The organism is Streptomyces sp. NPDC048521, assembly GCF_043199855.1.
Taxonomy (GTDB): Bacteria; Actinomycetota; Actinomycetes; order Streptomycetales; family Streptomycetaceae; genus Streptomyces.
In genome coordinates this window covers 523,318-575,074 of record NZ_JBICWR010000001.1, presented here as the reverse complement: position 1 = coordinate 575,074, position 51,757 = coordinate 523,318, and the positions used below count along the sequence as shown (strand labels likewise).

Annotated in this window: 82 protein-coding genes (2 of these 82 running past the window's edge); 68 read left to right on the top strand and 14 right to left on the bottom strand. The window is 69.4% G+C overall.

Annotated features, from left to right (window positions below; all coding sequences use genetic code 11):
• The 12 genes from ACGFRF_RS02870 to ACGFRF_RS02815 form a co-directional block, all read left to right on the top strand.
• Positions 1–647: the 3' portion of a hypothetical protein gene (locus ACGFRF_RS02870; RefSeq protein WP_393736534.1), read on the top strand. It extends 70 nt beyond the left edge of the window; 647 of the gene's 717 nt are visible here — the last part of the coding sequence; its start codon lies beyond the left edge, outside the window; it ends in the stop codon at positions 645–647.
• A 32-nt stretch (positions 648–679) separates the two neighbouring features.
• Positions 680–826 carry a hypothetical protein gene (locus ACGFRF_RS02865; protein ID WP_393736533.1) on the top strand — a complete coding sequence of 49 codons (147 nt, stop codon included), beginning with the start codon at positions 680–682 and terminating at the stop codon, positions 824–826.
• Positions 823–1,272: a hypothetical protein gene (locus ACGFRF_RS02860; protein ID WP_393736531.1), complete on the top strand. Its 450-nt coding sequence runs from the start codon at positions 823–825 to the stop codon at positions 1,270–1,272. The genes ACGFRF_RS02865 and ACGFRF_RS02860 overlap by 4 nt, the downstream gene beginning before the upstream one ends.
• A gap of 100 nt (positions 1,273–1,372) precedes the next feature.
• Positions 1,373–2,395 (top strand): hypothetical protein, encoded by a 1,023-nt coding sequence (locus ACGFRF_RS02855; RefSeq protein WP_393736529.1) that lies wholly within the window; start codon positions 1,373–1,375, stop codon positions 2,393–2,395.
• A 90-nt stretch (positions 2,396–2,485) separates the two neighbouring features.
• A complete protein-coding gene (locus ACGFRF_RS02850) occupies positions 2,486–2,668 on the top strand; it encodes a hypothetical protein (protein WP_393736527.1) in 183 nt (60 codons plus the stop codon).
• The gene (locus ACGFRF_RS02845; RefSeq protein WP_393736525.1) at positions 2,665–2,928 is read left to right on the top strand and encodes a response regulator transcription factor; all 264 of its coding nucleotides are present in this window, start codon (positions 2,665–2,667) and stop codon (positions 2,926–2,928) included. Before ACGFRF_RS02850 ends, ACGFRF_RS02845 begins: the two co-directional genes overlap by 4 nt.
• Positions 2,929–2,966: 38 nt before the next feature.
• A complete protein-coding gene (locus ACGFRF_RS02840; protein ID WP_393736523.1) occupies positions 2,967–3,155 on the top strand; it encodes a hypothetical protein in 189 nt (62 codons plus the stop codon).
• On the top strand, positions 3,152–3,343 hold the full coding sequence (locus ACGFRF_RS02835) for a hypothetical protein (protein WP_393736521.1): 192 nt from the start codon (positions 3,152–3,154) through the stop codon (positions 3,341–3,343). Before ACGFRF_RS02840 ends, ACGFRF_RS02835 begins: the two co-directional genes overlap by 4 nt.
• A complete protein-coding gene (locus tag ACGFRF_RS02830; protein ID WP_393736519.1) occupies positions 3,340–3,831 on the top strand; it encodes a hypothetical protein in 492 nt (163 codons plus the stop codon). Before ACGFRF_RS02835 ends, ACGFRF_RS02830 begins: the two co-directional genes overlap by 4 nt.
• Positions 3,828–4,049, top strand: a complete 222-nt coding sequence (locus ACGFRF_RS02825; RefSeq protein WP_393736517.1) for a helix-turn-helix domain-containing protein — start codon at positions 3,828–3,830, stop codon at positions 4,047–4,049. The genes ACGFRF_RS02830 and ACGFRF_RS02825 overlap by 4 nt, the downstream gene beginning before the upstream one ends.
• A 35-nt stretch (positions 4,050–4,084) precedes the next feature.
• Positions 4,085–4,711, top strand: a complete 627-nt coding sequence (locus ACGFRF_RS02820; protein ID WP_393736516.1) for a hypothetical protein — start codon at positions 4,085–4,087, stop codon at positions 4,709–4,711.
• Positions 4,708–4,899 carry a hypothetical protein gene (locus ACGFRF_RS02815; RefSeq protein WP_393736514.1) on the top strand — a complete coding sequence of 64 codons (192 nt, stop codon included), beginning with the start codon at positions 4,708–4,710 and terminating at the stop codon, positions 4,897–4,899. The genes ACGFRF_RS02820 and ACGFRF_RS02815 overlap by 4 nt, the downstream gene beginning before the upstream one ends.
• A 47-nt stretch (positions 4,900–4,946) precedes the next feature.
• Here the strand turns inward: ACGFRF_RS02815 and ACGFRF_RS02810 are convergent, their stop codons facing one another.
• The 5 genes from ACGFRF_RS02810 to ACGFRF_RS02790 form a co-directional block, all read right to left on the bottom strand.
• Positions 4,947–5,057, bottom strand: a complete 111-nt coding sequence (locus tag ACGFRF_RS02810) for a helix-turn-helix domain-containing protein (protein ID WP_393736512.1) — start codon at positions 5,055–5,057, stop codon at positions 4,947–4,949.
• Between the two features lie 269 nt (positions 5,058–5,326).
• Positions 5,327–5,761: a GIY-YIG nuclease family protein gene (locus tag ACGFRF_RS02805; RefSeq protein ID WP_393736510.1), complete on the bottom strand. Its 435-nt coding sequence runs from the start codon at positions 5,759–5,761 to the stop codon at positions 5,327–5,329.
• Between the two features lie 9 nt (positions 5,762–5,770).
• A complete protein-coding gene (locus tag ACGFRF_RS02800) occupies positions 5,771–6,181 on the bottom strand; it encodes an NUDIX hydrolase (protein WP_393736508.1) in 411 nt (136 codons plus the stop codon).
• Positions 6,178–6,807, bottom strand: a complete 630-nt coding sequence (locus tag ACGFRF_RS02795; RefSeq protein WP_393736506.1) for an NUDIX hydrolase — start codon at positions 6,805–6,807, stop codon at positions 6,178–6,180. The genes ACGFRF_RS02800 and ACGFRF_RS02795 overlap by 4 nt, the downstream gene beginning before the upstream one ends.
• Before the next feature lie 138 nt (positions 6,808–6,945).
• Positions 6,946–7,194: a hypothetical protein gene (locus tag ACGFRF_RS02790; protein ID WP_393736504.1), complete on the bottom strand. Its 249-nt coding sequence runs from the start codon at positions 7,192–7,194 to the stop codon at positions 6,946–6,948.
• Positions 7,195–7,460: 266 nt separating this feature from the next.
• Between ACGFRF_RS02790 and ACGFRF_RS02785 the strand changes: the two genes are divergently transcribed.
• The 32 genes from ACGFRF_RS02785 (at position 7,461) to ACGFRF_RS02630 (ending at position 28,189) form a co-directional block, all read left to right on the top strand.
• Positions 7,461–7,928 (top strand): DUF6907 domain-containing protein, encoded by a 468-nt coding sequence (locus tag ACGFRF_RS02785; protein WP_393736502.1) that lies wholly within the window; start codon positions 7,461–7,463, stop codon positions 7,926–7,928.
• On the top strand, positions 7,925–8,173 hold the full coding sequence (locus ACGFRF_RS02780; RefSeq protein WP_393736500.1) for a hypothetical protein: 249 nt from the start codon (positions 7,925–7,927) through the stop codon (positions 8,171–8,173). Before ACGFRF_RS02785 ends, ACGFRF_RS02780 begins: the two co-directional genes overlap by 4 nt.
• Positions 8,170–8,439 (top strand): hypothetical protein, encoded by a 270-nt coding sequence (locus ACGFRF_RS02775; RefSeq protein WP_393736498.1) that lies wholly within the window; start codon positions 8,170–8,172, stop codon positions 8,437–8,439. Before ACGFRF_RS02780 ends, ACGFRF_RS02775 begins: the two co-directional genes overlap by 4 nt.
• Before the next feature lie 20 nt (positions 8,440–8,459).
• A complete protein-coding gene (locus ACGFRF_RS02770; RefSeq protein ID WP_393736496.1) occupies positions 8,460–8,723 on the top strand; it encodes a hypothetical protein in 264 nt (87 codons plus the stop codon).
• Positions 8,724–8,841: 118 nt separating this feature from the next.
• Positions 8,842–9,222, top strand: a complete 381-nt coding sequence (locus ACGFRF_RS02765) for a hypothetical protein (RefSeq protein WP_393736494.1) — start codon at positions 8,842–8,844, stop codon at positions 9,220–9,222.
• Between the two features lie 172 nt (positions 9,223–9,394).
• Positions 9,395–9,559 carry a hypothetical protein gene (locus tag ACGFRF_RS02760; protein WP_393736492.1) on the top strand — a complete coding sequence of 55 codons (165 nt, stop codon included), beginning with the start codon at positions 9,395–9,397 and terminating at the stop codon, positions 9,557–9,559.
• Positions 9,559–9,918 (top strand): hypothetical protein, encoded by a 360-nt coding sequence (locus ACGFRF_RS02755; protein ID WP_393736490.1) that lies wholly within the window; start codon positions 9,559–9,561, stop codon positions 9,916–9,918. The genes ACGFRF_RS02760 and ACGFRF_RS02755 overlap by 1 nt, the downstream gene beginning before the upstream one ends.
• A 90-nt stretch (positions 9,919–10,008) precedes the next feature.
• Positions 10,009–10,215, top strand: coding sequence for a hypothetical protein (locus ACGFRF_RS02750; protein WP_393736488.1), 207 nt, complete (start codon positions 10,009–10,011; stop codon positions 10,213–10,215).
• Positions 10,215–10,388: a hypothetical protein gene (locus tag ACGFRF_RS02745; protein WP_393736487.1), complete on the top strand. Its 174-nt coding sequence runs from the start codon at positions 10,215–10,217 to the stop codon at positions 10,386–10,388. The genes ACGFRF_RS02750 and ACGFRF_RS02745 overlap by 1 nt, the downstream gene beginning before the upstream one ends.
• A 19-nt stretch (positions 10,389–10,407) precedes the next feature.
• Positions 10,408–11,520 carry a hypothetical protein gene (locus tag ACGFRF_RS02740; RefSeq protein WP_393736485.1) on the top strand — a complete coding sequence of 371 codons (1,113 nt, stop codon included), beginning with the start codon at positions 10,408–10,410 and terminating at the stop codon, positions 11,518–11,520.
• Positions 11,521–11,528: 8 nt separating this feature from the next.
• A complete protein-coding gene (locus ACGFRF_RS02735; protein WP_393736483.1) occupies positions 11,529–13,583 on the top strand; it encodes a hypothetical protein in 2,055 nt (684 codons plus the stop codon).
• A 223-nt stretch (positions 13,584–13,806) separates the two neighbouring features.
• A complete protein-coding gene (locus tag ACGFRF_RS02730; RefSeq protein WP_393736481.1) occupies positions 13,807–14,205 on the top strand; it encodes a hypothetical protein in 399 nt (132 codons plus the stop codon).
• A 30-nt stretch (positions 14,206–14,235) separates the two neighbouring features.
• Positions 14,236–14,427: a hypothetical protein gene (locus ACGFRF_RS02725; RefSeq protein ID WP_393736480.1), complete on the top strand. Its 192-nt coding sequence runs from the start codon at positions 14,236–14,238 to the stop codon at positions 14,425–14,427.
• 88 nt (positions 14,428–14,515) lie between these two features.
• Positions 14,516–15,013 carry a hypothetical protein gene (locus ACGFRF_RS02720; RefSeq protein WP_393736478.1) on the top strand — a complete coding sequence of 166 codons (498 nt, stop codon included), beginning with the start codon at positions 14,516–14,518 and terminating at the stop codon, positions 15,011–15,013.
• A 10-nt stretch (positions 15,014–15,023) separates the two neighbouring features.
• Entirely contained in the window at positions 15,024–15,242 is a 219-nt protein-coding gene (locus tag ACGFRF_RS02715) for a hypothetical protein (RefSeq protein ID WP_393736476.1), read from the top strand.
• Positions 15,243–15,244: 2 nt separating this feature from the next.
• Positions 15,245–15,547, top strand: a complete 303-nt coding sequence (locus ACGFRF_RS02710; RefSeq protein WP_393736474.1) for a hypothetical protein — start codon at positions 15,245–15,247, stop codon at positions 15,545–15,547.
• A gap of 79 nt (positions 15,548–15,626) precedes the next feature.
• Positions 15,627–16,211, top strand: a complete 585-nt coding sequence (locus ACGFRF_RS02705; RefSeq protein ID WP_393736472.1) for a GIY-YIG nuclease family protein — start codon at positions 15,627–15,629, stop codon at positions 16,209–16,211.
• 122 nt (positions 16,212–16,333) lie between these two features.
• A complete protein-coding gene (locus tag ACGFRF_RS02700; protein ID WP_393736470.1) occupies positions 16,334–16,558 on the top strand; it encodes a helix-turn-helix domain-containing protein in 225 nt (74 codons plus the stop codon).
• Between the two features lie 59 nt (positions 16,559–16,617).
• Positions 16,618–17,751, top strand: a complete 1,134-nt coding sequence (locus ACGFRF_RS02695; protein WP_393736468.1) for a hypothetical protein — start codon at positions 16,618–16,620, stop codon at positions 17,749–17,751.
• Between the two features lie 14 nt (positions 17,752–17,765).
• Complete coding sequence (locus tag ACGFRF_RS02690; RefSeq protein WP_393736466.1) at positions 17,766–18,308, top strand: class I SAM-dependent methyltransferase; 543 nt, start codon at positions 17,766–17,768, stop codon at positions 18,306–18,308.
• A gap of 567 nt (positions 18,309–18,875) precedes the next feature.
• Positions 18,876–19,235 carry an HNH endonuclease gene (locus ACGFRF_RS02685; RefSeq protein WP_393736464.1) on the top strand — a complete coding sequence of 120 codons (360 nt, stop codon included), beginning with the start codon at positions 18,876–18,878 and terminating at the stop codon, positions 19,233–19,235.
• 304 nt (positions 19,236–19,539) lie between these two features.
• Positions 19,540–19,743, top strand: a complete 204-nt coding sequence (locus ACGFRF_RS02680) for a hypothetical protein (protein WP_393736462.1) — start codon at positions 19,540–19,542, stop codon at positions 19,741–19,743.
• 304 nt (positions 19,744–20,047) lie between these two features.
• Entirely contained in the window at positions 20,048–20,251 is a 204-nt protein-coding gene (locus tag ACGFRF_RS02675; protein ID WP_393736460.1) for a hypothetical protein, read from the top strand.
• Positions 20,252–20,372: 121 nt separating this feature from the next.
• The gene (locus tag ACGFRF_RS02670; protein ID WP_393736458.1) at positions 20,373–20,861 is read left to right on the top strand and encodes a hypothetical protein; all 489 of its coding nucleotides are present in this window, start codon (positions 20,373–20,375) and stop codon (positions 20,859–20,861) included.
• Positions 20,854–22,584 (top strand): terminase, encoded by a 1,731-nt coding sequence (locus ACGFRF_RS02665; RefSeq protein ID WP_393736456.1) that lies wholly within the window; start codon positions 20,854–20,856, stop codon positions 22,582–22,584. The genes ACGFRF_RS02670 and ACGFRF_RS02665 overlap by 8 nt, the downstream gene beginning before the upstream one ends.
• A 2-nt stretch (positions 22,585–22,586) precedes the next feature.
• Complete coding sequence (locus ACGFRF_RS02660; RefSeq protein ID WP_393736454.1) at positions 22,587–24,020, top strand: phage portal protein; 1,434 nt, start codon at positions 22,587–22,589, stop codon at positions 24,018–24,020.
• Complete coding sequence (locus tag ACGFRF_RS02655) at positions 23,992–24,771, top strand: hypothetical protein (RefSeq protein WP_393736452.1); 780 nt, start codon at positions 23,992–23,994, stop codon at positions 24,769–24,771. Before ACGFRF_RS02660 ends, ACGFRF_RS02655 begins: the two co-directional genes overlap by 29 nt.
• A gap of 56 nt (positions 24,772–24,827) precedes the next feature.
• The gene (locus ACGFRF_RS02650) at positions 24,828–25,421 is read left to right on the top strand and encodes a hypothetical protein (RefSeq protein WP_393736450.1); all 594 of its coding nucleotides are present in this window, start codon (positions 24,828–24,830) and stop codon (positions 25,419–25,421) included.
• A gap of 15 nt (positions 25,422–25,436) precedes the next feature.
• Positions 25,437–26,393 (top strand): phage major capsid protein, encoded by a 957-nt coding sequence (locus tag ACGFRF_RS02645; protein WP_393736448.1) that lies wholly within the window; start codon positions 25,437–25,439, stop codon positions 26,391–26,393.
• 23 nt (positions 26,394–26,416) lie between these two features.
• Positions 26,417–27,400: a glycosyltransferase family 4 protein gene (locus ACGFRF_RS02640; protein WP_393736446.1), complete on the top strand. Its 984-nt coding sequence runs from the start codon at positions 26,417–26,419 to the stop codon at positions 27,398–27,400.
• Positions 27,401–27,409: 9 nt separating this feature from the next.
• A complete protein-coding gene (locus ACGFRF_RS02635; RefSeq protein ID WP_393736444.1) occupies positions 27,410–27,826 on the top strand; it encodes a hypothetical protein in 417 nt (138 codons plus the stop codon).
• Positions 27,827–28,189, top strand: coding sequence for a hypothetical protein (locus ACGFRF_RS02630; protein ID WP_393736442.1), 363 nt, complete (start codon positions 27,827–27,829; stop codon positions 28,187–28,189).
• Here ACGFRF_RS02630 and ACGFRF_RS02625 read toward each other — a convergent pair.
• Positions 28,186–28,506, bottom strand: coding sequence for a DUF4429 domain-containing protein (locus ACGFRF_RS02625; protein WP_393736441.1), 321 nt, complete (start codon positions 28,504–28,506; stop codon positions 28,186–28,188). The genes ACGFRF_RS02630 and ACGFRF_RS02625 overlap by 4 nt on opposite strands.
• Positions 28,507–28,540: 34 nt before the next feature.
• On the opposite strand from ACGFRF_RS02625, the gene ACGFRF_RS02620 reads away from it, so the two are divergent.
• The 19 genes from ACGFRF_RS02620 (at position 28,541) to ACGFRF_RS02530 (ending at position 44,580) form a co-directional block, all read left to right on the top strand.
• Positions 28,541–28,870 (top strand): HK97 gp10 family phage protein, encoded by a 330-nt coding sequence (locus ACGFRF_RS02620; RefSeq protein ID WP_393736440.1) that lies wholly within the window; start codon positions 28,541–28,543, stop codon positions 28,868–28,870.
• Complete coding sequence (locus tag ACGFRF_RS02615) at positions 28,863–29,261, top strand: hypothetical protein (RefSeq protein WP_393736438.1); 399 nt, start codon at positions 28,863–28,865, stop codon at positions 29,259–29,261. Before ACGFRF_RS02620 ends, ACGFRF_RS02615 begins: the two co-directional genes overlap by 8 nt.
• 57 nt (positions 29,262–29,318) lie before the next feature.
• Complete coding sequence (locus tag ACGFRF_RS02610; protein WP_393736436.1) at positions 29,319–29,924, top strand: phage tail protein; 606 nt, start codon at positions 29,319–29,321, stop codon at positions 29,922–29,924.
• A gap of 87 nt (positions 29,925–30,011) precedes the next feature.
• On the top strand, positions 30,012–30,428 hold the full coding sequence (locus ACGFRF_RS02605; RefSeq protein WP_393736435.1) for a hypothetical protein: 417 nt from the start codon (positions 30,012–30,014) through the stop codon (positions 30,426–30,428).
• Positions 30,429–30,436: 8 nt separating this feature from the next.
• The gene (locus tag ACGFRF_RS02600; RefSeq protein ID WP_393736433.1) at positions 30,437–30,838 is read left to right on the top strand and encodes a hypothetical protein; all 402 of its coding nucleotides are present in this window, start codon (positions 30,437–30,439) and stop codon (positions 30,836–30,838) included.
• A gap of 19 nt (positions 30,839–30,857) precedes the next feature.
• Positions 30,858–34,997, top strand: a complete 4,140-nt coding sequence (locus ACGFRF_RS02595; protein ID WP_393736431.1) for a transglycosylase SLT domain-containing protein — start codon at positions 30,858–30,860, stop codon at positions 34,995–34,997.
• 3 nt (positions 34,998–35,000) lie between these two features.
• Positions 35,001–37,247 (top strand): hypothetical protein, encoded by a 2,247-nt coding sequence (locus ACGFRF_RS02590; protein ID WP_393736429.1) that lies wholly within the window; start codon positions 35,001–35,003, stop codon positions 37,245–37,247.
• A 13-nt stretch (positions 37,248–37,260) separates the two neighbouring features.
• Entirely contained in the window at positions 37,261–38,358 is a 1,098-nt protein-coding gene (locus ACGFRF_RS02585) for a DUF5047 domain-containing protein (protein ID WP_393736427.1), read from the top strand.
• Positions 38,358–39,107 carry a hypothetical protein gene (locus ACGFRF_RS02580; protein ID WP_393736425.1) on the top strand — a complete coding sequence of 250 codons (750 nt, stop codon included), beginning with the start codon at positions 38,358–38,360 and terminating at the stop codon, positions 39,105–39,107. The genes ACGFRF_RS02585 and ACGFRF_RS02580 overlap by 1 nt, the downstream gene beginning before the upstream one ends.
• Before the next feature lie 12 nt (positions 39,108–39,119).
• On the top strand, positions 39,120–39,740 hold the full coding sequence (locus ACGFRF_RS02575) for a hypothetical protein (protein WP_393736423.1): 621 nt from the start codon (positions 39,120–39,122) through the stop codon (positions 39,738–39,740).
• Between the two features lie 23 nt (positions 39,741–39,763).
• On the top strand, positions 39,764–40,699 hold the full coding sequence (locus ACGFRF_RS02570; RefSeq protein WP_393736422.1) for a hypothetical protein: 936 nt from the start codon (positions 39,764–39,766) through the stop codon (positions 40,697–40,699).
• Between the two features lies 1 nt (position 40,700).
• Complete coding sequence (locus ACGFRF_RS02565) at positions 40,701–40,901, top strand: hypothetical protein (RefSeq protein ID WP_393736420.1); 201 nt, start codon at positions 40,701–40,703, stop codon at positions 40,899–40,901.
• Entirely contained in the window at positions 40,898–41,254 is a 357-nt protein-coding gene (locus tag ACGFRF_RS02560) for a hypothetical protein (RefSeq protein ID WP_393736418.1), read from the top strand. The genes ACGFRF_RS02565 and ACGFRF_RS02560 overlap by 4 nt, the downstream gene beginning before the upstream one ends.
• Positions 41,255–41,304: 50 nt before the next feature.
• Positions 41,305–41,694: a hypothetical protein gene (locus tag ACGFRF_RS02555; RefSeq protein ID WP_393736416.1), complete on the top strand. Its 390-nt coding sequence runs from the start codon at positions 41,305–41,307 to the stop codon at positions 41,692–41,694.
• 143 nt (positions 41,695–41,837) lie between these two features.
• The gene (locus ACGFRF_RS02550) at positions 41,838–42,053 is read left to right on the top strand and encodes a hypothetical protein (protein ID WP_393736414.1); all 216 of its coding nucleotides are present in this window, start codon (positions 41,838–41,840) and stop codon (positions 42,051–42,053) included.
• A gap of 2 nt (positions 42,054–42,055) precedes the next feature.
• A complete protein-coding gene (locus ACGFRF_RS02545) occupies positions 42,056–42,205 on the top strand; it encodes a hypothetical protein (protein ID WP_393736412.1) in 150 nt (49 codons plus the stop codon).
• A gap of 58 nt (positions 42,206–42,263) precedes the next feature.
• Positions 42,264–43,007 carry a hypothetical protein gene (locus tag ACGFRF_RS02540; protein ID WP_393736410.1) on the top strand — a complete coding sequence of 248 codons (744 nt, stop codon included), beginning with the start codon at positions 42,264–42,266 and terminating at the stop codon, positions 43,005–43,007.
• A 323-nt stretch (positions 43,008–43,330) separates the two neighbouring features.
• Complete coding sequence (locus tag ACGFRF_RS02535) at positions 43,331–43,555, top strand: hypothetical protein (protein WP_393736408.1); 225 nt, start codon at positions 43,331–43,333, stop codon at positions 43,553–43,555.
• The gene (locus tag ACGFRF_RS02530) at positions 43,552–44,580 is read left to right on the top strand and encodes a tyrosine-type recombinase/integrase (RefSeq protein ID WP_393736407.1); all 1,029 of its coding nucleotides are present in this window, start codon (positions 43,552–43,554) and stop codon (positions 44,578–44,580) included. Before ACGFRF_RS02535 ends, ACGFRF_RS02530 begins: the two co-directional genes overlap by 4 nt.
• Before the next feature lie 331 nt (positions 44,581–44,911).
• On the opposite strand, the gene ACGFRF_RS02525 is transcribed toward ACGFRF_RS02530, so the two are convergent.
• A complete protein-coding gene (locus tag ACGFRF_RS02525) occupies positions 44,912–45,250 on the bottom strand; it encodes a DUF6233 domain-containing protein (RefSeq protein WP_393736405.1) in 339 nt (112 codons plus the stop codon).
• Positions 45,251–45,274: 24 nt separating this feature from the next.
• Between ACGFRF_RS02525 and ACGFRF_RS02520 the strand changes: the two genes are divergently transcribed.
• Both ACGFRF_RS02520 and ACGFRF_RS02515 read left to right on the top strand, forming a co-directional pair.
• The gene (locus ACGFRF_RS02520; RefSeq protein ID WP_393736403.1) at positions 45,275–45,484 is read left to right on the top strand and encodes a hypothetical protein; all 210 of its coding nucleotides are present in this window, start codon (positions 45,275–45,277) and stop codon (positions 45,482–45,484) included.
• Between the two features lie 20 nt (positions 45,485–45,504).
• Complete coding sequence (locus ACGFRF_RS02515) at positions 45,505–45,633, top strand: hypothetical protein (RefSeq protein WP_393736402.1); 129 nt, start codon at positions 45,505–45,507, stop codon at positions 45,631–45,633.
• Positions 45,634–45,706: 73 nt separating this feature from the next.
• Here ACGFRF_RS02515 and ACGFRF_RS02510 read toward each other — a convergent pair whose 3' ends face one another.
• Genes ACGFRF_RS02510 through ACGFRF_RS02500 form a run of 3 tightly spaced genes read right to left on the bottom strand, consistent with a single transcriptional unit; the run spans position 45,707 to position 46,414 of the window.
• Positions 45,707–45,919: a hypothetical protein gene (locus tag ACGFRF_RS02510; protein WP_393736400.1), complete on the bottom strand. Its 213-nt coding sequence runs from the start codon at positions 45,917–45,919 to the stop codon at positions 45,707–45,709.
• An 11-nt stretch (positions 45,920–45,930) separates the two neighbouring features.
• Positions 45,931–46,122, bottom strand: a complete 192-nt coding sequence (locus ACGFRF_RS02505) for a hypothetical protein (RefSeq protein WP_393736398.1) — start codon at positions 46,120–46,122, stop codon at positions 45,931–45,933.
• A 34-nt stretch (positions 46,123–46,156) separates the two neighbouring features.
• On the bottom strand, positions 46,157–46,414 hold the full coding sequence (locus ACGFRF_RS02500) for a GntR family transcriptional regulator (protein WP_393736396.1): 258 nt from the start codon (positions 46,412–46,414) through the stop codon (positions 46,157–46,159).
• Between the two features lie 159 nt (positions 46,415–46,573).
• Here ACGFRF_RS02500 and ACGFRF_RS02495 point away from each other — a divergent pair, with 159 nt between their 5' ends.
• The gene (locus ACGFRF_RS02495; RefSeq protein WP_393736394.1) at positions 46,574–46,795 is read left to right on the top strand and encodes a hypothetical protein; all 222 of its coding nucleotides are present in this window, start codon (positions 46,574–46,576) and stop codon (positions 46,793–46,795) included.
• Between the two features lie 198 nt (positions 46,796–46,993).
• Here the strand turns inward: ACGFRF_RS02495 and ACGFRF_RS02490 are convergent, their stop codons facing one another.
• Together ACGFRF_RS02490 and ACGFRF_RS02485 are read right to left on the bottom strand one after the other, a co-directional pair.
• A complete protein-coding gene (locus tag ACGFRF_RS02490; RefSeq protein WP_393736392.1) occupies positions 46,994–47,617 on the bottom strand; it encodes a GntR family transcriptional regulator in 624 nt (207 codons plus the stop codon).
• 526 nt (positions 47,618–48,143) lie between these two features.
• The gene (locus tag ACGFRF_RS02485) at positions 48,144–48,689 is read right to left on the bottom strand and encodes a DUF5134 domain-containing protein (RefSeq protein WP_393736390.1); all 546 of its coding nucleotides are present in this window, start codon (positions 48,687–48,689) and stop codon (positions 48,144–48,146) included.
• A 165-nt stretch (positions 48,690–48,854) separates the two neighbouring features.
• Between ACGFRF_RS02485 and ACGFRF_RS02480 the strand changes: the two genes are divergently transcribed.
• Positions 48,855–50,519: an FUSC family protein gene (locus tag ACGFRF_RS02480; protein ID WP_393736389.1), complete on the top strand. Its 1,665-nt coding sequence runs from the start codon at positions 48,855–48,857 to the stop codon at positions 50,517–50,519.
• Positions 50,516–51,136, top strand: coding sequence for a MarR family winged helix-turn-helix transcriptional regulator (locus ACGFRF_RS02475; protein WP_393736387.1), 621 nt, complete (start codon positions 50,516–50,518; stop codon positions 51,134–51,136). Before ACGFRF_RS02480 ends, ACGFRF_RS02475 begins: the two co-directional genes overlap by 4 nt.
• Here ACGFRF_RS02475 and ACGFRF_RS02470 read toward each other — a convergent pair.
• Both ACGFRF_RS02470 and ACGFRF_RS02465 read right to left on the bottom strand, forming a co-directional pair.
• The gene (locus ACGFRF_RS02470) at positions 51,133–51,423 is read right to left on the bottom strand and encodes a hypothetical protein (protein WP_393736385.1); all 291 of its coding nucleotides are present in this window, start codon (positions 51,421–51,423) and stop codon (positions 51,133–51,135) included. The two genes, ACGFRF_RS02475 and ACGFRF_RS02470, sit on opposite strands and share 4 nt — an antisense overlap.
• Before the next feature lie 71 nt (positions 51,424–51,494).
• On the bottom strand, positions 51,495–51,757 hold the 3' portion of the coding sequence (locus ACGFRF_RS02465) for a VOC family protein (RefSeq protein WP_393736383.1). 502 nt of this gene lie beyond the right edge of the window; the window shows 263 of its 765 coding nt (coding positions 503–765); the start codon falls outside the window, past its right edge; its stop codon occupies positions 51,495–51,497.

The window sequence follows — 51,757 nt, the reverse complement described above, 5'->3', positions numbered from 1 at the left end:
CGTGGGGCGTCTACCAGTACGGCGGTGACAGCCTCATCGAGATCGCCGCCGACCTCGAAGACACCGGCACCGGCTACAGCGCCCGCCGCACCATCTGCCGCTTCGACGAGGAGCCCCTCGACAACGACCCCGCCCACCGGGAGTGGACGGCCGAGGAGGACTGGGCGCAGGTTCAGGCCGACGCCGCGTTCATCGCCGCGATGAGCCCGGAGACGGTCAAGGCCATGGCCGACGAGATCCGCCGCCTCCGCGCCCGCGTCTGGGAGCTGGAACGCCCGGCCGTCGAGAAGCAGCGCGACGAGGTCCGCGACAGCTACGCCCAGCTCGCCGCGCAGTGCCGCGAGGACCGCGACCACGAGAGCGCGTTCGACGTCGAGTGCCGATTGCGCGAGCGCGAGGAGCAGTGGGCCCGCGAGGACGCCGCCGCCTGCCCCGGCTTCGAGAAGGAGTACCAGGGCGTCAGCGACGCCAAGCGCCGGCTCGCCAACTGCAAGCACTGCGGCCAGCCGCGCACTGCCCACGCCGCCGTGTCTGCCGCCGCCGTGGCGCACGTCGTCGCCGACGACAGCGACAACCCCGAGCACATCGACGACTGCCCCGGCTGCGAGGCCTTCACCCTCGCCGGCCACCGCGCCGCCCGGCCGTGACCACACCCACACCAACCACCAGGAGGAACACCGTGACCGACAAGCCCGCCGAGCAGCCCACCGGCCCGGACCGCAGCGTCCGCCCCGTCATCGAGCACGCCCTCACCGACTACGGCTACAGCGCCGACACCATCCGCATCCTCATCGACCGGCTGATCGCTGAAGCGAGGGCCGCATGATGCCGATCCACCTCGCTGCTCCCGCCCATCAGAACGGCGGCCCCGACGGGAAGGGATGGACCCGCCTGTCTCTCGCGTCCATGGGAGGCCTGGCGGGTGACGAATGCGCGCTCCGGCCACGCGACTACAGCCACCTCGTAGAGGCCCAGGACACCCGACGCGCCCACTACGGCGGCTACGGCCCTTGCATCGCCGACGGGAGGTGCGACGCCTGCCCGATTTTCAAGGCCGCCCCGCTCACCCTGACCGCGCTCACCGACCGTGTCCTCGTGCGCATTGGGCCCGGCGGCAGCCCGTACCTGGTGAACCGCCCCGAAGACGGCTGGGCATCCGTCGCTCGCCGGTGGACGTGGCAGGACCTGGCCCGGCTGCAGGGCTGGACCGTCGGCCGTGCGTACCGCGACGAGCACAGCGATGGCTTCTGGCTCGAACGCGCAGCGGCATGACCGCACCCACGGCAAGGCCCGCCGGTGCACCAATCACCGGCGGGCCGGCCCCAGCCTCCCACACCACGACCGACCGCCCGCACCAGCCACAGGAGTGACCGTGACCGACACCGACCCGACCGCCGCCATCGAAGTGTGGGCGCGCATGCTGTGCTCCGCCGACGTCCATGTCTACGGTGCCGACCACCCGACCTGGCAGCAGACCGGCAGCAAGATCCGGGACGACTACCGCAAGGCCGCCGCCTGGCTGCTGCCGAGGCTGACCGTTGCCGCCGCTCCTGCTGGCCCGACGCCCGCCACCGACCGGAACACGCTGCGGGAGCGGATCGACGCCGCGCTCGACTCCCTCCAGGGGACCGCGCACCATCTGCCGTGGGCCACCCGGCAGCGTGTCATCGAGGCCGTGCTGCCCGCCGTGCTGCCCGCGCCCGACCAACAGGCCGCCGTCCTGCTGTGGGCCGCCGACCGATACGAGACGATCCTGGCAAGTGCGGCAGCCGAGCACAGCTCTGACCCCCGGTACTACACGGGCGTCCGCGACGTGATCCTCGGGCTGCGTCGTCTGGCTAGCGAGACGCAGCAGGACGAGGGCGAGGAGCCCGAGACGGACGAGCAGCGCGCGGACCGCGAGGAGACCGAACGCGACCACGCAGCAGGCGACCACCGGTACTGCGACCAGACGTGCGAGGTGGAGTTCCCGACCGAGCACCTGCGGAACTTCGTCATCGCGAAGGGCTACCCGGGCACGAAGGGGGCGCTCGATGAGCTGCTGCGGCGCGCCGCCGAGGACGCCACCCGCGTGGCGCAGCAGGACCCGACACAGGACGGCGAGGCTGAGACGGGCGGCCGGGTCGAGTGCGGCATGTCCAGCGGGCGGGACTGGTGGTGCCAACTCCAGCCCGGCCACTCCGGCGACTGCGTGCCCCGTCGCGCGGAGGCTCCCGCCGCCGTGGCGCGGTCCGGGCAGCCCGAGACGGAGGCGTCCACCATCCGCTGCCCCGACGCCGCATGGACCAACACCCCGCACCCACCGCACCACTGGGAGATCAGCCCCGGCAAAACCCGACCCTGCCCCGGCGTGGCCGACGACGGCGGCCAGGAAGGCGGCTGTACGCCCGCCTAAGCCACTCAACGCCCGCGAACGCAGTCCGGGAGGGTCCGCCCCCTCCCGGGCCCACACAACGCCACTGAAGTCCGACGACAGGAACAGCCCATGACCCCCGCCCGCATCCAGTGGATCCCCGACGACGGCAGCGCCCGCATCCTCGCCGCCTACCGCCGCACCCGCGAACCACTCCGCTCTGTCCTCCGCCGCGCCCTCCGGCAACTCGCCATCGCCGACGGCATCCTCGACCCCCGCGGCCACATCCGACAGCAGCACGGGAGGCAGCCGTGAGATCGCCCGGCTACTACGGCAAACCCCTCAGCCCCGGCCAGATCGCAGCCCTACGCCTCGCCGCATCCGGCTACACCAGTCGGCAGATAGCCGCCCGCCTCAACAGCACCGAACAAGGCGTCCACCTGCGGCTGAAGGAGGCACAGATACGCCTCGGCGCCCGCTCCCGCACCCACGCCGTCGTCATCGCACTCCGGCGGACCCTCATCCGCTTCGACGACCTCGAACTCCCAGACCAGCAACGAGAGGCAGCAGCATGAGCGACGACCGACCGGCTTGCACCTGCCTGAGGTTGCTCATGAGACCTGGGAAGAACTGCGACGCCCACCAGCTGCCCGCCGCACCGACCTGTACTTGCCCGCGGTCGTTCATGCGGCAGCGCGGCCACCACCCGAAGTGCCCGATCGCCGCCGAGCCGACCCCGGCCGAGGAGGCCCTCACCGACCGCGCCTACTGGCAGCAGAAGTACAACCGGGACCAGCCGTGACCGCCGACCAGCTCACCCTCGGCGACTGCGACCCCCTCTGGCACGACTGGGAGCAGCTGTGCCAGCGCGGCGCCGAAGAACTCGCCGACCCCACGGACCCGCGCTGGCGCGACCTCCGGCACCAAGGCCTCACCGCCCAGCAGTACCACCGCATCGCCGACGTTCAGATCACAGGAGACTGGCTGTGACCAGCGACCACACCCACCTCGACCTCTGCCCCGACTGCCAGGGGCTGCGCGTCAGCGAACTCACCAGCATCGGCATCGTCGACATCACCCTCGGCGACCACACCGGGCCCGCCGAACTGTTCATCGGCCCCGCCCCCAGCCCCTGCGACCACGCCCCCGCCGAGACGAAGCCGCGCGACGGCATCAAGGTCATCAGCCCCTGGATGCCCACCTGCGACAGCGGTCGCCACATGCCGCCCCACCCCGACCAGACCTGCGAGGAAGCCGACGAGTGGATCGCCTGGCGCGACCAGGCCATCGGTGACCTCATACGCCGCGGATGGCAGCGAGTCCTTGGCGAACTCCGCTACGACCCGCTGGCCGACACCGTCTTCGCCGCACCCACCGCCCCTGCCCCGGACCCGCCGCAGCGCGCCGACGTCCAGCGCGCCCTCGACATCCTCCGCCCCCACCTCGCCTGGGACCACCGCTACCGGGAGCAGCCGTGAGCGCCGAGCAAGACTTGCGTGCCCAGGTGGCCGCCGCGCTGCTCACCCGCGGCATCAGTCAGGCCGAAGCCGCCCGCCGACTCGGCCTCAGCAATAAGCACGTCAACCAGATGCTCACCGGCCGAGCCGTCCTCACCATCCCGTGGGCCGAACGCATCCTCGCCCTCACCGGGATGCGCCTCGTCATCAGCCTCGCCCACGACATCCAGCCCCGCTGAGCCGCCCCGCACCGCCCCGCACGAAAGGCACCGCCGTGAACGACGCACCCACCCAGCAGTGCACCGTCTGCGCCACCGGCCTGTACGACACCGAGCAGCAAACCTGCCGGCCCTGCACCGAACGCGTAGCCGCCAACCTGCTCGCTCTCGCCGGACCTGAGGGGCTCTACGCTCGGCTCAGCGACAGCCTCCACCCTGGCAGCGGCTCGGGCGGGCCAGCCGTCTCCGGCAGCCGCACAGCCCCGCTCCCGGTCCGCCTGGAGGTACTCAACGCGATGACCGAGCGAGGGCCTGTCCTCGGCCCCCTCGAAGGCTGGGTCCGCGACTGGGAACAGCACGGCCGAGCCACCGTCGACGAGACCGGCACCCTCCAGCAGCGCCTCGACCACGCCGTCGGAACCCTCAGGTTCAACCTCAACTGGGCCGCCGCCAACCACCCCGCCTTCGCCGACTTCGCAGATGAGCTATGGGTGATCGTCCGCCGCTGCCGCACCGCAGCCGGCGAAGAGAAGCCCCCGGTCAAAGTCCCCGTCGCCTGCCACTGCGGGCAGATACTCCGCGTCTCACTGGACATGGACCACGTCGACTGCCGGCGCTGCCAGACCCGGCACGGGCACGCCGAGATGCTCCGACTCACACCCACCCGGAGGGCTGCTGCATGAACTGCCAACTCTTCGAAGGCATCAGCATCGACGGCCGCCGCCCCGAATGCCGACCCGCCGTCGCCCGGCTCACCCACCACCACGGCGGCACCACCGCCCTCTGCCAGCACCACTTCGACGACTGGCTCGACACCGCCGACGACGACGAGAGCATCGAGCCCAAGACCTGGGAGTGGCTCACGGCATGACGAAGGGCCCCACCGCGGAACCGGTGGGGCCCTTCATGCATGTCCGGCTACGCCGCCTCCTCCACCGCCGGCGGCTCGACGGGCCGCCGCCCGGCGAGCACCTGCCGGATCCAGCCCGCCGACAGCCCCATCCGCCCGGCCAGCTCCTCGATCGGCACCCCCTTCCGGCGCGCCGCCCGGATCGCCCAATCCCGCCGAGCCCGCCATCGCTCCCGCGCATCCCGACCCGCCACCGTGCGATGCAACACCACCGCGGTATGCAGCAGCAGTCGACCGACCGCGTCATCCCACCTACGTGCCACGCGACGCCCCTCTCGTCCATGCGACACCCCGCTGACAGACCACGGTCAGGGCAGTGGTCCGCGACGACAAGGGCGCACGACAGGGCGCACGACAACGCCCCCAGCCGAAGCCGGGGGCGGAGGGGTCAGTAACCGCGCGCTTCTCTGATCTCAGCGACTGCGGCATCCAAGATCTCGGCCGGATTGCCTAGAGAGGCTAGATCGAACCATTCGCCGCGCACTCGGTTGTCGGCGAACCTGCGGTGCAGTGCCTGCTCGAAGTCGCCGTCGCACGCCCATGCGAGCGAGAGCTCCACGGGCTGCCCCGTCTGGAGTTGCCGCAGACGAGTGCGAGGATCCTTCGCTCGGCCGATCTTCCCCAACGACAGTCCTTCGGCTGTGATCAGGTACGTCTTGTACGGCTGGTACCGGACAGGCCGCTTAGCAGGGTCAGCCGCAGTCTCAGACGGTACCTCCCCAAGTAGCTGCCGGACTTCCGCTTTCACCTGACGCTCGATCTCTGCGGCACGCTCCGGAGACATCAGGCTGTTGCCGCGACGACGGCGCTTCAGTTCAGCCACGGCAGCTTCTCACTCTCCCGCCAAGGCCGTGGACAAGTAGTCCTGCACGGGCCCGAACAGCCCGTAGGGCACGTACTCGGGGATCTCGGCGAGCGTCACCCAGGCGACCGCGTCCAGCTCGTCCTCGTCGGCGACGTGCGCCTCGCCGTCGACCACCGTGCAGGCGGTGTAGCTCATCTCCCGGCCGGTCTTCGGGTGGACGCGCTGGCCGATCAGGGACACGGCCTCGACCTTGAGGCCGGTCTCCTCCAGCGTCTCCCGCACCGCGGCCTCCTCGGGCGTCTCGCCGGGCTCGATGCCGCCGGCCGGGAACTGCCAGCTGAGCTCACCCTCCTTCACGCGGCGCCGGACCATGAGCACACGGTTGCCATCGGTGATGATCGCCGCGGAGATCCCCGGCTTCGTCGTCGTCTCGGTCATGCCAGTACCTCCAGGACGGGCGGGTAGATGGACTGCTCGGGGATGAAGCGGGTCAGCTGTTTGCGGGGGACCCAGGCCACCTCGGCGTTCTCGATGGGGTCCCTGTTCGCGGCGTCACCCATCAGGTACTCACAGCTCAGATACTCGGCGACCACACCGGTCACCGGGTGGATGCGCGAGCCCAGTTGCTCGCGCACGGTGCAGCGGACGCCGGTTTCCGCGTGAGTCTCCTCGACCGCCACGACCGCGGGAGAGGCGCCCGGCTTCACGACGCCGGCCGGGAACTGCCAGCTGAGCGAGTCCGATCCGCGCCTGCAGACGAGGAGCACGTCGTCGTCGCGGACGACCACGGCGATGGCGACGCGAAGGGCCTGGGCCTCGACGGCGCTCGGCTTGGGGCGAATCAGGAGACTGAAGCGGCGCTGCACCGACGGGCTCGACCTTTCGTAGGCGGTATCCAGGGCGGACTGGATCTCAGCCCGCGGCACGATGTCCGGCGACGAATGCCAGCTGGCCACCGTGCGCACCGCCACCCCCAGGTGGTCGGCAAAGCCGTCATTCGTCATCCGTAGGGCCTGCTGCAGAGCGCACGCTCGGCGACCGGTCCACGTGTCGATGACGTCCACTATTCGCCCCTTACCTGATCGTTTCGGGCGGGCTGCATTGTGAGTGCACTCCTGCTGCATCGGCGCTGCACCGGACGGTCATGGCAGCTCTGGCGCGGCACCGGTTGACTCAAGGGCATGCAAAGTTGGCCCTGGCAGCTACTCGTCCGCCGCCGCTTCCGTCCCGCCGCGGTCGGTGTGGACGCGCGCAGCGATCCTTCGTGCCCACTCTCGGCTGTAGGGGGTGTGCTCGGCAATCAGCGTGAGCGTGATGCCAGCGGCCCGGGCGTCGGCGATCAGCTCATCAAGCTGCTGCCGCGTCTTCTCGTGAGCGGCAGTAGCTCTGTCCAGCTTGCGGAGCCACCGCGCCTTCTCGGCTTCATTCAGGGTCGGGGTATTCGCTGCCATGCCCTGGATGTTCTCACGGGTGGATGTCCACCGACTAGACGCGCCACAAGATTCTTCGTCCACTATGTTGCAGGGGGCACACCCCCCGTGCCATGGTGGTCCTGCAACAAAGTAGACGCAAAGCCCACGGCTTCGCGGCTTACTAGCTGTGCCCACTCCTACCGGACCCAGTCCGCGGGCGCCGCACAACAAGAGATCGGGCCGGACACCGAGACTCCTACCTCTCAGGCCGGCCCTACCACGAGGAACTGTTGAGAGGTCCCCTCATGGATGTGCAGCAGTCTACCCAGGCCAGCCTGGGTACCGTCACCGCCTTCCCGGCGCTGAAGCCGGGTCACCGTCTCGTCCCCGCCCTGATCGGCACCCGCAAGACCGCGCACGTCACGCCGATCGAGTGCCCGACCTGGTGCGTCGAGGACCACCTCGCCGTCCCGACGATGTTCGAGGACATCACGCATACGTCGGCGTCCGAGGACGTGGGTATCTCCTCGTTCCTGAAGCCGAACGGCGACCTGCTGATGTACGCGATGCTGCAGGCCGACCCGGCGTCCACCGACCCGCGGCTGCGCCAGGCGCACATCGGGATCGAGACCGGTGGCCTGCCGGACGTGCACACCCCGGAGATGGCCGAGCGGTTCGCGGACGACCTCATCCGGTTCGCCCTGCAGCTCCGCGGCCTGGCCCGCACGGCTCGCCTGCACAACGCGGCTGTGGTTGAGGAGGTCGTCGCATGAGCGCCGAGACCCCGACCCCGACGACGTCGCACCTCGCCCCGCTGGCCGCCGCACTGCACGAGGCGACGGACAGCGAGTCCCTGGCCCGTATCTTCGCCGAGCTGGCGGACGAGTCCCTGGCGCTGTGCGACACGGCCCCGTCCGAGGAGTTGTGGGCGTTCTGGCTGCGCCTGAACGAGAGCTTCTACGGCGACATGCTGGCCATGCGTCAGCCGCCGAAGCCGAAGCGGCGGTGGTTCCGGTGACGATCGCGCCCGAGACCCCTACCGCCCCGCTGCCGCCGGACGCCGTCGACGCGATGGCTCGTGTCGAGTCCCGCTTCCCGCTGATCCAGGCGGTCACCCAGTACGAGACCGCTGCCGTGCACGCCGCGCAGCTTGCGCACCTCGCCGAGTCGGGTCGCATGACGGACCTGGACGCGGACAGCCTGGCTGCGGCCGAGGATCTGATGGCCGCCGCCCGCACCGTGCTCGCCGCCGCCGGCCAGCTGCACCTGATCGGCGGTGCGTGATGGGGCGCCGGTTCAAGGACTTGGCGACGCCGGAGCAGCAGTGGGCGTCCCGGCAGGCGCCCGCGCTGCGGCAGATGGCCTACGAGGCCGAGCAGAAGGCCGAGGCCCATCAGATGACCGCCGACGTGTATGGGCGTCGGGGCCGGGACTACTCCGACCCGAAGAAGGCGTCGCAGGCCCAGCGTGAGGCCGACCGACTGCAGGAGCGGGCGCGTGGTCTGAGGACCACGGCGGCCCGCGCCGAGGCTGAGGTGGCCTTGCCGAAGAAGCGGCGGTGGTTCTAATGGCCGACGAGAAGAAGACGATCGACCTCCGCCGCGTCGAGCCGACGCCGGATCTGCCGCCGCTGCCCACCGAGCCGGTCGAGCGCCGCCGGGTGCTGAAGATCCGGGGGTGGTGACGATGGCCGACGAGATCGAGCGTCTGACCGCCGCGCAAGTGAAGGCCGACGAGGTGATCCGCGCGGTGGGTGAGACCCCTGATGGTGGCCGGCTGCTGCGAGTGGCTGTCACCGACACGGAAACCGAGCAGCGGCTTGCAACCGGCTTCGTCAACTACCGGGTGGATGAGCCCCAGGCGGTTGTCGGTCGTGTGGCTGTCCCCTTCGATCTGACGCCGTTCGACCGCTACCGGGTCCGGGTCGCCCGCAAGGAGCTGGCCGCTGCCGGGGGGCTGGACATGTCCGACGCCCGGGAGATGGCCCGCACGCTCGGCCGCCTGGAGATCGCGGTGAAGCAGCTGCTCGAAGTCTTCGACGAGCACAACCCGGACGGCCAGCAGTGAGCGCCGAGGAGTACGAGCGCATGCTCCGCAAGCTCCGCGAGGTCAACGACCGCAGCGAGCACCCGACTCGCTGACCCCCCGATCCGCCGCGGCCGGTGCCCACCCACGCCCACGCCGGCCGCGGCACCCCACCCCCATCCCAGCCCCACCTGACCAGTGAGGAACCACAGCCATGTCTATCCAGGACCGTATCCGCCTGATCGAGCAGTACGCCAAGGCCGACCCGGAGACGCGGGCGCTGATCCGCGACCACGCGGAGGCCGTCGACTCAGTCACCCCACTCGGCCCGCGCCTCGTCGACGAACTCGACGGCCTGCACCTGCCGGCGGCTGCCTGATGGCGTACCGCGGCGAGCTGTCGACGGCGCTCCTCACCGACGAGGCCATCCGGGCGAAGGACTTCGCGAAGTGGCGTCACGCCCACCGCCACTTCGCGCGTGGCCGGGACCGGGAGACCGTCGACAGGTACAAGGCCGAGATCACTGCCCGGGGCGGGTTGAAGACGCCGATCTGGCTGGACGTCGATGACAAGACGGGCTGGGTGTACGTCGGCGACGGTCACCACCGCGCGGTCGCGCTGCTGGAGCTTGGCGTGCCCCGGCTCGCCTTTCACTGGCGGCTGCTCTCCAAGTGGGGCTGGTTCAGCCTGCCTCCTCTGGAGAACGACTCGTTCCCGTACCACCTCCTCGGTCTCTGACCGGCTGCCCGATCCGCCCGTCTCGCACGGGCGGTGAGGAGAACTGGCGCAGCAACCCCCACCATCCGTTCCGACCCCGAAGAGGTCGCCATGCTCCTCCGCGTCATCGCCATCGCCCTGTTGGGCGTGTACCTGATCGCGATCGGCCTATGGCCGCCGGCCGCGGCCCCGATCGCCGCCGCTCTTGCCGGCGCCGCCGTGATCGCCGGTCTGATCCCCGGGCCGATCTGGCTCGGCCTCGGCTACCTCGCCTTGCGCAAGGCCCAGCCCGCGCCCGTCGTTGTGGGGGCCGAGTGATGCCGACCTGGATCTTCACCGCCACGTCGCGCACCGGTAAGCCCGTCGACCCGGTCACCAAGGCGCCCACCAACTCGATCGCCGTCTACGACCAGGCCGAACTCAACCGCCGGATCGCCGCCGCGAAGACCGACCCCCGCGACCTGATCGTCACCGTCGAACGCATCGACTAACCCGAGAGGACTGATCCCCGTGAGCAGCTGGCGAGAAGAGCGCCGCGCCGACCTGCGTGAGGAGCGCGCCGAGCAGCGCCGCGACGAGGAACACCGCGCCCAGCTGCGCCGCACCGAACGCCGCGAGAACCGAAAGGAGCAGCGTGAGGAGAAGGCGCAGAAGCGCCGCGACCGCGCCCAGCGTCGTGCCGCCCGCGCGGCCCGACGGGAGAAGGCGCTGACACCGGGCAACGTGTACCGGCGCGGCACGCTCGCTCTCGTCGCCGCCTCCGCGCTCGCCTCACTGCCCGCGCAGGTAGCGCACTTCGTCCGCGTCTCCCTGATGCTGCTGCCCCTGCCGTTCGCGCTGGAGGGCGCCGCCTGGGTGATGGCTGCCGGGGTCGCCTACGCCGACGAGCGCAAGCTCCCAGCGTGGGTGCGGTGGCTGCTGCGTGGCCTGTGTCTGTCCGCCGCCGGCTACGCCGCATGGATCAACTATGGCTACGGGGTGCAGACCTCGCCGTCCGTCGGCTACGGCCTCGCCGCAGTGTCCCTGATGGGCCCGCTGTTCTTCGAGGTCCGCCAGTGGGTCACCACGCTCTCGTTCGACGCGGCGGAGAAGAAGCGGCGGGCCGAGGAGAAGGCGCGTGCCAAGCACGAGAGGCGGCGCCGCAGCCACCACAAGGACGTCGTGCAGCTCGCCGAGCGACTGGTGTCCGCAGCCCCCTACGGCACGCTCGACTTCGAGAAGGCGTTCGCTGCCGCATGGGAGATCTTCTACGGCACAGACACCCCCTGCATGACCCCGGCGCTGCACGCCCAGCAGGTCGCCTCCCGCCGGTCCCTCACCGAGGCGATGGACGAAGCGAACGGGGCGCCGATAAGCGTCCGTGGGCGTCTCCTCACGAGGCTCCACCCAGCCCCCTCAGCGCTGCTCTCAGCGCCTGGATCTTCGCAGGTCGCGTCCGATCTACCCCCCGCCGTCAAGGAGCCACAGAAGGCGGCTCAGAAGGACGGCCGCAAGGCGCCCCCGCCGCACCGTCGCACCAAGGGAGACGCGGTGCCGTTCCACCCCATCGCGAAGAACGAAGCCGCCCGCGAACGCGGCGGTTCCCCCCGGCGCATCCCTGCCGTCAACGGCCACGCCCACTAGGAGATCTGATGGCTACCCCGCTGTACGACGAGCGTCCGACGCTGACCCTGGTCCCGCCGCCCGCCGCAACGCCCGTCTTCAAGGACGAGACCGCCGGCCGGAAGCCGTTGGAATCGGTCCGTAAGGTCGCCGAGCGCACCAACCAGATCGCCTCCGTCGTCCTGCTGCCGCACACCTTCCGCGGCTACCGGCAGCTCGGCCGGCGCTGGCTGGAGCGGTACCACAACCACTACCCGCAGCTGATCGCCGACGCCGACCAGGCCGTGCGTGACGCGGCCGGTGACCCGAACGTGGCAGGCACCTGGAAGCAGAAGGCCGACCGATACCGCGAGGAGTACAAGGAGCACCGCAAGAGCTACCTCACGAAGACCGCAGCCGCAGCCGGCGTGGTCACTGGGGGAGTAGGCGTCGGTGTCGTCACCGGCAGCCTCTGGCTCGACCTGCTGGCCGGCCTCGGCGCCTGGGGCCTCGGAGCCTTCCACGGCCGCAACCGCAGCCAGATCGGCACCGTCGAACTGCCTCAGGACCCGGCCACCCCCCGAGACGAAGCCCAGATCCGCGGCGAAGCCGACCTGATCACCGCGCTCGTCAAAGCCGGCATCATCACCGAAGCGCAGCGCGACGAGACGCACGTCGTCGGCATCATCCAGCCGGCCGGGCCAGGCTGGACCGCCACGATCGAACTGCCCCGCGGCATGAAGGCCGCCGCCGCCACCTCCCGCGCCGAAGAACTCGCCTCCTCGATGAGGGTGAAGAAGTCCCAGATCGAGATGCGGGCCGACACCTCCGAGGACGGCCACGAAGGCCAGGTCGTGCTGTGGGTCGCCAACGAGGCCAACCCCTACGGCTCCAAGCCGGTCCCCTCTCCCCTGCTCACCGCGGACCGCCTGGACTTCTGGCAGTACGGTGTGCCGCTGGGCACTGACGCGCGCGGCGCCCGGCACAGCCTGGAACTGGTGTGGTGCTCCATCCTGCTCGGCGGTCTGCCCGACTACGGCAAGTCTTTCCTGGCCCGCTTGGTGACTGCTGCCGCCGCCCTGGATCCCCACATGACGGTGCACATCGCCACCGGCAAGGCCGGGCCCGACTGGGTCGGCACCAAGCAGTTCGCCCACTCCTACGTCGCCGGCAACACCCCCGAGAAGATCCTCGCCTTCTACAACCTGCTCAACGAACTGATCGCTGACATGCAGCAGATCGGTCAACGCCTGGAGCAGCTATCGGAGGAGCACCCTGAGCGCTGCCCCGAGGGCAAGCTCACTCCGGAACTGGCGAAGGAGTGGAAGCGCGGCCTGACGCTGTTGGTCGTGGATGAGCTGCAGGAGCTGCTGGACGCCGCCGCCATGATGAAGATCAAGACGGACGACGATCCGGACGCCAAGGACCGAGGCCGCAGCGGCAAGGACGTCCTCGTCGAGACGATGGCCCGCTTCGTGCGTGTCAGCCGGTACGTGGGCGGCATGGGCCTGTTCATCACCCAGCGCCCGGACGCCACCAGCGTGCCGACCCTGCTGCGAGAGGTGTGCCGCAAGCGAGCTTGCTTCCGCGTCAAGGGTGCCGAGAGTTCGCGGATGGTCCTCGGCAACGACGCGGTCGCCGCAGGCGCCGCACCGCACATGCTGCTCGACGCGCAGAAGGGCGTCGTCGTCCTGGACCAGGGCGGCGAGGAGGGCCACATCACCCTCAAGACGGACTTCATGACGATCCCCGAGTTCCGGGAGATCTGCATGCGCGGCCGGCAGCTGCGCATCGACGCCGGCACGCTGACCGGTTTCGCCGCCGAGTACGGCAAGAGCGACCAGGCGTCCAAGGGCGCCGAGTTGCTGGCCGACTGCATCGCGGTCCTCGACGCGGACGGTGTGGACCGGGCCCGCACCAAGCGGCTCGTCGAGCTGCTGGCCGCCCACCGTCCTGACCGCTACCAGGAGCTGACCGAGACGGATCTGCAGGCCCGGCTCCGCGCGGCCGATGCGGGCGGAACCCGAAAGCTGGGCCCGCTCGACGGCCTGGCCAACCCGAATGGCTACACCCGCGAGCAGCTCGCCGAGGCCGCCGGTAAGTAGGGCAAACCGCCCGGTCGAGACCCGGTCGGCGAGTGGTCTCGTACCGGTATGACCCGGTATGCCGCCCGGTCGGTTGGAGCCCAGCCCCGGTCAACCGACCGGGTGGACGCGACTTCGACCGGGTGACAGACCACCACAAAAGCCGCAGCGACCGGGCGCCGACCACCCGGCAGACCACCCAAAGCAGGGCAAACCAACCAACACATCAGGCAGGAGACCACTCATGGCCGGACGCACCTGGGAGCCCACCAAGCGGGGCGCCAAGGACCTCAACCGCTTCATCCGCAAGGGCACGACCGTCTACACGATCAACGAGATGGCCACCCGCGTCGCCCGCTACGAGGACAGCCACACCTATACCGCCCACACCTTCGACCGGCAGTCCAGGATCACCGGCGAATGGATGACTGGTCACCTGTCTGTCTCCGGGCTCCTGGGCCAGTGCGGCACCGTCTACGAGCAGCCCCCCGCCGGCATGCGCGACCTCGCCACCCCCGGACGCCAGGTCGCCGGACCGCTCCCCAAGGGCTACGTCGGCCACCTCGACGAGGCCGAACTCCGCGGCCTGGAGAAGCAGGTCGCCGACATGCCCGACCCGAAGAAGCGGCGCTTCGGCCGCTGACCCCGCTCACCACCTACCCGGAGGACTGACGTGCCCACCACCAGCTACGGCTACGACCTCACCATCGGCGACCACACTGACCGCGACGACATCCCCGTCTGCTGCGACAGCGACATGACCGGCCAGGACAAGGACGGCGACTACCGCCGCTACACCTGCGGCGATTGCGCGGCCGTCGTCACGATCGACCCCAGCGGCCTCGTATCCGACATCGCCGACTAACTCTGCCGGGGCGCCCCTCGACGCCTGCCAGCAACCCAGGGGCGCCCCGCCACCCATCCACACGTCACCGCGCAGAAGGCGACCCCACATGACCACGACCACCCGCGCGCCCGCAACCCGCCCCGCCGCCCTCACCCTCGACGACCGGCTCGCCCTCGCCCATCACGAGATGGACGCCCGCCTTAACCAGGCCGCCGTCGCCTACGAGGTCAACACCGCCCACATCCCCGCCGAGCAGCCGGCCGACATCACCGTGCCGCAGCTGCCGCAGACCGCCATCCCCGCGCCGTACCGCACCCCGCTTGCGCAGCTTCTGCACCGGGCCGGCATCCGGCTGCAGACCGACGGCTGGAGTCGCGAAGCCCTCGTCGAAGAGGACGGCCGGCGGTGCCCCATCGGCGCCATCCGTCGCGAGGCCGCCAACCGCGGGCAGGCCGACGACGCCTGCTTCCTCCTCCTCGAAGCCATCAAGCGCCACTGGCAGGCCGAGACCATCCCGTCCTGGAACGCCCAGCAGACCAGCGCCGCCCCCGTCCTCCTCGCCTTCGACCGCGCCGCCGAACTCGCCCACAACCGCAACCTCTAAGGAGATCACCATGCCCAAGCCCAGCAAGGAAGCCATCCAGGAGTACGCCGAGGAGAACCGGCTCCTCGCCGCCTTCCGTCACGCCGAAGCCGCCCTCTATGAGAACGCGGCCCGCGAAGCCGCCGACGGCATCACCCACGAGACGGACGAATACCTGCGGCTCAACCAGGCCGTCATCGACGCCGGCAAGCGGCTCCCCAAGCGGTTCAAGCACCTCAGGAAGGGCTGACTATGGGCATCAGCATCAGCCACGGAGTTCGCGGCCCCCGGTCCGCCCTCACCATCGCCAACCTCGGCCAGCACCTCGCCAACACCCTCACCGGCAGGGAGTGGCGCGAGATCGCCGACCTGTTCGACGGAACCTTCGACGACGTTGCCTCCATCCCGCCGCGCCGAGCTGGCCGCATCGGCGACCTCCTCCACAAAGCAGCCCGGCACCGGCTCATGCCCGCCGACTGGGGCAGCCTCGCCACCGAAATCGGAGACGCCGCCCACCGAGCCGCCCGAGCCCGCCAGAACTGGGAATGGACGTGACTCGCGGCGCGAGCGCCCAGACCGTCAACCAGCAGTAAGGCCAACCGCCGTTGTCAGTGGCGCCTAGGAGAATCAGCAGATGCAGGAACTGACCGTCAATTGCGGGTGCGGGCGAACCATGAGCTTGGACGGGCGAGCCGGCCTCGGCGCCTACCGCTGTGGCTGCGGAACCCGGATACGGATCGCCAGCGCCGCACCCGCATATCGGCAGTGCTGGTTCTCCGGGTGCCCCGAGGGCGCCACCACAGCGGAGCCGCTCCGCTTTTGCGCCGAGCACGAGCGGGAGACCGTCAACCGGCTCGCTCACCTCATCGTCCGCTTCGACTGGGGTGCGGTCCTCGACGCCTCCGTCGCCATCGACGACGTCAACCGGTCCCTCGACAGCTACAGGCAGCCGACTGCCTCCGGCGAGGGCTGGGTGTACTTCATGCGGCGTGAGCGGCTCATCAAGATAGGCACCACACTGAACCCTCGCCGCCGAGCCCAGGAGCTGAACGGCACGATCCTCGCGAAGTGCCTGGGTAGCTACACCGAGGAAGCTCAGCCGCACGCGAAGTTCGCAGACCTCCGGCGGCATGGCGAGTGGTTCGAACCAGGGGCCGATCTGATGCGGCTTATCAACGCGATCCGGGCCGAGCAAGGACTCCCGCCGATCCCCGATTAGGGATCTACTTGCAATAGCCCCTGACCTGCTGTAACACTAGAGGCGCCTGAGCGCATTGCGCCCAAAAACAACACGAGCCCCCGCCCAGAATCGGCGGGGGTTTTCGCATGTCAGGGGGTGTGATGAGCCGCATCTACGACCTCTACCCGAAGGACCTGCTCACCCCCAAGCAGGCAGCCGAGTATGCCGAGGTGAGCGAATCCACCATCCGGCAGTGGGTGCACCGCGGGCTCCTCGAAGCGGCGCTGCCGAGTCAAGGCCGCGGCATCCCGGCGCTGTTCAACCGACCCGACCTCGACGACGTGAAGCGGATCCTCGCCGAACGCGAAGCAGCCCGCGCCGCCTGATCGTCCCGCCGTCCGCTCTCCGTCCCGGACGGCGGGACTCAAACCGCAGGGAGGTGACCATGCCCTTCCCCTCCGGCACCCCCGTGGTCACCCTGACCGGCGCGCTGTCCTCCGCGGTCGCCGGCACCGGCTACGGCGGACAGATCGTTTTTACCCCGAGCGCGATCCTCACCGACGCCACCCGGCACGCCGTATATCCCGGCGGCGGCAAAGTCGACATCATCGACGGCCAGTTCACCGTGCAGCTCATCCCGAACGATGCGGCAGGGATCACCCCAGCCGGATGGCGCTGGTACGTCGACGTCCAACCGTCCCGCGGCAAACGCGCCGCATTCTGGGCAGACATCCACGGCGCCGACGGGGCCACCATCCAGCTCGCCAGTCTCGTGCCCACCCAGGCGCCCGGTGGCGGCACCGTCGGAGCACCCGGCAAGTCGGCCTACGAGATCGCCGTTGAGACCGGCTACACCGGCACCGTCACCCAGTGGCTGGCCTCCCTCGTCGGCCCCCAAGGACCGCAAGGCGACACCGGGCCGAAGGGCGACAAAGGCGACCCCGGAGACCCCGCCACGAACCTCGTGCTGTCGGTCAACGGGCAGATCGGCGCAGTCGACCTCGACGCAGCCGACGTGGGCGCCGACCCCGCAGGCTCCGCTGCCGCAAAAGTCGGCGGACCCGCCACCTCCACCGACAACGCGATAGCCCGCTTCGACGGCGCCACCGGCAAGGTGCTGCAGAACTCCACGGTCACCATCGGCGACGACGGATCCCTCACCATCACCGGCAACCTCACCGATGCCGGTGACCTCCTTGTCCGCGACTCCAACACCGCACCGGCCAAGGGCTACCGGTTCCGGTCGTCAGGCGGCAACCTGGACACCGAGTCCGGTGGCAGCGACTGGTACTGGTCGACGTTCCCGAACGCCGACTTCTCCGGCACCCAGAACACGTACATGCGATGGGAAGCCGGGGCCGCGATCATGCACATCATGGCCGAAGCCCAGTTCAAAGCGGGCCCCTTCGGTGCGCGCGTGCACAGCATCGACGGCGCAGGCAACAAGCTCGGCTTCTACGGAGCCGCCCCTGTCGGCCGGCCCATCGTGAACGGCTCCCGCGGCGGCAATGCAGCCCTCGCCTCTCTCCTCGCCGCCCTCGACCAGGTCGGCCTCATCGACGACCAGACCACCGCCTGACCCAGGAGGCCGCCATGCCGACGAGCATTGCCGAGGGCAAGGACTGGTCCCTCGAACGGTTCACGCGCCACCAGCCCAACACCGTGACCGACGTCGGACCCGGCGAGGGTACTTACGCCAAGCTGCTTCGGCCCGAGCACAAGGGCATCTGGTGGACGGCCATCGAGATCCACAAGCCCTACGTCGCCAAGTACAAGCTGAAGTCGACGAAGACCCGGGCCATGTACGACGAGATCCACATCGAAGACGTCCGCCAGTCCGAGGAGCACCTCTTCCACCGGGACCTCGTCATCTTCGGTGACGTGCTGGAGCACATGCCCCGCGAAGACGCCGTCGCCCTGCTGAACAAGGCGGAAGCGGCCGGCGCGTGGAACATCCTCGTGTCGCTCCCGATCGTTGAAGCCCCTCAGGGCGAGGTCGACGGCAACCCCTACGAGGAGCACGTCCACCACTGGGACGCTGACGACATGGACGGCGTGCTCGCCCAGCTCGGGGGCCGGACCGAGTCGTACCGCGGCGACACGCTCGGGGTGTGGTGGTGGAGCCGGCGCGTGTGAGCGGCCGCCGTTGAGCTCAACTGCCGTTGCGAGTGGGGCAGTTGCTCCACTTTTGGGACGCGTTGGCGGATAGACTGAGACGAAGACCCCGGCGATGGCGGCAACCATCCCGGGGCATGGCCGACCTGAAGAGAGCAGATCGACGTGTCTAAACGTACATGCAGCATCGAGGGCTGCGACAGATCCCACCGTGCTCTGGGGTACTGCAATCGTCACTACCTGAAGTTCAAGCGTTTCGGTGATCCCCTCTTTGCGGCCGAAAGGCCTGAGCGGGAGGTCTGCTCGATAGAGGGCTGTGAAAGCCCATCGCGCGCTCGTGGATGGTGTCTACTGCACTATGGGCGTTGGCGTCAGACGGGGGACCCCCTCAAGCTGAAAGGCCGGCCTCTCGCAGTGCCGAAGCGGTGCGCACACGAAGGGTGCCAGATAGCGGCGAAGAGTCGTGGCCTTTGCCCGACGCACTACAGCAGGCTGCTTCGTACCGGCACGCCGGAGGATAACGGCGGTAAGCGGCAGTGCTCGGTGGACGAATGTGTTAGGCCGCATCGCGCCCGCGGTTACTGCGGCATGCATCTTCAGCGGTACTACAAGTATGGGGAGCCGGGTCCTGCTTTCGCCCTATCGGGGGACGGCACGCCTAGGCGGCAGGGGAACAACGGCTACATCATGGTCATGGTGAAGGGCCGCCGAATCTCCGAACACCGATACGTGATGGAGAAGGCACTCGGGCGACGCCTGACGCGCGACGAGAATGTTCACCACATCAATGGTGACAAGCAGGACAATCGGCTTGAGAACTTGGAGCTGTGGAGCAGCTACCAGCCAGCTGGTCAGCGAGTGGGAGACAAGGTCGCCTGGGCGGTAGAGATACTGCAGCGATACGCCCCAGAGCTCTTGGCGCGGCAGGCCGGGAGGCGAGCGGCATAGGGGGTGACATGTCAGGCCAGTGGCGCGGATCTGATCGACGAGCGAGACTCCCCGGGAACTGGAAGCAGATCCGCGCCCGGGTTCTGGCAAGGGATGTCACCTGCCAGATCTGCGGCGTCAGGCCGAGCACCCACTGCGACCACGTCCAGGCCAAGACCGACGACCACGCAGAGGACCGGCTGCAGGGCGTCTGTGCCACCTGCCACGGACTCAAGTCCAGCAGGGAAGGCAACGACGCCCAGCGCGCAAACCCCCGGCCTGGGCGGAAGTGGCCGCCCGAACCGCACCCCGGACTGAGGTGACCATGCCGCGCTACCTCATCGTCCACCCCCGCGACCAGAAGCGGGACGACGTCCTCGTTGAGGGCGACGACCTGGAGCTGTTCTTCACCGCCGGCTGGGCCGTCATCTCCGACACCAACGGCGTGTGCCTCGCCATCCCCAGCGGGCAAGGAGCGTCCATCCAGCGGGTAGGCGGAGAGCAGGAGCCCGCGCCGCAAGAGGAGTGATCCACTGTGGCAGGTAAGGGACGAGGAAGCCGGAGCAAGCGAGGCGGTGCCGAGACCCTCAGGCGGTACTGGTCCAGCGGGCCCGGCGCCGCCAAGATTCGCTGGGGCACACCCGGTGACTGGACGCGCTGCACACGCCAGCTGCACAAGTACATGGGAGCCAGGGCCAAGGGCTACTGCCAGCTCCTCCACATCAGGGCCACAGGCATGGCCACCAGCACGCACGCCAAGGCCATGCGTGGGGCCACCGCCAGGCGCCGGTAGGGCGGCCGGCCACGGGGCCACGGCACCGAGGGAGGCGCGCATGGATGTCTCCCAAGTGCGGCAGCGTGTGCAGGCCATAGCCGATGCAGCACCGGACTTCGAGGTCCAACACAGCCTGGAAGATGATCTCTTCGCTGACGTGCTTGCGAGCATCGCGATCACGTCGACGGATGATCACGCCAGGGCACTGGCCGGCGTCGCCCTGAAGGCTCGCGAGATCAACTTCGAGCGGGCCTGCGCTTGATCAACCCGGGGGGCGATCCCCCTCCCCCCGATCTTCAGGGATCGGGGCCGTATAGCACCTGACTTTCCGCCCGGGTTTCCTAGGGCGGCCGGCCGCCCTGGTGGCGCGCCATCTGATGATCATGGCTGCGCCCTGGAGGCGGGCCGCTCGCACCGAGACCCTGGAGGTCGACATGGGTGCACGGGGACCTATCGGCAAGCGCTCCGAGGAGCGCATGGGGCACCGCTCCAAGGACGAGAAGGACTCGATCACCAAGGCCCCGTCGGGCCCTCCGGCTGACCTGCCGGACCTGCCGGAGCCCGATCCGCTGTGGCATCCGATCGCGACCGACTGGTACCTGTCGCTGCAGGAGTCGGGGCAGGCCGCGTTCTACCAGCCGTCGGACTGGGCGATGGCCCGGTACGCGGCGGAGCTGATGTCGCGTGGCCTCTCCTCGGACCGGCCGCCGAACGGGCAGTACGTCAGTGCGCTCGACAGCGTGATGGCCCGTCTGCTCACCACCGAGGGGGACCGGCGCCGGGCGCGGATCGAGCTGGAGCGGAAGCCGGCCGGCCCGCAGCTGGCTGCGGTGAAGCCGCTGGATGCCTACCGTGACCTCGCGGGTGGCTGACGAGGAAGTCCCGGAGGTCGTCGCGCCTTTCACGATCGGGCCGACGTGGAAGCGTGGCCCGGACGGGCGGTTCATCCTCCCTGAGTACACGCTGGGCTGGCACTGTCTTGCCTGGACGGCGACCTACCTCCAGCACTACGCCGGGAAACCGTGGCAGTACACCCCTGAGCAGGCCCGCCTGACCTTGTGGTGGTACGCCATGGATCCGGTGACGAACCGGTTCCTGTGGCGGGACGGCGTGCTGCAGAGGTTGAAGGGCTGGGGCAAGGACCCGGTCAAGGCGACCTGGTCGGCATTCGAGTTCGTCGGCCCTTGCCGGTTCGGCGGCATCGCCGACGATGGTAATGAGTGGGGAGTGCCGGCGGGGCAGCCGCTCGGGGTGCAGCATCCGGCGGCCTGGGTGCAGATCGCCGCTGTGTCGCAGGATCAGACGCGGAACACGATGACGCTGTTCCCGTCGATCCTGTCGAAGCGGGCGATTGAGGAGTACCGGATCGATCTCGGCAAGGAGATCATCTATGCCGACAAGGGGCGGGCCCGTATCGAGGCGGTCACCTCGTCGCCGCGGGCCCTGGAGGGCGGCAGGCCGACGTTCACCTCGATGGGGGAGACGCACCACTGGGTGGAGTCGAACGGCGGGCACGAGATGGCCGCGGTCATCGAGCGCAACGCCACCAAGTCGGCGGACGGTCAGGCGCGGACGCTGGCGGACACGAACGCCTACGAGCCCGGTGAGGACAGCGTCGCCGAGCGCACCCGGGAGGCGTTCGAGTCGGCGGAGGCCGGCCGGGCGGCCGATACGGGTCTGTTCTACGACAGCCTGGAGGCTCCGGCCGAGGCGAAGCTGACGGAGGCGTGGATTGAACCGACGCTGCGCGCGGTGCGCGGGGATTCGACGTGGCTGGACATCGAGCGGCTGAAGGCGTCGATCCTCGACGTCCGCAACCCGCCCAGCAGGTCCCGCCGGTTCTGGTTCAACCAGATCGTGGCGGCCGAGGACGCGTTCCTGGCTCGCTATGAGTGGGACGCGAACCCACACGAGGGCCTGGGCCTAGAAGAAGGCGACGAGATCGTCCTGTTCTTCGACGGCTCCAAGAGTGACGACGCCACCGGCCTGGTCGGCTGTCGCCTGTCGGACGGCTTCGTGACGACGCTCGGCGTGTGGCAGCGGCCGGCGAACTGGCCCGGCGACCGGCCGTGGCGGGTGCCGCGCGAGGAGGTGGACGGTGTCGTCGACCAGGTCTTCGCCCGCTACAAGCCTCTCGCGTTCTTCGCCGACCCGGGCGCCGGCCAGGATGACGCGGACGGCGAGCGCTACTGGGACGGCTACATCGACGCGTGGGCGCAGCGGTACGGCAAGCGGCTGAAGCTGAAGGCGGTGGCTTCCGGGCATGGCCAGCACGCGGTGATGTGGGACATGCGAGACCGGCGCCGGCAGCAGGCGTTCACCGAGGCGGTGGACCGCTTCTACCGGGACGTGCTGGAGCGACAGGTCCCGCACGACGGCCACAAGATGCTGCGGCAGCACATCTCGAACGCCCGGCGCCGCACGAACGCGTGGGGCTACACGATCGGCAAGGAGCACCGTGAGTCGGCCCGGAAGGTCGACTTGGCGGTGTGCGCGATCGGCGCGCGGATGCTGCGCCGCATGGTCATGAACTCTCCGGCTTGGGCGAAGCGCTCGCGGGCGCGCGGTAAGGGAAGGGTGGTGGTGTTGCGGTGACGATGGCCATCCCTGAACTTCCGTTGCTGACGCTGTCGGACGACGAACGGCAACTGCTGACCACCCTCCGGACCGATCTGCTCGGCTGTCGGTTCAAGCTGGAGCTGCTGGACGCCTACTTCAACGGTGAGCAGATCGTCCGCGACCTCGGCATCAGCATTCCGCCGCAGTTGCAGCGCCTGCATACCGTGATCGGCTGGCCGCGGATCGGTGTGGAGTCCCTGGAGCAGCGCCTGGACCTGGAGGCGTTCCGCTGGGCGGACGGCTCGGACTCCTCCGACCTGGAGGAGATCGCCGAGTCGAACGACCTGTACGACGAGTCGAGCCTGGCCCACCTGGACGCGCTCACCTACGGCCGCGAGTACGTGGCCGTAGGGTCGGGCGAGGAGGGCGATCCGCCGCTCATCACATTCGAAAGCCCCCTGGACATGACGATGTTCTGGGACGCACGGCTGCGGATGGCGACGGCGGCCCTGCGGGAGTCCGTCGAGGACGGCGTGCGGATCGCGACGCTGTACTTGCAAGATCAGACGGTGTACGCGGCGGAGACCACCGATGGCTGGGAGGTCTTCGACCGGGACCTGCACAACCTGGGCATGGTGCCGGTGCTGCGCATGGCGAATCGGCAGCGCACCGCTGACCGCGTCGGCAGGTCGGAGATCACGCCCGAGGTCATGGCGATCACGGACGCGGCCTGCCGGCGGCTGATGGGTATCGAGGTGGCTGCCGAGTTCTTCGGGGCCCCGCAGCGCTACATCCTCGGGGCCTCCGAGTCGGCATTTCAGGACGCGGAGGGCAACACCAAGTCGGCCTGGGAGACGTACATCGGCCGCGTGCTGGCGTTGGAGCGGGACGAGAACGGCGACGTGCCGACGGTGGGCGCGTTCACCGCCCATGACCCGTCCGGCCAGACGAAGATCATCGACCTGTATGCGCGGATCATGGCATCGCAGCTCGGTGTGGCTCCGCACGTTCTCGGCTACACCAGCGACAACCCCGCTTCGGCGGATGCCATCCGATACGCGGACAACACGCAGATCAAGAAGGCCGAGCGGCGGATCCGACGCTTCTCGGCGACGCACCGGGACGCGATGCGGCTGGCACTGTGGTTCCGCGACGGCGAGCCGCCGCCGAAGGAACGCCGCATCGAGACGGTGTGGCGGAACCCGGCGACGCCCACTCTCGCCGCCCAGGTGGATGCGGCTGCGAAGCTGGTACAGACCGGCATCCTGCCCGCGGACTCGGATGTGGTCCTGGAGATGGTGGGGCTGACCGAGGACCAGCGGCGCCGGGTCGCGATTGACCGGCGGCGTAGCGCAGGCGCTGCGGCCGGCGGCCAACTGATGGACCGCCTGGCCGCGCTCGGCGGCCAGAGCACCCCGCTACCCGCTACGGCGGAGGTGACCGGTGGCGACGACGGTCTCGGACAGCAGTGACGCCGCGGGCCGGTACCGGGCCGCCCAGCTCGGGCTGACCCGGCTACTCATTCGGGACGTCCGCGGTCTTCGCCGTCTGATCCTGCCCTCGCGGCTGAGGGAATCAGTGCCGGACTGGCTGGCAGCGATGAACGCGGTCGTCGAGCAGTACGCCCGAACCTCTTCGCATCTGGCCGCCGATTTCTATGACGCGCAGCGTGAAGCGGCCGGCGTGCCGGGAGTCTTCACCGTGCCGGTCGTTGAACCGCCGCCGCAGGAGCAGACGGAGGCGTCACTGCGGTGGGCGACGAAGGATCTGTGGCCGCGGGACCCGGATGACCCGCAGATCACGGACGCGCAGCAACAGCCGATGGATGTGCGGCTGGCGCAGGCGGAGAAGAAGTCCGAGCAGGTGGCGCAGAAGCTCGTTGCTGACACGGGCCGGGGCACCGTCCAGGAGGCGGTGCGGCAGGACCGGCAGGCCACGGCATGGGCGCGCTCGGCGGCCTTGGGCGCGTGCGCGTTCTGCAAGCTCCTGGCCGCTCGCGGCGCGGTGTACAAGCAGGACACAGCAGATTTCCGGGCGCACGACGGCTGCCACTGCGGCGTGATCCCGGTGTTCAAGGGGCAGCAGTTCGAACTGTCCCCGCAGGCGCGTGAGTGGGAGCGGATCTACCGCGAGTACGCGGCCCTTCACTCCGGTGACCAGCTCAGGCGGTTCCGTCTGGCGCTGGCCGAGCACGACAGCAATCCGCTGCCGGGCTCGAACTGACCACCCGTGGCTGCCCTGGAGGTGGCCTTTCTCAGCCCCTGGAGGGCGACTTCACCATGCCCGAGAACGAGGAGACCACAGAGGTCGAGCAGGAGACGCCGGAGACTGAGGCCGCCCCGGAGGCGGAGCAGAAGCCGACGGACCCGTGGGCCGACCCGGATGCGGCACGCAAGGAGATCGAGAAGCTGCGCCGGGAGGCGGCCAAGTACCGCACGAAGGCAGGCGAGCTCGAACCCCTTGCCCGTAAGGCGCAGGAGCTGGAGGACGCGCAGAAGTCCGAGGCTCAGCGGCTGGGCGAGCAGCTCACCGCAGCGCAGGAGCGCATCCGGTCCGTGCAGCAGAGGGCGGTACGCGCGGAGGTGCGGGCCCTGGCGGCGGCCGAGTTCGCCGACCCGGACGATGCACACGCCTTCCTCGACCTCGATTCCTTCGTCAGCGACGAAGGCGACATCGACACGGACGGCATTCGTGACGGGCTCGCCGAGCTGCTGAAGCGCAAGCCGCACCTGGCCAAGCCGGTCGACAACTCCCCCCGCGTGCCCCGTTCGGACCGCACACAGGGCTCCTCGGGCAACGGCAATCGATCCACTTCCGAACCCGGCGCCGTCTTCGACGCCTTCATGAAGGGCGCCCTCGCTCGGGGGCGCTGAGAGAGGTAGCCCTCCATGGCTCACACCAACCCCATCAAGCTGTCGGACGTCGACCCGACGTTCCTCCCGCCCACCCTGGTGGGCCCCATCTTCGAGAAGTCCGTCGAGCAGAGCGCCGTCATGAGCCTCGCCCGGCGGGTGCCGCTGTCGATGTCCGCGAACACCGCGGTGCCGGTGCCGCTCGACGTCCCCACGGCGGACTGGGTGGACCAGGCCGGCCGCAAGCCGCTGTCCACGGGCGGTGTCGACATCAAGCAGATGAGCGGCAAGAAGATCGCGGTGCTGATCCCGGTCGCGATGGAGGTCGTCGAGTCCAACGCGGCCGGTCTGTGGGCGCAGCTGCAGAACGACCTGCCGACCGCCTTCTCGCGGGCGTTCGACCGGGCCACGATCCACGGCCGCACCATGAAGGGCGCCACCGGCCCCTTCGCCGACTACCTGGCCATGACGACCAAGGAGGTAGTCCTCGGCACGACCGGGCAGGCCACGGGCGGCATCTGGACCGACCTGGTCAACGGCATGGAAGAAATCATCGACGACGACTGGGACTACACAGGGACCGTCGCCGACAACCGGCTCAAGCCGAAGCTGCTGAAGGCCACCGACACCACCGGCCAGCCCATCTTCGTCGACACCACCCAGCCGGGCACCGGCGCCGCGCTGGCCGGCACGCTGGTCGGTGAGCCGGTCGCCTACTCCCGCAGCGTTTCCGGCAAGGTGCGCCGGCAGTCCACCTCCGTCGACTCGGGCCTGCGCGCCATCGGCGGTGACTGGTCCCAGGCCGCCTACGGCGTGGGCATGGACATCTCCGTCAAGATCAGCCGCGAGGCGACGTACATCGACGAGGACGGCGGCGTGCACTCCGCGTTCCAGGAGAACCTGGTGCTGCTGCTGGCGGAGGCCTACTACGGCTTCGTTCTCGGCGACCCGGAGGCGTTCGTGCGGTACGTGGCAACCGCCGGCGCTTCGTGACCGGACCGGGCCAGGGCCGGGCGATGCGCATCATTGCCCGGCTGCACGGCTACCCGCCGCGCCACAACGCCGGGGCGGAGTGGATGGTCCACTCGATGCTGCGGGCGCTCGTCGGGCGCGGCCACGATGTGCAGGTGTGGCTGTCCCGCTACTCGGGGGACGGGCAGCCCTACGACCTGGACGGAGTCCACGTGGTGCCGCTCCAGGCCCGCCTGGACTTCGCCTCGGCCGTGCGCACCGCGGACGTCCTGGTCAGCCACCTGGAGAATGTTCAGTCGACCACGGCGCTGGCCCGCGGCTACGGCAAGCCGGTGGTGGCGATCTGCCACAACACCCACCGGCCTACGTTCCGCGACGCGGCATCGGGCGGCACCGCGCTGGCCGTCTTCAACTCCAAGTGGATGGCCTACGAGGCGGAGCTGTTCTACGCCGAGTACCCGAAGGCCGTCCGCCCGGAGCGGACGCTGATCGTGCGGCCCCCGGTGTTCGCCGACGAGTACCGCACCAAGCCGGGCACGAAGGTCACCCTCATCAACTGCAACGTCGAAAAGGGCGGCAAGGTGCTGGAGGCCCTGGCCCGCCGTATGCCCGACACGGAGTTCCTGGCGGTGGCCGGCGCCTACGGCGAACAGATCCTCCCTGATCTGCCGAACGTCGAGGTGCTGCAGCAGATACCGGGCAGCCAGATGCGGGAGCAGGTGTACGCCAAGACACGGGTCCTGCTGATGCCGTCGTCCTACGAGTCATGGGGCCGGGCTGGTGTCGAGGCGCTCGCCTCCGGCATCCCGGTCGTTGCGCATCCCACCCCGGGGCTGTGCGAGGCGCTTAGTGAGGCCGGCGTGTTCGTCGACCGCAACGATGCCGACGGCTACGAGGCGGTGCTGCGCAAGCTGATGCAACCCGCGGAGTATCGGCTCGCGTCGAAGCGGGCTCGGGCACGTTCGTCCGAGTTGGACCCGACCGAGGAGCTGGCTGCCTGGTGCGAGGCGGTAGAGGCCCTGGCCTAGGAGGCAGCGATGACGTTCGTACCGCCGACGGCTGAGCAGCTGGGCCTTTACCTGGACTTGCCGGAGATCAACGGGGATCGTGCCGATCTGCTGCTGGAGCAGGCGGTCGCCCTGTGCGAGACAGTGGTGAAGCCGTTGCCGGACCGGGCCACTGCGGTGGTGCTGTCGGTGGCGGGCCGGGCCTACGTCAACCCGCAGCAGGTCTCTTACGAGACGATCGGCCCGATGTCCGTGCAGCGTCCCCAGGGCTCTGGCGGCCTCTACCTGACCAAGGGCGACAAGACCGCGCTGAAGTCGCTGGCCGGCCGCGGTGGTGCGTTCACTGTGGATCCGACGCCAGCTGCCGCCGATGCGTCGCCGACCTATCCAATCGATGACGACTACGGTCCCGGTCTGGAGCACGAGCCGGGCTGGGGGTGGGTGTAGATGCCGGCCCCGTACCCGTTCGGGGAGACGGTGCGCATCCTGCGTACCGGCCCCTCGCCGGGCCGGGACGATCGCGGCCACCCGCTTCCCGGCCCGGACGAGTCCTTCGACGTGCACGGCTGCGTCGTCACCCCGCGGGCAGAGACACCTGCGGTGGGTGGCGCGGAGCAACAGGGCCGGGACACGGTCATCGTCGGCTGGACTGTGTACGCCCCGGCCGGGACGGTCCTGCGCACCACGGACAGGGCCCGGATCCGCGGCGTGGTCTGCGACATCACGGGCGAGCCCGGCGACTGGGGACGCTCCCCATTCACCGGGACGTCCGGGCCGGTGCAGTTCGCGGCGGACCGGGTTACCGGCTAGCGGCGGGCCTGTTCCACTGCCGCGACGAGCTGCTCGACAGCGGCGTTGTGCTTGTACCGAAAGGACAGACTGTGAGGGTCCTCGTATGAGGGTCGGCCGCCGAGCTTGAGGCCTTGGTGCTCACCGGCTCCACTGCTGCCCGGCAGCAGGAACTGCACGTAGCCGTTGATGAAAGGGTTGCCGCGCTTGAGCCGTGTCGAGATGACGTCGGCGGCTCGGATGCGCACGGGTGCTGGCCTGAAGCCGAGGGCCTTCTTCGTGATGGTGATCCACTCTCCGTCGAAGCTGATGGTGCCGAGCGCACCCTGTACTTCCATGTCCGCCCCCAGTGGCTCGAGTTGTGGAGGGGCTATGGCAGCACGGTTCAAGATGAAGCGCAAAGGGATCGGCCAGATGCTCCGCATGCCTGGTATGCGTGCGGAGATGCTTCGCCGGGCTGAGGTCATCAAGTCGGCGGCGGAGGCGATCTCTCCGGTCTATATGCACGGCGCTGACGCGGGCCGCTATAAGGCCTCGTGGGAGACCGACAGCACCGCCCGCGGCGGCCGTAACCGCGACCGTGCCGTGGCCTACGTCCGTAACGGCGCCTACTACGCCCGTTGGGTGGAGTACGGCACCGAGAAGGTCCCCGCTCATCACGTGCTTCTGCGAGCGGCCCAGATCGGTGGCCGCAATGGCTGACGTCGGATCAGTCGACGTCGAGTTGGAGCTGATCGGCTGGCTGCAGACTCGGCTCGGCAGCGATGTTGTCGTGCGTGACGAACTAGACAACAACCTGCTGAATGAGCTGCCGACCGTCCAGGTGCAGGCGGTGGGCGGCGACGACGACGGCTTCCGCCTCGACCGGCCGTTTGTCGACATTGACGTCTACCACTCGACCCGCGCAGAGGCCATCGACCTCGCCAAGACCGTGCGGACGCTGGTACTGACCGTGCTCCGCGGATCCCAGACCACCAATGCCGTCTTCGGCCGCACTGAAACGATCTCCCGGCCCGTCGTCCGCCCCTACGAGAACACGTCGCTCCGCCGTGTCGGGGCGACCTACGAGATCTACTGTCATCCGGTCTCCTGACCGGCTGGGCCCGCGCCGGACCCTGGTAACCGACCCCGCCGATCGCGGGGTCTTCGCATGTCTGGAGACCCAATGGTCAACATCACCCGCGCGGCGGACCTCACCATCGTGGGCGCCAACGGTGGCGGCTGGGTGGCTGCTACCGGCGCCACCGCCCCCGACTCGCCGCTGACGCAGCCCGTCTCTCCGTGGGAGCCGCTCGGCGCCATCTCGGACGACGGCCTCGTCTACGGTTTCGACGAGGACAGCCAGGAGTTCACCCCCTGGGGTCTGACCTCCCCCTTCCGCACGCAGATCACCAAGAGCGTGCGGACGTTCCAGCTGACGCTGTGGGAGACCACGCGCGTCGCCGTCCAGTCGATCATGTATCGGATCCCGGCCGGCGACCTCAGCCCCGACGGAACCAGCGGCCTCACCAGCTTCGCGGAGACCGCGAGCCCGCAGCCCGACCGCCGCGCCTGGTGGTTCGTCGTCATCGACGGCTCGAACGCGCGTGGCTTCTACGTCCCCCAGGGCGAGGTCAGCGACCGGAGTGACGTCACTTTCAAGCAGGACGAGATGTCCGGCTACGAGATCACCGTCACCGCCTACCCGGACGCGGCCGGCAATACGGTCTACCACTCGGACATCGTCCCGGCAACGCCCGCTCCCACCGGGTCCTGAGCTGGTGGACGGGTCGCCACCCTGGCGCGGGCCCGGCCCGTCCACCTCATTCCCCTGCCCGCGCCACCGAAAGAAGGAGCCCGCGCCGTGGCCAACACGCGTACCACCACCAGCAGGAAGCCGCGCACCGCGGCCCGCGCAGCATCGCGCCCCTCGCGGCCGGCCGCCGAGCAGATGCCGGACGAGCCGGACGTCACCGAGGCTGAGGCGCAGGAGATGGAAGCCGATGGCAACTACATCGCGGCCGAGCTGTGCGGTGAAGAGGTGCTCATCGTCCCTCCGTCCGCCTGGCGGACGTCCTGGCAGCGCCTGCTCAATGCAGGCCAGCTCGACGCATTCGCTGAGAAGGTGCTGCATCCGGACGACTATCAGCTGTACGAGGAGCTCGATCCGACGATCGTCGAGTTCCTGGAGTTCACCGCCGACGCGGCCCAGCGGTCGGGTGAGAGCCTGGGGAAATCGCGTGGACCCGCTCCGTCGTCGAGGAGCACGCGGAGGCGGTAGAAGCGGACGTGCTCCGCTATTACAACGGCGTCGACCTGCTGGACGTCCACAGGGGCCGGCTGTCGTGGCGGCGGTTGCGCATCCTGATCCAGCATCTTCCATCCGAGTCGGCCACCTGGACCGCCCTGCGGAACGCCATGCCCGAGGAGGAGCTGGCCAAGCAGGCAGAGAAGGGCGAACCGGAGAAGGACAGCTGGTCCAAGCTTGAGCAGCTCGTGGCGACGGTTGCCGACCGCGTGGCCCGCGTGGAGTACGTCCTCATCTGCGCGAACACCAGCAAGAAGTCGCAGCGACCTGACCCGCCGCAGCCGATCCAGCGGCCGGGATCACGTCCTCCGCGGCCCAAGCCGACATTGTCCGAGGCGGGGGCGGAAGCCTTGTTCCAGCTGATCAATGGGGGCGCGGCATAGCGCCACGGAGGGAGGCGCCGTGGCCATCAGTGTTGGATCCGTCGAGGTCGATGTCGTCCCGAACGCTCAAGGTGTCCGCCAGCGGCTGCAGCAGCAGCTCGTGCCGGCCGCGAACGAGGTCGGCGACGAGGTCGGCCGAGTTATCGGCCGCTATCTGACATCGCACGTTGCGCGCTCGTTCGTCCAGGGCATACAGAACGGCGGCCGGCAGGCCCAGCCTGCTGCTGCCCGGCAGGGCCAGTCGACTGGGTCCACGTTCGCACGTTCCTTCAGGGCCCGCCTTGAGGCCGCGCTGGCGAGCCTGCCCGAGGTACGGCTCCGGGCTGACTCGTCGGATGCCGAACGGGAGATCTACCAGATCCGGGCGCAGATGCGTGCCCTGGCGGACGCCCGGATCGGCATTGACGTTTCCACAGAGACAGCCAATGCGGCTATCGCCCGACTGCAGGAACGACTGCAGCGGCTTTCCGCATCGGATGCGGATGTCGCAGTGCGGGTGGATGCGGGGGCTGCGTCCGCTCAGCTGGCCGCCTTCCAGGCCGAGGTGAACCGGCTCGACGGCCAGTCGGTTGATGTGGATGTCGATACGCACTCGGCTGCCGCGAACTTCAATTTGCTGACGACGGCGGCGCTGGCGTTCGGGCCGGCGATCCTGCCGGTGCTGCCGGTGGTTGCGGCCGGGCTGGGTGCCATTGCTGCGGCGGGCGTGGCGGCGGCGGCTGGTGTCGGGGCGGTCGGCTTGGTCGCCCTGCCCGCGTTCAAGCAGATGGCCACAGTGATGCAGGCGCAGAAGGCCGCGCAGGACGCGGCCACGAGCGCGACGGCGCGGGGCGGTCAGGCTGCCAGCCAGGCGGCGCAGCGGTCCCTGCAGTTGGCGTCTGCACAGCAGGCGCTGGCGACGGCCCGCCGCAATGCGGCCCGGCAGATCGCCGACGCCGAGCGAGGCGTGTCGGATGCGGTGCGGCAGGCCGCTGCGGCGAACGCACAGGCCGCCCAGCAGGTGAAGGCGGCGCGTCAATCGCTGGCGGATGCATACGATCAGGCTGCCGACCGTATGCGGCAGGCGAACGCGCAGGTGGGTTCAGCTGAGCGCGACCTGGCGCAGGCACAGAAGGCGTCTCGGCAGGCGCAGCTGGATTTGACGGCCGCCCGCAAGGAGGCCGCGCAGCAACTCGAGGATCTCAACAACCGGCTGACGGATTCGCAGCTGTCGCAACGGGACGCCGAGATCGCCCTGACGGAGGCGACGGCTGCCCGTGACGCGGTCCTGAAGAACGCGAAATCCTCCGAGCTGGACAAGCAGAAGGCGCTGCTCGTCTACGACCAGGCGGTGCAAAGGCTCAAGGAGCAGACCAGCGAGACGCGGCGGCTCAAGGAAGAAACAGCAGCCGCCAACAAGGCGGGCGTCGATGGCTCGACGACCGTCAAGGACGCCCAGGACCGGCTGGCCCAGTCGCAGCAGGAGGTGACCGACAAGACTGCTGCGCTGAAGGCGGCGCAGGACAACGTCACCAAGACGCAGGTCAGTAACAGCCGGGCGATTGCTGACGCCCAGGGGAAGCTGGCCGAGGCGCAGAAGAACGTGGCGGAGACGCAGCGGCAGGGTGCCGAGACCATTGCCCGCGCGCAGGAGCGGGTCGTGCAGACGCAGCAGTCGAGCGCTGATGCGGTGACCTCGGCGCAGCGACAGATCGAGTCGGCGTCTCTGTCGGCGGCTGGCGGTGTGGATCAGGCGGCGATTGCCCAGTCCAAGTACCAGGAGGAGCTGGCAAAGCTCACCCCTTCCGCCCGGGACACGTTCAACGCCTTCACGGACCTGAAGGGTGCGTTCGGGGCCTGGTCGAAGTCTCTCCAGCCGACCGTGATGCCGATCTTCACGAAGGCCCTGATCGGACTGAAGAACGCCCTGCCTGGCCTCACCCCCTTCGTGACGGAGGCGGCAGACGCCATCAAGGGGCTGCAGGACCGCTTCTCGCAGCAGATTAAGACGCCGTTCTGGCAGGGCTTCAAGAAGGATCTGCAGGGCAGCGTGAAGCCGGCCATCACTGGCCTGGGCGTGGCGTTTGGCAACGTGATCACCGGCATGGCCGGGATTATCGACGCGTTCCTGCCCCACATGGATGGGATCAGCGGCCACCTGCAGTCGATCACCGGCAAGTTCGCCGCCTGGGGCAAGGGCTTGAAGGGCTCCCCAGAGTTCGAGCGTTTCCTGTCGTACTCCTCGGAGCATGCACCGCTGATCGCCGACACCCTGGGAAAGATCGCGGGAGCGTTCCTCGCGATCGGAACGGCTCTGCAGCCAGTATCCGGCCCCTTGCTGCAGGTGATCGGGGGGACCGCGCAAGCGATCGGCTGGCTGGCCACTAATGTGCCGGGGCTGGTCCCGGCCATCTATGGCCTGTTCGTGGCCACCAGGCTGTGGGCTCTCTGGCAACTCATTCTCAACGGGGCGATGACCGCCTTCAACCTCGTGATGGCCCTTGGCCCGTGGGGATGGATCGCCCTGGCTATCGCAGGTGTGGTCCTGGCCGTCCTGGCTCTATGGGAGCACTGCGCAGGTTTCCGGGATGCCGTGAAGGTCATCTGGGCCAACATCCAAGCTGGCGGGCAGGCCGTCATCGACTGGTTCACTGGCCCCTTTGTCGACTTTTTCACCAAGACGATCCCGAACACCTTCCAGACAGTGCTCACCTGGGTGAAGAAGAACTGGCCGTGGATCTTGGGCGCCTTGTCGGGCCCGATCGGTCTGGCGGTCGTCTACATCATCAAGCACTGGGATGCCATCACTTCCGGCATCTCGGATGCCTGGACGGCCATCAAGAAGAACACGCTTTACCCGATTCGTGACTTCTTCACCAAGACCGTCCCCGGGTGGGCCGACACTCTGCGGGATGGGATCGTCGACTCGTTCGCCGAGGCCGCGAAGGGCGTGAAGAAGGGGTTTGACAAGGTCAAGGGGTACGCGAAGACCCCGGTCCAGTACGTGGTGGACGTGGTGTACAACGACGGCATCCGCCGCGTCTGGAACCTCGTCACCGACGCGTTCGGCGGCAAGCACCTCGACCCGCTGAAGTTCGAAACCGGCGGCATCCTCCCCGGCTACACGCCGGGTCGGGACGTACACCTGGCGGCTCTGTCCGGTGGCGAGGCTGTCATGCGCCCAGAATGGACGCGGGCCGTCGGGCCCGGCTACGTGCACACCATGAATGCCGCAGCCCGCGCTGGTGGTGTCAGTGGCGTGCAGCGGGCTCTCGGGTTGCCGGCTTTCAAGGACGGCGGCATCTTCGACGGCATCGGCGACGTGCTATCCAGCGGCTGGGACAAGATCAAGAAGGGTGCGAGCTGGCTAAAGGACACCTTCGGCTCAGCCGTCCGCGCAGGCGTGAACCACGTCGTCAACCCGCTGATCAACGCGATCCCCGGCGGCAACGTCGGTTTCGTCGGACTCCTGAAGAACCTGATGAAGGGCGCCGTCGCCAAGCTGATCGGCGCGGGAAAGGAGGGCGACAAGCGGTCCACGCCGAACGTCAAGTACAGCCCGAGCAAGGGCGTCGAACAGTGGCGCGGCGTAGTGCAGCAGGCGCTGCGCCAGGTCGGTCAGCCGCTCTCGTACACCAATATCACGCTACGCAGGATGCAGCAGGAATCTGGCGGCAACCCCACGATCGTCAACAAGTGGGATTCCAACTGGCAGGCTGGACATCCCAGTGTCGGCCTCATGCAGGTGATCCGCGGCACCTTCCAGCACTACGCCGGAAAGTACCGGCGCAAGGGACCGTTCTTGTACGGCGTTTCCGTCGACCCCCTCGCCAACGTGTACGCCTCGATGAAGTACGCCCTCGGGGCGTACCGCAGCCTGCCGCGGGCGTACAACCGGGCCGGCGGCTACGACAGCGGGGGGTGGATGCCCCCTGGCATGAACCTCATGTACAACGGGCTCGGCCAGCCGGAAGCCGTGCTCACGCCGCAACAGTGGTCTGCCATCCAGGGTGCGGCTGTGCGCGGTAGTGACGGTACTTCGGGGCCGTCACACTTCGAGGGCGACCTCTACCTCGACAGCGGCGAGTTCCTCGGCCGGGTGCGAGGCGAGGCGCAGCAGGTCGTCGCCCAGAACAACCAGCAGATCATGACGGCTCTGGGCGCACGACCGAGGGGGTGACCTGTGGCGATCCCCGGGAATTTCCTGTCGGCGACGACGGAGTCCATCGACCCGAATACCTCAGGCTGGACGGCGAAGTTGAATGCCACGCTCAGCCTGGGATCGGGTGGCCGGAACGGCGACGGCGTCGTCAGCATGAAGGCGACCGCGTCGGGGGAGATGCAGGCCCGCACCTACTCGTCATACGCGGTGAAGGTCGGCGAGACGTATTGGGCTTTCGCCGACGCCAGCAGCTCGACGATCCCGGAGCGGATCGGGATCCGCTGGCTCACCTCTGCGGGCGCGGAGATCAGCATCACGTGGTCGCTGACCACGGCCGCCGCGTCGACGTCGTGGCATCGCATCTCGGTGGGCGGCCAGGCACCGGCGAACGCTGCCCGCGCGCAGGTGCTGGTCTCCGCTACGGCGACCGCATCGAACCAGATCGTTCTCTTCGAGAACGCGTATCTCGGCTATCCACTGCGGTTCGCCGGGAACCTGCTGTCCTTCGACGCCGAGCAGCAGGAGATCAACGGCACCTCGTGGGCGGCGGAGTCGAACTGCACGCTTTCGCGGACGGCCCCCGCCGTGTCGTGGCCCATCACTTGGTACTACTCCGGCGGTGAAACGCTGACGCTGACCGTCACCGCGAACGGCAATGCGAGCGCGCTGTGCGTGGAACGTCCGGCTATCACCCCGGGCACCGAGTACTTCGGGTACGCGTACCTCAATCCGCCGACCAGCGGCTCGGCGTGCTGGGTCGAGCTTCGCTTCTACAACAACGGCGGCACGCAAATCTCCGCGACGCAGTCTGTACTGGCGGCACCAGGGACAGGCTGGTACCGGCAGGTCGCGTCAGCCGTGGCCCCGGCCGGTGCAGTGACGGCATCGCTGGCCGTAGGAATCACAGGGGCAACGGCCGGACAGGTGATGCGCTCGGAAGGCGCCGTCGTCAAGGTCCGGACCACGACCCCGACCAGCAGCACCTCAAGCACGAACGTCGTCACCTACGCCGACAGCAACTTTGAGCAAGGGGTGGGGGCGTGGACGGTCCCCTCCGGAGTGGCCACGCTGGCACGGTCCACGCCGTGGGGTGCGCAAGGCGCGGATAACTCTTACAGCCTCACCGTCACCAGCAGTACGGCCACAGTGAGTACGATCCGCTCCGGTATCTACAAGGTGACGCCCGGGGTGAACTGGCGACTGAAGACGGCAGTGAAGCGCCCCGCGGGCGGCTGGAGCCTTGTAGCGTCCGTGCGGTGGCTGGACGGCTCCAATGCCCTGATCAGCACCTACACGTCGTCGAGCGTGGCGGTCCCCAGCGACGGCCTCTGGTACACCATTCAGTCGGACGCCACCGCTCCCGCGAACGCGGTGTCCGCACAGATCGACTACGTACTGACCGCGACAGCGGCAAGCAGCATCCTGCAGATCGACGGCGTCAACCTCTACCAAGTGCTGCCGCAGTCCACACTGACCGTGGACGACGACTCGGCGTCGGCACAGCTCATCATCCGGGAGATCGACACCACCCGGCTGATGACCGTGTACCGGGTGCTGGGTGACGGCTCGAAGACCCTGGTCCGCGGGGCATCAGGGCTGCTCAGCCAGGTGACATCGACGGACGACACGGCGATCGTCACCGACTACGAGGCGCCGCTGGGTGTGCCGTTCTCCTACCGGCTTGAGTTCTACTCGGCGACGACCGGCCTGCTCACCGAGTACCGGCTGACGTCCACGGTCACCCTCGACCCCGGGGACGCCAACTACGCCTGGCTGAAGGACCCGGCGAGGCCGATCCTCAACCGCCGGGTGATGGTGCAGAAGGCGCCGGACTGGCAGCAGCCGATCGAGCAGAACGTGATGCGGCCCCGTGGCCGGCAGAACGCGGTCGTGCTCTCCGGTGTCCGGTCCGGCCGCGAGGGATCGCTGGTCGTCTGGACGCAGTCCGATGATGAGCGGGAGGCCATGCGGTTCCTGCTGGCTACCGGCAACGTGCTGCTGTGGCAGTCGGCACCCGGCATGGGCGAGTCGGACGTGTACGTGACCGTCGGCGAGACCGCCTTCCCGCGCGTCACCACCTATGCGCCTGAAGCCTGGCGGGAGTGGACGCTACCGCTCACCGAGGTCGACCGCCCCACCGGCGGCATGGCCGGCTCGCCGACGTGGACCGTGCGGGACGTCGCCATCGAGAACGCGACCGTGCTCAGTCTGCTCGGCCGCTACGCGACCGTGCTGGACCTGGCACTGAGTCAGCGCGCCGACGGCTGAAAGGAGGAGGCGCATGTACCCGGCCCCCTCCTCCCGGTTCCTTCCCGCGCTACGGGAGTCGCACGTCCCGTACACGCAGGTGCAGCTGCTGCGCACGGACGGCGTCGTCATCGACCTGCCGCACACCGACGGCAGTGTCACCGTCGACCGCGGCAACGCCGTGCGCCGCACCTGCAGCGTGACGGTCCCCGACGTCAGCCTGCTGCCGATGACACCGACCGACCAGCTCGCCGTGTACGGGGCGCGGCTGCGCATCCGGCGCGGCATCATCTACGGCGACGGCACCATCGAGGCCGTGCCGCTGGGTCTGTTCCGGATCGACAGGATCAGCGGCGACCCTGCGCTCGGCCCGGTCACCATCGACGGGTCCGGCCTCGAAGCCGTGATCGCCGACGACAAGTTCCTCACCCCGTACACCACCCGCGGAGGCACGGCCGCGGTCACAGCGATCACCGGTCTGATCCAGGACAGCATCCCCGGCGCGGTCGTCGTCAACTGGGCGTCGGATGCGACGATCGGCACCCGCACCTGGGATACGCAGGGGGACCGGTGGGACGCGGTGCAGGAGTGCGCGACCGCGATCGGCGCGGAGGTGTATGCGGACGCGGACGGCCAGTTCATCATCGCCGAGCTACCGGACCTACTGACCGCGCCGGTCGCTTGGGACGTGGACGCGGGGGAGCAGGGCGTCCTGATCTCCGCGAACCGATCCTTCTCCCGGGACGGCATGTACAACGTGGTCGTCGCCACCGGAGAGAACAGCGAGGACAACACCCCGCCCGTCACCGGCACTGCCTCCGACACCGACCCGACCAGCCCCACCTACGTCAACGGGCCGTTCGGGCGCGTGCCAAAGTTCTACAGCTCCGCCACCCTGATCAACAGCTCACTCGCGCAGGGCGCCGCCAACAAGCTGCTGCGGGACGCGATCAAACCGAACGCGACCGTCACCCTCACGAGCCTGCCGAATCCCTGCCTCGAACCGGGCGACGTTCTCCGCGTCACCTACGAGGACGGTCGCCGCGAACTCCAGCAGGTGCAGAGTTTCTCGATCAGCCTCGGCCTGGACTCCATCACCATCCAGACCATCGGCGGAAAGCAGGACAGCTGATGGCGGACGGGTTCAGCGTCGCCCAGAGCATCTCCCAAGCCTCCCGCCAGGCAGGCAGCACCGACCCGGACGTGCGGCGCGCCGAAGTCCAGTCCGGCATCGTCACCGCTGTGGGCATCACGGCCGGCACCGTCGACGTGGGCAGCATCCGGGCCCGCCGCCTGGACACCTACCAGCAGCCCGCCGTCGGCGACCAGGTACTGCTCGTCCAGTCCGGCAGCGGCAACTGGTGGGCGGCCGGCCGAGTGGCCACCGCAGCCTGGCCCATCGGCACCACCCGCTACGCGTACAAGCCCTCAGATACGAACCGGGCGTCGACGACGACGTTCACCGATGACCCCGACCTGACCATGCCGCTGGACGCCAACGCCGTGTTCCGAGTCAAGTTCGAACTCAACTACACGGCCATCGACCAGGTGTCCGGCAGCGCCGCGGGCCGCTTCAAAACCGCGTGGACGACGCCCGCTGGCGCGACCGGCGTCCGTTCCGCTGTCGGCGCCGACCAGGGCACCGTCCTCTCCAGTACCTCGTCGGGCGGCCAGGGCAGGTGGGGTGTCCACAACTTCACCACGGCCGCCACCTACGGCGACCGCGACTCAACCGTCAACCAGGTCTTCGCCATGGAGTCGGGCACGGTCTTCACTACCAGCGCCGGCACGGTTGCCCTGCAGTGGGCGCAGGCGGTGGCCAACGCCAGCGCCACCCGCCTCGCGGCCGGTTCGTTCATGCGGGTCACCCGCCTCGCTTAGGAAGGGGGCCGTGTGCCTCTATCAGACAGCTACGGCCAGGGGTTCAGCGGCCTCGACTACGGCGACGTCCCGGACCTGAAGGTTCTCTCAGAGGTTCTCCTCAAGATGACCGGACAGACGGTGATGCGGTTCGCCACGGCCACCGCCCGTAACGCGACGCTCACCGCTCCCGTGGCGGGGATGACCGCCTGGTTGAACAGCGAGCAGCAGCTCACCGTCTACGACGGCACCGCCTGGGTGGCGATCGCCTCCGGCACCCAGGCCTGGACGACGGTCTCGCTGGTATCGGGCTTCGCTCACAACGGCAACAGCAACGGCACCTTCCAGTACCGGCGGGTCAACATGTTCGGTGAGGACACGCTGATGTTCCGCGGCGCCGTCAGCGTCACCTACTCCGGCACGGACATCCCCAACGGGGGCGTACTCAACTCCAGCGCCCTGCCCACCTCGGCCCGGCCGACGTCGCTCCGCACGATCGTCATCCCCTGCTCGGACGTCTCTTCGGCGCGCATCACGCTGAAACTGGATGTCCAGACGAACGGCTTCCTCAAGGTGTTCGGCACCGGCGTGCAGCCCGAGGGCACCGTCAAGCCGCCCTGGATCGGCTTCAACGGCTGCTTCGTCAGCCTCTAACCGCACCGCAGAAGGGGGCCCGCATGGCCAAGAGTGGACCGCAGCGCTATCCGGGCGCGTCGACCGCCTACTGGTACGGCTCGAAGTACCCGGGCTCTGCCATGGAGTCCAACGTCATCGTCTGGCACACCACCGAAGGTACGAGCCTGCCCGACTACTCCGGCGGATCGGTGGCCCCGAACCTCACCGCCAAGCCGGACTTCGCTGCCAAACGCCTCGTCTGGTACCAGCACTTCGACTTCGATGTCTCCGCCCGCGCCCTCGTCAACAAGGCCGGAGGCGTCGAGACGAACACGCTCAACGCCTGCCAGGTGGAGATCGTCGGCACCTGCGACCCGGCCACCCACGACCGATGGACGAAGGCCGGATACGCCCACCTGTACACGCCCGAGCTGCCTGACTGGGCGATCCGCGACCTGGCCGCCTTCGCCAAGTGGGCCCACGACAACCACGGCGTTCCCCTGTCCAGCGGCCTCACCTTCAAGGCTTACCCCGGCTCCTACGGCGCCAACGGCGTCCGCATGACCGGCACCCAGTGGACCAACTTCAAGGGGCACTGCGGCCACCAGCACGTACCTGAGAACGACCACGGCGACCCCGGCGCTTTCCCTATCGCCGCCATCCTCTCCCTCGCCAAGAACGGCACTGCTCAGGAGGACGACATGCCCACCGCCGACGAGATCGCCACTGCGGTCCTGAAGAAGGACGGCCTCATCGTCGTGCCCGGCGCCGCGGCCAGCAATCCGACCTGGACGCTCAGTTCGGTCCAGACGGAGATCCTGTCGCGGCTCGGGAAGATTGCCGCGACCGAGGCCGCCCAGTCCGCGGCCATCGCCAAGCTCGCTCAGCTCGTCGGCAGCAACGTCGACACTGCCGCCGTCGTGGCCGCCGTTCAGAAGGCCATCGCCGACGCCGTCGTCAAGGTCAGCGTCGACGTCACCGGGCCGGACGCCTCCTGACGTGAGCAACGTCTTCACCCCGCAGCGCGTGGCCGCCCTGCACTACTGCATGGCCGGCGTCTGGGCGTTGCTCATCATCCCCACCCTGCTGCTCTGGAAAGACAGCGTCACCTGGGTCGCCTTCATGTCGCTCTATGCGAACGGCGCGGCTCATCTCTCCGCGGCAAAGGCAAGCCGCGCCGAACAGGAAGCAGAAAAATGAGAATCTTCGGACGCGAACCGGTCGCGGTCCTGAACACGCTGTCCGCCGGCCTCGGCCTCATCGTCAGCCTCGGCGTCACCCCGCTCACCGCGGAGATGGCCGGCGGCATCGTCGCCTTCGTCACCGCTGTCCTCGGAGCCGCCGCGGCTGCGATGACCCGTCCGATCGCACCGCAGGCCTTCACCACCGTGGTGGCCGCGGGTGCGGTCTTGGTCGGCACGTTCGGCTTCGAGGTGTCGCAGGGCACGGTCGGCGCCATCAACGGTGTCGTCCTCGCCGCGCTCACCCTGCTCACCCGCGCCCAGGTCACCCCGTCCAACCCGCCGGCCCCGGCCGGCCCGACGCCGGTCTGATGCCGTGCCGTGCGGCCCGACGGCTCCACAAGGCCCTGGGCCGTCGCGGCGTGTTCCTCCTCATCCTCGGCACCGGCAAAACCTGCTACGGCCTGTCGTTTCTGCTGACGCCACCCAACGACAACGGCCTGCAGCTCCTCACCCGCTTCGGTGACCTCCGGCATTGGTCCTGGCTGTGGATCATCTGCGGCCTCATCACCTTCGGGTCCGCGTTCCTGCAGATCGGCCGAGACAGGGCCGGCTTCCTCGCCGCACTCACTCCCCCCACGGTGTGGGCCATCGCCTATACCTACGCCGTCCTCGCCGACGGTTACTCCCGCGGCGGATTCGTCGCACTCTGGTACCTGACCTCACACATCGGGGTCATATGTTGGGCGGCCACGGTGCCCGAGTACTCGGTCCCCCCAGCTCCGCGGCCCCAGAGAGGCAAGGCCGCATGAACGTGGGCGAATGGGCGGCAGTTGTTGGAGCCGCCGGAAGTGCTCTCGGTGGGGGCAGCTGGTGGATATCCCGTGCTACGCGGGACGCTGCCCGGGCGACGGCCGCCGCCACGGAAGCGGCAGCCCGCGCGAACGCGGCGCCCGTGCAGCAGTCCGCGAACCTTGCGGTACTGGAGGCCACGGTGAAGCGGGTCGACGAGGAGAACGGGCAGCTTCGGGGGCGCATGTCCAGGCTGGAGGCGATGCTCCGGGCGTTCGCGTCAACGACGGACCGGTGGGCGCGGCAGATGCACCGGGCGGGGATCGAGCCGGAGCCGCCGCACCCGCTGGTGGACGAGTACAACCGAACTGGAGTCTGAGCGTGGAACTGATCCCGGCGCAGCCGCGGCATGACGAGACCGCGGCGGACGCGGTCACCCTCGAGGAGATGGGCGTCATCCCGGAGCAGCCCGTCGCCGACCCCGAGCCGCCACCGCCACCGATCTACGAGCTGCTCGACAGCCCGATCTGACCGGCCGCCCCATCCAGCCCCCGCCCGCCGGCGGGGGCTTCGTCATTCCCGGAGTCCCATGTACGCACACGCCCGCCTCACCCTGCTGCCCGTTCTCCTCGCCGCTCTGCTGCTGGCTCTGGCGCCCGGCCGCACCCACGCCGCCGGCCTCGTCTACTCCGGACCAGGCTGGCGCATCGCCACCGAGGACGGCATCCACAGCCTCAGCCCGAAGCCGTACCTGTTCACCTTCGCCGACAGCACCTCCCGCAGTCGGCTCACCCCGTATGCGCAGGCCGTCGCCGACCAGTTGACCGCGGTCACCGGCACCACGTTCACCGTCACCACGACCATCGAGTCGCCGCCGTCCGTCGGCAGCTGTCCGGCCGAGCATCACCTGATCCTCGGCGTGAAGTACCGGCCCGCCGGCGTCGAGGGCATGTCGCAGGCCTGGAACTGCTACACCAACCGGCCCGGCAGCGAGGACTATCACGCGGCGTGGGGCGGCTGGACGTGGATCGACTCCGAGTACTGGTCGACCACCGCGTGGTTCAGCTCCAACAGCACAGCCAACACGGCGAAGGTCAAGAACGCGATCACGCACGAGATCGGGCACCTCGTCGGCCTCGACCATCCCAACACCGATGTCGACGGTGACGGCACCGTCGAGGACTACGAGTGCGTGCGCACCACCTACGGCTACCTGCCCGTAATGTGCGCGCCCGGCCTCGGGGGCTACGACACCGCTGATGGCGGCGGCGACTTCACCAGCAAGGACACCCCCGGCCTGCGCCAGCTCGTCGCCAACTACGGACTCGGATAGGAGGCCCTCATGTCGGATCCTGCCCCGGGCCCGTCGTGGCCCGACGATGACGACCGCCCGTTCTGGCTGTCGCGCTGGCCGTTCCGTGAACCGCCGGCCCGGCCGGTGGACGACGACGAAGACTGACGAACGCCCCCTCCTTCGGGAGGGGGCGTTCTGCTGTGTCCGGGCCGGAGTTGGGCCGCTCTGCTCTCGATAACATGCCATACGCCAGGGCCCCGCTCCTTCGTGGAGCGGGGCCCTTTGTCGTGCTGGAAGTGCTGGCGATCACCCAACTCTGTGGTTGATAATGACAGTTATCCAATACTGAGAGGATGTCAGCCATGACCACCAGGAAGCCGTCCAAGCCGTGGCGGGTGACCGTGACCGGACCAGAGGTGACAGCCACCTCCTCGTTCACCAGTGAGGCGAAGACCTTCGAGTTCGTCCGGACGTGCCTCGGAGGAGACAGCCCTGCTGATGCCGCGAAGATCGAGCAGTGGGAGGGCGGCCGGTGGTGGCACTTCGAGACGGTCACCGCCGACGAGATCCAGGCCGCCCGGCGGTGACCGCCCTCGTTCCGCGCCCGTCGGCGGAGCTTTCGACCGACCGGCACGACCCACGCGACGACTGGCCCGACGAAGCCAGCCAACTCGCCGACCACCTCACCGCCATCTACGGCGACCGCGACCCGCTCCCCACCATCGCCGGAGGATGGATCGCCCGCCAGAAGAGCCGCCACACCCGACGTGCCTACGTCCGCACCTTCAAGGCGTGGGAGGAGTACGCGCGCTCCACCGGCATCCACCCGCTCCAGGCGAAACTGCCGCTCGCCGACGCCTACGCCAAGCACCTCGCCAAGACGCCCATCCGCAACGGACGGCCGCCCGCCGAGACCACGCAGGCGCAGGCCCTCGCCGCCGCCGGGAGCTTCTACACCTACGCCGCCCGGCTCCAAGCCGTCGACACCGACCCGTTCGCCGCCGTCAACCGGCCCTACGTCGACCCCGACTACAGCCCGACCGAAGGCATGACGGAGGAGGAGACGACCCGGCTCATCCAGACGGCCGCCGACTGGGCGCCCCGCTCCTACGCCCTCGTCATGCTCCTCTACCTCACCGGCGCCCGCGTCGACGAACTCCTCTCCCTCAACGCCGACCAACTCGGCTACGACCGAGGACACCGCACCCTGCCCCTCACCCAGAAGGGCGGCAAGAAACGACCCGCCCCCGTACCGCCGCTCGCCCTCGACGCACTCCTCGCCTACCTCAGCGACCGCACCGACGGCCCGCTGTTCATTACCGACTCCGGTCGTCGCTGGACACAGCCCGAAGTGTGGAAGCACCTCCGCGTCCTCGCCCGCCGCGCCGGCATCCCGCAAGCCGCGAGTATCAAGCCCCACACGCTGCGGCACCAGTTCATCACCGACAACCTCGCCAACGGAGTGCCGCTCCAGGACGTCCAGGACGCGGTGTCCCACTCCGACCCGCGCACCACCCAGCGATACAACCGGCGCCGACGCCAGCTCGACAACCACCCCGCCTACGCCCTCGCCGCCAAGCTGGGGGAGCGGCTGCAGCAGAACGACGCCTGAGTACGAAGACGCCCCCGCAGCCGACCGGCTGCGGGGGCGTTCTGCTGTCCGAGGGCTCAGCCCCAGCCGGTGTCGCTCACGTCGCCTCCCTCATCTCCGGGTGCGGAAACGGTACGCGCGTCCCGGCTACCGATGGAAGGCGGCCGTGCCACACTGGCCTCAGTGCCCCGCCTCGTTCCCCCGTCGAGGCGGGGCACTGTCGCGTGCGGCAGATTCTCGTGGCCGATCTCTTTCGCGCTGGCCGGTTCCTGGTGCATGGTGTGTACCGGTTCCCCCTCCCCAGGTGGAACCCCCGGGCCCTGCCGTTCGCTGCGAGCGGTGGGGCCCTTTGCTATCCCTCCAGATAGCCGAGCGCGCTGTCGGGCCGACAGTGAGGGCAGGCGGCGACGCCTTCGACGAGGGCCCGGAGCGCGGTCGACCGGTCTACGCCATTCGACCGCTTGCCCGCGTTCCAGCAGCCGCCCTCATGCACGTACACCGCGGGCGCGTCCCGGTTCAGCCCGAGCTCCAGCACCCAGTCGGGCTGCGGCGGCCGGGCCTGCTCGCCGCGCTGTCGCTCGAGCTGGCGGCGTTCCTCCTCTGCGATCCACCGCCGGGTGCGCTCGAGGTCTTGTTCCTGGACGCGTTCCAGGAAGCGAAGGAGCTCGAGGCGGGACAGTGAATCGGTCACGCGTTCGATAATAGGATGGCGCCTGTGACAAGCAACCCGGGCCCCGGCCGCTACCACCTGCTGCTCACCTCCGGCGGCCGGCCGGTGCAGCACGGCTGGTGGGGGAGCGAGGCGACCGCGCGGCGGAAGTTCACGCGCTGGATCGGCGAGTACGGCAGCATGCCTGACGCCCGAGTCGCCCTCACCGACGAGGAGACCGGCACCGTGTTGACGAGCTGGCCCGAGGAGCCGTAGCCGTCTGCCATCCTGGCCGCATGATCGAAGAAGAGGATGCGGCGGAGGGCCAAGAACAGGACGGCTGGCCCGACGTGTACGGCGAGGCGCCACCCGTCGACGACCACCAGCTGACGCAGCGCCCCGGCGTTGTCAGTGGCGAGTCGTAAGCTCGTAGCAACATCAGCCCGTGCTCTGGCGCTGATACCGCCCCGGCCGTGATGCAGCCGGGGCGGGCTGCTGTCAGGCTTCGGTCGCTTCAGTCGCCGGGTGCCGGACGAGCTTCTTGAGTGCCATCTCCACCGTGTACCGGTCGAGCCCGGTCGCTTCGGCGTGCGCGGTAATCGCGGCCTGCACGTCGGCGGCCTCGCCAGCGGTGAGCACGCCCCGCTGGTGGGCCTCCCAGGCGGCGCTCTCTAGCTGGATCAGGTCGTCGGGGAACTCGATGTCGCTCACGAGTGCGGATCTTACGCCGCGGTGGCCATCTCCCCGAGCGTCCGCTCTCGTGCGGTCGCCTGGTTCCACTCGTCGACGAGTCGCTGATACACCGGCCGGTCCTCTGCTCGCAGCCGACCGCCAGCCCGCAGCATCAGCGCGCGGATGTCCGCATTCACCGCGGCGGCAGGCCGCAGGTAACCCGAAGGCGGGGCAGTGGACATGGTCACGATCCTAGGCGCCCGCTCTGACAGCGTCCTAGGAGTTCGAGCGCTCGACGACGTAGGTTCCCTTGGCAGGCAGCGTTACGAGGAGCCCACGCTCCCGTAGATCCTCGACCGCCCGCCGCACGGTACCCACGGCGACACCGACCTGCTCGGCCAGCTCCCGCTCGCCTTCCAGCCGCGCGCCGGGCTGCAGCTCACCGCTGTCGATGCGGCCGGCGATCCAGTCGGCGACCTGCCGCCACACGTACACAGGCCGCGACGGATCCACCACCGGCTCTTGATCACCCATGACTCGAAGCTAGGGCGGCCCACCGCAGCCCAGCCGTTCAGGTAGCTCCATACAGCGGTATAGAGCAGTGTGTAGCGGTACCGTCTGATCAGGACAGTAAGGACCCCCGCGGTCGAGAGCACGACCCGGGGGCATGGCCGACTGGAGTGGAGCGCCGGCATGGATGAGCGTAGACCCGAACCCGCCGCTGCGGACCAATCCGTCCGAGCCGAGCTGAGCCCGCTGCAGCAGGCGTGGGCCGCCTACCGGACCCACACCGCCGGTTGCCTCGTCTGCCGAAGCGTTGATGGTGGCCGGTGTGAGGAGGCGCTCGGCCTGTGGCGGGTGCACCGCGACGAGTGCGACGCCGCCTACCGGCGCCTGGCCGACGAGGTGTCGTGACCTGTGCCTGACAGGCAATGAACGGGCGTTAACCGTTGCCTGTCGGGAAAGCCCAGGCCAGAGCCTATGCGGACGGTGACATGTTCACACGGGGCGCGCAAATTTCACGCAGATATATCCGGACTCCAGGCTTCCTTTACGGATCAAGTTCATGTTGACTCATAGTCAGTGCGGAAGCGGACTATGCCGCTGACACGCTCATGGCTGCTGCGGTGCGATCCGGATCAGCCAGCGATCCATGGGCAGGATGAGGTCAGCAGTCTCCAAAGGACGGCCGTCGTGATCCAATCGAGTGCGCATGATCCGAAATGCCAGAGCGTCCACCAGCAAGCCCAGGGCATGCGCATGCTCTTCAGTCAGCTCCACTGTGCCCACCTCCGCCGTGTACGACGCGTGAGGCCGGCGCTGGCCGCGCCACCACGACACAACCAGCATCGCCGAGCGGCCTCCCGGGTCGAGGCACTCCACAGTCTCGTGCCGCAGCATCACGCCCGGGTGGACCCCAAGGCGCTCCGCAAGCTCCGCTGTGGCGGGACGCGGACGGGTGTCGGTGGTCTCACTTGCGTGCGGCCACGGCGCATCCGGATCAGTGAGAGTGCGCATAGCAGGAGGATGCGCCACATACACTGCTTTACGCTCCTCCCCTTCGAGAACGCCGGTGCGGCGTAGCAAGACGTAGGCGAGGCGAACCGTTTGGGGGTGCACGCCGAGTTCGGCAGCTAGCTCGGTGCGCGAAGGCAGGGGCTCACCCGGCCGCCACATTCCGGCGGCGATGCGGCGGCGGATGTCAGCGGCGATCCGCCGGTAGCGGGCTTCCGGCACCCAGACCCCTAGTCGATCTTGGCGAGAGGTCTGACGCTACGGAGTGGCTTGTCAGCTGGATATATCCAGCGGCGAGCGAAGCCGGTGTCGACAACTGAAGAAAGGATTCGGCACCGCGGGATTCAGGTTCCCGCTGGCGCCGGAGGATCCGCCAGAGAAACCGCGTACCCCTCGGTTGCCGTCTAGGCGGATCGGAGTGGGTGTTCGGCAGCGTGCGCCGTGGACCCACTCAAGCGAGTGAACCCGTGACCGCCGCTCTGTGGTGCGGGGCATTCGTTGTTCACGGGCCGGACCCGGAGTCGATCCCAGCTACCCCCAAGGTGCGCAAGGCGATCCCGGGTCCGGTCCTTTCATTTACGCAGCCTGGACGGCGACTAGCTCAGTTCGTGTGGGAAATGGGAGACGAATGGGAGATGATCAACGCGCGAAGCCGCTAACTTTGGCGATGAACATCAAACTTCCGCTACGGCCATTTTGTGCTCTGCCAGGTAAACGCTGCTGGTCCGCAGGTAGAGAGCGCGGGGGCTCACATCGTCAGCAGCATCGCCACCATTGCGATCCCCATCGACAGCCGGCAGGCCCGCGCCAGTTCCGGGCGGTCGCCCCAGCGGGCGGTCGCCACGCCGGTGCCGGCGGCGGGTACGAGCCGGGCGCCCGAGAGCAGCACGTAGCCCGTGAAGTACACGAGGAGCGCCCCGGTCAGCAGCGGCACCCCGGAGCCGCCGTGGGCATGGTGCGCGGCGGGCGGGGACGCGGCCATCGAGGCCGCCATGTAGACCATGGCCGCCGTGCCCACCAGGTGGTGCAGATGGTGCGGGCTGCTGCGCGCGGCCCACAGGGTGCGCAGCGCCGCCGCGCCGAACACGGCCGCGTACACCGGCCACGCCCACCCCGGCGGTGTGAACACCGCCGCCGGTACGGCCATCACGGCCATTCCGAAGCCCATCAGCGCCTCGCCGCCCGCTGCCCGGCGCTGCTCCTCGACGCCGCTGCGCATGCGCAGCAGGCAGTAGGCCCCGGTCGCCACGCACAGGGCGACCAGCAGCCAGGCTGCCGACACCGGTCCGTGCATGCGCACCTCCCCGCTCGACGGTCGGTCGAGGGTGCGATGCCCAGAACACGCGGAGCGCACGCGAGCGCAAGGGTGTACACGGGGAGCACTGGGCGGAGCACGCACGGTGAGGGTGCTGGCTCGGCCATATCGTTTACGGGTGAAACACATGCTAAATTTGATGGTATGAGCAGCGCGACCCCCCACCGTCTTCCCCTCGCCGGAGTGCTCCGCCTGGGGCGGCCCTCCGACATCTGGTTCAAGCCCGCGCTGAGCGTGGTCGCCTCGGTCGCCCCGCCGAACCTGACCCTGCTGGCGCTCGGCCGCCTCGACCTCGCCATGTACACGATGGCTGGATCGCTGTGCGCCCTCTACGGCCACAACCGGCCCTACGCCGCCCGCGCCCGGACCCTGGCCTGGGTGGTGCTCGGCATGGTCGGCGGCCTGGCCCTGTCCCTGCTCGCGGCATCGCTCACCTCCGACGCCGTCGTCCTCGTCACGGTCGGCGCGCTCATGGCGGCCGCCCAGAAGACCCTGTGCGACGCCACCCGCGTCGGACCGCCCGGCAACGTGGTCCTGACCTTCATCAGCTCGGCCTCGCTCTTCGCCCCGCAGACCCCCGGCCAGGTGCCCGGACACGTCGGGCTGGCCCTGGCGGCCGGCGCCTGGGCCTGGCTGGTCGGCATGGCACCCGGACTGCTCCGCCCGCACGGCCCCGAGCGCCGCGCCACCGCGACCGCCCTGAACACCGCCGCCGCGTACGCAAGCACCCGCGGCACCGCCCACGGCCACGCCCGGGCTCGCGCCGCGAGCGCCGCCGCCATCCACGCCGCCTGGCAGTCGCTGCTCGCCGCCGGCGCCCGCCCCGACCGCACCCGGCGCGCCCTCGAACAGCTCCTCGTCCGCGCCGAGGTCGCCCTCGCCGCTCCCGCCGACGCCGACCCCGCACGGCTGCGCGCCTGGGCCCGCGAGCTGCGCGGCACCGGCCGGATCCCGCGCGTCGAGTCCCCCCGCGAGTCCGCCGACGAACTCCTCGGCGTGGACGCCGAACGCGCCCAGCCGCGCCGGCCGCTGCGGCACCGCCTCGCCCCCTTCGCGCCGCTCGCCGCACGCACCGCGATCGGCTGCGCGCTGGCCGGCTACGCCTCCCTCGCGCTCGGGGTCGGCCGCCCCTACTGGGCGCTGGTCACCGCGGCCTCCCTCTACCAGGCCAACGTCACCCTCACCTGGAGCCGGGGCGTCCAGCGCGTCGTCGGCAACCTCGTCGGGGTCCTCGCCTTCGCCGCACTCGCCCCGCTCGCCCACCTGCACCCGGCCGCCCTGGTCCTGTGCTGCCTCGCCCTCAACTTCGGCGCCGAGGCACTGATCGGCCGCAACTACTGGCTCGGCAGCGTCTGTGTCACCCCGATGGCCCTGCTCATCACCGAGTTCGCCCGCACCCAGGACCCGGGACAGCTGATGACCGAGCGCGTCGCGGACACCCTGGTCGGCGCGCTGGCCGGCTTCGTCGCGGCCGTCGCCGTCACCAACCGCCGCGCGGGCGACCGCCTGGGACAGGCACTCACCGCCGCGGAACGCGCCCGCGAGAACGCCGCCCGCCTGCTCGCCGAGCCGCACCCCGCGCCGCGCGCCCTGGAGTCCGCCCGCCGCGCCCTCGCCGCCGCCCTGGTCGACCTGCGCGCCACGGCAGACGCCGCCTCCGGCGAGTGGTGGCAGCGCGCCCTGCCCGAGGAGCGGGTCGTGTTCACCGAGCAGTCCGGGCACCGTACGCTCGCCGCGACGGTACGACGGCAGGGCCTCGTGCCGCAGGACCACGACCCCGGCAGGACGACGGAGGACATACGGCCATGACGGCGACGAACGGCGAACCGGCACCGGGGAGCGACGCGCCCGGTACGGGACCGGAGCACGAGGTCGCGGCCGGCGTACGACCGCCGCACGCGCCTCCCGCGGCCGGCGCCGCACAGAGCGACACGGTCGCCGCCGTCGTCCGGCAGTGGCGGGCCGTGCACCCGCAGCTGGACACCGGGCCCATGGAGGTGATCGGCCGGATCAACCGTTGCGCCGCCCTCCTCCAGCAGGCCGAGGACGCGCCGCTGCGCCGGGCCGGCCTCAGCCGCTCCGAGTTCGACCTGCTCGGCGCGCTGCGCCGCACCGGCCACGAGCTGACCCCGGGCGAGCTGGCCCGGGAGACCTTCTCCTCCGGGGCCGCCGTCACCAAGCGGGTCAAGCAGCTGACCGAACGCGGGCTGATCGAGCGGCGTGGTGACACCCGCGACCGCCGCGTGGCCCATCTCCGCCTCACCGACGCCGGCCGCGACCTGGTCGACGGCATCCTTCCCGAGCAACTCGCCTACGAGACCGCCGTACTGTCCGTACTGGCCCCCGAGGGGCAGGGCGAACTCGCCGCCCTGCTGTCCGAGTTGCTGAGCCGCCTGGAGGGCCGGATGGGCGCACTGCGCGCCTAGGGCCCGTCTGAGGACGCCGTACGGCGCTGCGCGGAGCGGCGGTCGTCGATGTCCTGCCGACGGTCGCCGTAGACGTCGCGGGTGACGGGCGGTTCCCGCAGGAAGGCGTGCGGTGGGCCCAGCGGCTCCGCGCTCACCTCGTCCAGTCGTGCCACCGCGTCCGCGTCCAGCCGTACGCCGGTGCTCGCGGCCGCCGGCTGCTCCGGCCTGGTCGCCGAGACGATGCGGACGACGCTCGGGGGTCGGCCCCAGCAGGGTGCAGCGCAGCCGTGAACCCCGCGAAGCACGTCCAACCCCGAACAGGCAGCGCTCGACGCCAGGCTTGGGCGCGCTCCCGGGCAGCCGGTCGGCAGAGGCCTCAGCCCTCGTCGCCCGCCCGGTGCACTCCGAACGCAGCGCCCTGCGGATCCCGCAGCACCGCGATGCGAGGGCCGTCCGGCACCGACACGGGAGCCACGACCACGGCACCGCCCGCCCGCGCCGCCACCTCGGCCGTCGCGTCCACGTCGTCCACCGCGAAGTACGGCAGCCAGTGCGGTGGCACCTCCGGCGGGAACCGGTCGCCCATGTCGGCCATGCCGCCGAAGTCCTCCCCGTCGACGCCCCACTGCGTGTACCACC

Bases quoted from the DNA above. Each gene is read 5' to 3' on its own strand.
- ACGFRF_RS02860 (WP_393736531.1), top strand. From the start codon at position 823: ATGATGCCGATCCACCTCGCTGCTCCCGCCCATCAGAACGGCGGCCCC.
- ACGFRF_RS02850 (WP_393736527.1), top strand. From the start codon at position 2,486: ATGACCCCCGCCCGCATCCAGTGGATCCCCGACGACGGCAGCGCCCGC.
- ACGFRF_RS02840 (WP_393736523.1), top strand. From the start codon at position 2,967: ATGAGACCTGGGAAGAACTGCGACGCCCACCAGCTGCCCGCCGCACCG.
- ACGFRF_RS02815 (WP_393736514.1), top strand. From the start codon at position 4,708: ATGAACTGCCAACTCTTCGAAGGCATCAGCATCGACGGCCGCCGCCCC.
- ACGFRF_RS02800 (WP_393736508.1), bottom strand. From the start codon at position 6,181: ATGACCGAGACGACGACGAAGCCGGGGATCTCCGCGGCGATCATCACC.
- ACGFRF_RS02790 (WP_393736504.1), bottom strand. From the start codon at position 7,194: ATGGCAGCGAATACCCCGACCCTGAATGAAGCCGAGAAGGCGCGGTGG.
- ACGFRF_RS02785 (WP_393736502.1), top strand. From the start codon at position 7,461: ATGGATGTGCAGCAGTCTACCCAGGCCAGCCTGGGTACCGTCACCGCC.
- ACGFRF_RS02780 (WP_393736500.1), top strand. From the start codon at position 7,925: ATGAGCGCCGAGACCCCGACCCCGACGACGTCGCACCTCGCCCCGCTG.
- ACGFRF_RS02765 (WP_393736494.1), top strand. From the start codon at position 8,842: ATGGCCGACGAGATCGAGCGTCTGACCGCCGCGCAAGTGAAGGCCGAC.
- ACGFRF_RS02760 (WP_393736492.1), top strand. From the start codon at position 9,395: ATGTCTATCCAGGACCGTATCCGCCTGATCGAGCAGTACGCCAAGGCC.
- ACGFRF_RS02755 (WP_393736490.1), top strand. From the start codon at position 9,559: ATGGCGTACCGCGGCGAGCTGTCGACGGCGCTCCTCACCGACGAGGCC.
- ACGFRF_RS02750 (WP_393736488.1), top strand. From the start codon at position 10,009: ATGCTCCTCCGCGTCATCGCCATCGCCCTGTTGGGCGTGTACCTGATC.
- ACGFRF_RS02745 (WP_393736487.1), top strand. From the start codon at position 10,215: ATGCCGACCTGGATCTTCACCGCCACGTCGCGCACCGGTAAGCCCGTC.
- ACGFRF_RS02735 (WP_393736483.1), top strand. From the start codon at position 11,529: ATGGCTACCCCGCTGTACGACGAGCGTCCGACGCTGACCCTGGTCCCG.
- ACGFRF_RS02730 (WP_393736481.1), top strand. From the start codon at position 13,807: ATGGCCGGACGCACCTGGGAGCCCACCAAGCGGGGCGCCAAGGACCTC.
- ACGFRF_RS02720 (WP_393736478.1), top strand. From the start codon at position 14,516: ATGACCACGACCACCCGCGCGCCCGCAACCCGCCCCGCCGCCCTCACC.
- ACGFRF_RS02715 (WP_393736476.1), top strand. From the start codon at position 15,024: ATGCCCAAGCCCAGCAAGGAAGCCATCCAGGAGTACGCCGAGGAGAAC.
- ACGFRF_RS02710 (WP_393736474.1), top strand. From the start codon at position 15,245: ATGGGCATCAGCATCAGCCACGGAGTTCGCGGCCCCCGGTCCGCCCTC.
- ACGFRF_RS02705 (WP_393736472.1), top strand. From the start codon at position 15,627: ATGCAGGAACTGACCGTCAATTGCGGGTGCGGGCGAACCATGAGCTTG.
- ACGFRF_RS02700 (WP_393736470.1), top strand. From the start codon at position 16,334: ATGAGCCGCATCTACGACCTCTACCCGAAGGACCTGCTCACCCCCAAG.
- ACGFRF_RS02695 (WP_393736468.1), top strand. From the start codon at position 16,618: ATGCCCTTCCCCTCCGGCACCCCCGTGGTCACCCTGACCGGCGCGCTG.
- ACGFRF_RS02690 (WP_393736466.1), top strand. From the start codon at position 17,766: ATGCCGACGAGCATTGCCGAGGGCAAGGACTGGTCCCTCGAACGGTTC.
- ACGFRF_RS02685 (WP_393736464.1), top strand. From the start codon at position 18,876: ATGCATCTTCAGCGGTACTACAAGTATGGGGAGCCGGGTCCTGCTTTC.
- ACGFRF_RS02680 (WP_393736462.1), top strand. From the start codon at position 19,540: ATGCCGCGCTACCTCATCGTCCACCCCCGCGACCAGAAGCGGGACGAC.
- ACGFRF_RS02675 (WP_393736460.1), top strand. From the start codon at position 20,048: ATGGATGTCTCCCAAGTGCGGCAGCGTGTGCAGGCCATAGCCGATGCA.
- ACGFRF_RS02670 (WP_393736458.1), top strand. From the start codon at position 20,373: ATGGCTGCGCCCTGGAGGCGGGCCGCTCGCACCGAGACCCTGGAGGTC.
- ACGFRF_RS02660 (WP_393736454.1), top strand. From the start codon at position 22,587: ATGGCCATCCCTGAACTTCCGTTGCTGACGCTGTCGGACGACGAACGG.
- ACGFRF_RS02650 (WP_393736450.1), top strand. From the start codon at position 24,828: ATGCCCGAGAACGAGGAGACCACAGAGGTCGAGCAGGAGACGCCGGAG.
- ACGFRF_RS02645 (WP_393736448.1), top strand. From the start codon at position 25,437: ATGGCTCACACCAACCCCATCAAGCTGTCGGACGTCGACCCGACGTTC.
- ACGFRF_RS02640 (WP_393736446.1), top strand. From the start codon at position 26,417: ATGCGCATCATTGCCCGGCTGCACGGCTACCCGCCGCGCCACAACGCC.
- ACGFRF_RS02635 (WP_393736444.1), top strand. From the start codon at position 27,410: ATGACGTTCGTACCGCCGACGGCTGAGCAGCTGGGCCTTTACCTGGAC.
- ACGFRF_RS02630 (WP_393736442.1), top strand. From the start codon at position 27,827: ATGCCGGCCCCGTACCCGTTCGGGGAGACGGTGCGCATCCTGCGTACC.
- ACGFRF_RS02625 (WP_393736441.1), bottom strand. From the start codon at position 28,506: ATGGAAGTACAGGGTGCGCTCGGCACCATCAGCTTCGACGGAGAGTGG.
- ACGFRF_RS02620 (WP_393736440.1), top strand. From the start codon at position 28,541: ATGGCAGCACGGTTCAAGATGAAGCGCAAAGGGATCGGCCAGATGCTC.
- ACGFRF_RS02615 (WP_393736438.1), top strand. From the start codon at position 28,863: ATGGCTGACGTCGGATCAGTCGACGTCGAGTTGGAGCTGATCGGCTGG.
- ACGFRF_RS02610 (WP_393736436.1), top strand. From the start codon at position 29,319: ATGTCTGGAGACCCAATGGTCAACATCACCCGCGCGGCGGACCTCACC.
- ACGFRF_RS02585 (WP_393736427.1), top strand. From the start codon at position 37,261: ATGTACCCGGCCCCCTCCTCCCGGTTCCTTCCCGCGCTACGGGAGTCG.
- ACGFRF_RS02580 (WP_393736425.1), top strand. From the start codon at position 38,358: ATGGCGGACGGGTTCAGCGTCGCCCAGAGCATCTCCCAAGCCTCCCGC.
- ACGFRF_RS02570 (WP_393736422.1), top strand. From the start codon at position 39,764: ATGGCCAAGAGTGGACCGCAGCGCTATCCGGGCGCGTCGACCGCCTAC.
- ACGFRF_RS02560 (WP_393736418.1), top strand. From the start codon at position 40,898: ATGAGAATCTTCGGACGCGAACCGGTCGCGGTCCTGAACACGCTGTCC.
- ACGFRF_RS02540 (WP_393736410.1), top strand. From the start codon at position 42,264: ATGTACGCACACGCCCGCCTCACCCTGCTGCCCGTTCTCCTCGCCGCT.
- ACGFRF_RS02535 (WP_393736408.1), top strand. From the start codon at position 43,331: ATGACCACCAGGAAGCCGTCCAAGCCGTGGCGGGTGACCGTGACCGGA.
- ACGFRF_RS02515 (WP_393736402.1), top strand. From the start codon at position 45,505: ATGATCGAAGAAGAGGATGCGGCGGAGGGCCAAGAACAGGACGGCTGG.
- ACGFRF_RS02505 (WP_393736398.1), bottom strand. From the start codon at position 46,122: ATGTCCACTGCCCCGCCTTCGGGTTACCTGCGGCCTGCCGCCGCGGTG.
- ACGFRF_RS02500 (WP_393736396.1), bottom strand. From the start codon at position 46,414: ATGGGTGATCAAGAGCCGGTGGTGGATCCGTCGCGGCCTGTGTACGTG.
- ACGFRF_RS02495 (WP_393736394.1), top strand. From the start codon at position 46,574: ATGGATGAGCGTAGACCCGAACCCGCCGCTGCGGACCAATCCGTCCGA.
- ACGFRF_RS02485 (WP_393736390.1), bottom strand. From the start codon at position 48,689: ATGCACGGACCGGTGTCGGCAGCCTGGCTGCTGGTCGCCCTGTGCGTG.
- ACGFRF_RS02480 (WP_393736389.1), top strand. From the start codon at position 48,855: ATGAGCAGCGCGACCCCCCACCGTCTTCCCCTCGCCGGAGTGCTCCGC.
- ACGFRF_RS02475 (WP_393736387.1), top strand. From the start codon at position 50,516: ATGACGGCGACGAACGGCGAACCGGCACCGGGGAGCGACGCGCCCGGT.